The organism is Sphingomonas jinjuensis (assembly GCF_014197105.1).
GTDB lineage: Bacteria > Pseudomonadota > Alphaproteobacteria > Sphingomonadales > Sphingomonadaceae > Sphingomonas > Sphingomonas jinjuensis.
Window position 1 is genome coordinate 1 of the sequence record NZ_JACIEV010000003.1, and the last position, 55,880, is coordinate 55,880.

53 protein-coding genes (1 of these 53 running past the window's edge) are annotated in these 55,880 nt (G+C 68.0%); 33 read left to right on the plus strand and 20 right to left on the minus strand.

Annotated elements, in window-relative coordinates; translation table 11 throughout:
- Nucleotides 1-110 (plus strand): PEPxxWA-CTERM sorting domain-containing protein (locus GGQ80_RS05800; RefSeq protein ID WP_183982971.1); only part of this gene is annotated, 110 nt, incomplete at its 5' end.
- A gap of 66 nt (nucleotides 111-176) precedes the next feature.
- Here GGQ80_RS05800 and GGQ80_RS05805 read toward each other — a convergent pair.
- Nucleotides 177-1,019 carry an HpcH/HpaI aldolase/citrate lyase family protein gene (locus tag GGQ80_RS05805; protein WP_183982972.1) on the minus strand — a complete coding sequence of 281 codons (843 nt, stop codon included), beginning with the start codon at nucleotides 1,017-1,019 and terminating at the stop codon, nucleotides 177-179.
- A 77-nt stretch (nucleotides 1,020-1,096) separates the two neighbouring features.
- Between GGQ80_RS05805 and cyoA the strand changes: the two genes are divergently transcribed.
- From cyoA to GGQ80_RS05830, 5 genes are read left to right on the plus strand one after another with little or no spacing between them, the layout of a single operon-like run.
- Nucleotides 1,097-1,972, plus strand: coding sequence for a ubiquinol oxidase subunit II (gene cyoA, locus GGQ80_RS05810; protein WP_343050883.1), 876 nt, complete (start codon nucleotides 1,097-1,099; stop codon nucleotides 1,970-1,972).
- Nucleotides 1,972-3,978, plus strand: a complete 2,007-nt coding sequence (cyoB, locus tag GGQ80_RS05815; protein ID WP_183982974.1) for a cytochrome o ubiquinol oxidase subunit I — start codon at nucleotides 1,972-1,974, stop codon at nucleotides 3,976-3,978. The genes cyoA and cyoB overlap by 1 nt, the downstream gene beginning before the upstream one ends.
- Nucleotides 3,975-4,625, plus strand: coding sequence for a cytochrome o ubiquinol oxidase subunit III (cyoC, locus tag GGQ80_RS05820; RefSeq protein ID WP_183982975.1), 651 nt, complete (start codon nucleotides 3,975-3,977; stop codon nucleotides 4,623-4,625). Before cyoB ends, cyoC begins: the two co-directional genes overlap by 4 nt.
- The gene (gene cyoD, locus GGQ80_RS05825) at nucleotides 4,622-5,026 is read left to right on the plus strand and encodes a cytochrome o ubiquinol oxidase subunit IV (protein ID WP_183982976.1); all 405 of its coding nucleotides are present in this window, start codon (nucleotides 4,622-4,624) and stop codon (nucleotides 5,024-5,026) included. Before cyoC ends, cyoD begins: the two co-directional genes overlap by 4 nt.
- 38 nt (nucleotides 5,027-5,064) lie before the next feature.
- Complete coding sequence (locus GGQ80_RS05830) at nucleotides 5,065-6,486, plus strand: tetratricopeptide repeat-containing sulfotransferase family protein (protein WP_246346905.1); 1,422 nt, start codon at nucleotides 5,065-5,067, stop codon at nucleotides 6,484-6,486.
- On the opposite strand, the gene GGQ80_RS05835 is transcribed toward GGQ80_RS05830, so the two are convergent.
- Entirely contained in the window at nucleotides 6,476-7,747 is a 1,272-nt protein-coding gene (locus tag GGQ80_RS05835; RefSeq protein WP_183982978.1) for an aspartyl/asparaginyl beta-hydroxylase domain-containing protein, read from the minus strand. The two genes, GGQ80_RS05830 and GGQ80_RS05835, sit on opposite strands and share 11 nt — an antisense overlap.
- Nucleotides 7,748-7,835: 88 nt before the next feature.
- Entirely contained in the window at nucleotides 7,836-10,820 is a 2,985-nt protein-coding gene (locus tag GGQ80_RS05840; protein WP_343050885.1) for a TonB-dependent receptor domain-containing protein, read from the minus strand.
- 226 nt (nucleotides 10,821-11,046) lie between these two features.
- Here GGQ80_RS05840 and GGQ80_RS05845 point away from each other — a divergent pair, with 226 nt between their 5' ends.
- Entirely contained in the window at nucleotides 11,047-11,580 is a 534-nt protein-coding gene (locus tag GGQ80_RS05845) for a hypothetical protein (RefSeq protein WP_183982980.1), read from the plus strand.
- Nucleotides 11,581-11,583: 3 nt separating this feature from the next.
- Here the strand turns inward: GGQ80_RS05845 and GGQ80_RS05850 are convergent, their stop codons facing one another.
- The 7 genes from GGQ80_RS05850 to GGQ80_RS05880 form a co-directional block, all read right to left on the minus strand.
- Nucleotides 11,584-12,393, minus strand: coding sequence for an esterase/lipase family protein (locus GGQ80_RS05850; RefSeq protein WP_183982981.1), 810 nt, complete (start codon nucleotides 12,391-12,393; stop codon nucleotides 11,584-11,586).
- Between the two features lie 17 nt (nucleotides 12,394-12,410).
- Complete coding sequence (locus GGQ80_RS05855; RefSeq protein ID WP_183982982.1) at nucleotides 12,411-12,977, minus strand: GNAT family N-acetyltransferase; 567 nt, start codon at nucleotides 12,975-12,977, stop codon at nucleotides 12,411-12,413.
- Complete coding sequence (locus GGQ80_RS05860; protein ID WP_183982983.1) at nucleotides 12,974-14,035, minus strand: alpha/beta fold hydrolase; 1,062 nt, start codon at nucleotides 14,033-14,035, stop codon at nucleotides 12,974-12,976. Before GGQ80_RS05860 ends, GGQ80_RS05855 begins: the two co-directional genes overlap by 4 nt.
- A 140-nt stretch (nucleotides 14,036-14,175) precedes the next feature.
- Nucleotides 14,176-14,526, minus strand: a complete 351-nt coding sequence (locus GGQ80_RS05865) for a hypothetical protein (RefSeq protein ID WP_183982984.1) — start codon at nucleotides 14,524-14,526, stop codon at nucleotides 14,176-14,178.
- A 158-nt stretch (nucleotides 14,527-14,684) separates the two neighbouring features.
- Nucleotides 14,685-16,274 (minus strand): efflux transporter outer membrane subunit, encoded by a 1,590-nt coding sequence (locus GGQ80_RS05870; protein WP_183982985.1) that lies wholly within the window; start codon nucleotides 16,272-16,274, stop codon nucleotides 14,685-14,687.
- Nucleotides 16,274-19,531, minus strand: coding sequence for a multidrug efflux RND transporter permease subunit (locus GGQ80_RS05875; RefSeq protein ID WP_343050887.1), 3,258 nt, complete (start codon nucleotides 19,529-19,531; stop codon nucleotides 16,274-16,276). Before GGQ80_RS05875 ends, GGQ80_RS05870 begins: the two co-directional genes overlap by 1 nt.
- A gap of 4 nt (nucleotides 19,532-19,535) precedes the next feature.
- Nucleotides 19,536-20,771 carry an efflux RND transporter periplasmic adaptor subunit gene (locus GGQ80_RS05880; protein ID WP_425506020.1) on the minus strand — a complete coding sequence of 412 codons (1,236 nt, stop codon included), beginning with the start codon at nucleotides 20,769-20,771 and terminating at the stop codon, nucleotides 19,536-19,538.
- A gap of 178 nt (nucleotides 20,772-20,949) precedes the next feature.
- Here GGQ80_RS05880 and rpiA point away from each other — a divergent pair, with 178 nt between their 5' ends.
- The 8 genes from rpiA to GGQ80_RS05920 all read left to right on the plus strand — a co-directional run bounded on the left by rpiA (nucleotide 20,950) and on the right by GGQ80_RS05920 (nucleotide 31,008).
- The gene (rpiA, locus tag GGQ80_RS05885; protein ID WP_183982986.1) at nucleotides 20,950-21,636 is read left to right on the plus strand and encodes a ribose-5-phosphate isomerase RpiA; all 687 of its coding nucleotides are present in this window, start codon (nucleotides 20,950-20,952) and stop codon (nucleotides 21,634-21,636) included.
- A gap of 69 nt (nucleotides 21,637-21,705) precedes the next feature.
- A complete protein-coding gene (gene tkt / locus GGQ80_RS05890; RefSeq protein WP_183982987.1) occupies nucleotides 21,706-23,796 on the plus strand; it encodes a transketolase in 2,091 nt (696 codons plus the stop codon).
- Nucleotides 23,797-23,840: 44 nt separating this feature from the next.
- The gene (gene tal, locus GGQ80_RS05895) at nucleotides 23,841-24,965 is read left to right on the plus strand and encodes a transaldolase (RefSeq protein ID WP_183982988.1); all 1,125 of its coding nucleotides are present in this window, start codon (nucleotides 23,841-23,843) and stop codon (nucleotides 24,963-24,965) included.
- Nucleotides 24,966-25,191: 226 nt separating this feature from the next.
- Complete coding sequence (gene gnd, locus GGQ80_RS05900) at nucleotides 25,192-26,175, plus strand: phosphogluconate dehydrogenase (NAD(+)-dependent, decarboxylating) (protein WP_183982989.1); 984 nt, start codon at nucleotides 25,192-25,194, stop codon at nucleotides 26,173-26,175.
- A gap of 148 nt (nucleotides 26,176-26,323) precedes the next feature.
- Nucleotides 26,324-27,142 carry a Cof-type HAD-IIB family hydrolase gene (locus GGQ80_RS05905; protein WP_183982990.1) on the plus strand — a complete coding sequence of 273 codons (819 nt, stop codon included), beginning with the start codon at nucleotides 26,324-26,326 and terminating at the stop codon, nucleotides 27,140-27,142.
- Complete coding sequence (locus tag GGQ80_RS05910) at nucleotides 27,139-27,885, plus strand: HAD-IIB family hydrolase (RefSeq protein ID WP_183982991.1); 747 nt, start codon at nucleotides 27,139-27,141, stop codon at nucleotides 27,883-27,885. Before GGQ80_RS05905 ends, GGQ80_RS05910 begins: the two co-directional genes overlap by 4 nt.
- A gap of 209 nt (nucleotides 27,886-28,094) precedes the next feature.
- Nucleotides 28,095-29,264 carry an acyl-CoA dehydrogenase family protein gene (locus tag GGQ80_RS05915; protein ID WP_183982992.1) on the plus strand — a complete coding sequence of 390 codons (1,170 nt, stop codon included), beginning with the start codon at nucleotides 28,095-28,097 and terminating at the stop codon, nucleotides 29,262-29,264.
- 142 nt (nucleotides 29,265-29,406) lie between these two features.
- Nucleotides 29,407-31,008, plus strand: coding sequence for a carboxyl transferase domain-containing protein (locus tag GGQ80_RS05920; RefSeq protein WP_183982993.1), 1,602 nt, complete (start codon nucleotides 29,407-29,409; stop codon nucleotides 31,006-31,008).
- 17 nt (nucleotides 31,009-31,025) lie between these two features.
- Here GGQ80_RS05920 and GGQ80_RS05925 read toward each other — a convergent pair whose 3' ends face one another.
- Nucleotides 31,026-31,454 carry an endonuclease domain-containing protein gene (locus GGQ80_RS05925; RefSeq protein ID WP_183982994.1) on the minus strand — a complete coding sequence of 143 codons (429 nt, stop codon included), beginning with the start codon at nucleotides 31,452-31,454 and terminating at the stop codon, nucleotides 31,026-31,028.
- 77 nt (nucleotides 31,455-31,531) lie between these two features.
- Between GGQ80_RS05925 and GGQ80_RS05930 the strand changes: the two genes are divergently transcribed.
- From GGQ80_RS05930 to GGQ80_RS05945, 4 genes are all read left to right on the plus strand, one after another.
- On the plus strand, nucleotides 31,532-32,005 hold the full coding sequence (locus GGQ80_RS05930) for a nuclear transport factor 2 family protein (RefSeq protein ID WP_183982995.1): 474 nt from the start codon (nucleotides 31,532-31,534) through the stop codon (nucleotides 32,003-32,005).
- A gap of 73 nt (nucleotides 32,006-32,078) precedes the next feature.
- Nucleotides 32,079-33,932 carry an acetyl/propionyl/methylcrotonyl-CoA carboxylase subunit alpha gene (locus tag GGQ80_RS05935; RefSeq protein ID WP_183982996.1) on the plus strand — a complete coding sequence of 618 codons (1,854 nt, stop codon included), beginning with the start codon at nucleotides 32,079-32,081 and terminating at the stop codon, nucleotides 33,930-33,932.
- Nucleotides 33,933-34,041: 109 nt separating this feature from the next.
- Nucleotides 34,042-34,482 carry a hypothetical protein gene (locus tag GGQ80_RS05940; protein WP_183982997.1) on the plus strand — a complete coding sequence of 147 codons (441 nt, stop codon included), beginning with the start codon at nucleotides 34,042-34,044 and terminating at the stop codon, nucleotides 34,480-34,482.
- Nucleotides 34,482-35,225 carry a TorF family putative porin gene (locus GGQ80_RS05945; RefSeq protein WP_221364219.1) on the plus strand — a complete coding sequence of 248 codons (744 nt, stop codon included), beginning with the start codon at nucleotides 34,482-34,484 and terminating at the stop codon, nucleotides 35,223-35,225. The genes GGQ80_RS05940 and GGQ80_RS05945 overlap by 1 nt, the downstream gene beginning before the upstream one ends.
- A 257-nt stretch (nucleotides 35,226-35,482) precedes the next feature.
- On the opposite strand, the gene glnA is transcribed toward GGQ80_RS05945, so the two are convergent.
- The 6 genes from glnA to aroQ all read right to left on the minus strand — a co-directional run bounded on the left by glnA (nucleotide 35,483) and on the right by aroQ (nucleotide 40,130).
- Entirely contained in the window at nucleotides 35,483-36,895 is a 1,413-nt protein-coding gene (glnA, locus tag GGQ80_RS05950) for a type I glutamate--ammonia ligase (protein WP_183982998.1), read from the minus strand.
- Between the two features lie 90 nt (nucleotides 36,896-36,985).
- Entirely contained in the window at nucleotides 36,986-37,324 is a 339-nt protein-coding gene (locus GGQ80_RS05955) for a P-II family nitrogen regulator (protein ID WP_183982999.1), read from the minus strand.
- Between the two features lie 154 nt (nucleotides 37,325-37,478).
- A complete protein-coding gene (locus GGQ80_RS05960; RefSeq protein ID WP_183983000.1) occupies nucleotides 37,479-37,814 on the minus strand; it encodes an ArsC/Spx/MgsR family protein in 336 nt (111 codons plus the stop codon).
- Nucleotides 37,815-37,836: 22 nt separating this feature from the next.
- Nucleotides 37,837-39,189 carry an acetyl-CoA carboxylase biotin carboxylase subunit gene (gene accC, locus GGQ80_RS05965; protein WP_183983001.1) on the minus strand — a complete coding sequence of 451 codons (1,353 nt, stop codon included), beginning with the start codon at nucleotides 39,187-39,189 and terminating at the stop codon, nucleotides 37,837-37,839.
- Between the two features lie 8 nt (nucleotides 39,190-39,197).
- Nucleotides 39,198-39,683 (minus strand): acetyl-CoA carboxylase biotin carboxyl carrier protein, encoded by a 486-nt coding sequence (gene accB, locus GGQ80_RS05970; RefSeq protein ID WP_183983002.1) that lies wholly within the window; start codon nucleotides 39,681-39,683, stop codon nucleotides 39,198-39,200.
- Nucleotides 39,684-39,695: 12 nt separating this feature from the next.
- Nucleotides 39,696-40,130 (minus strand): type II 3-dehydroquinate dehydratase, encoded by a 435-nt coding sequence (gene aroQ, locus GGQ80_RS05975; protein ID WP_183983003.1) that lies wholly within the window; start codon nucleotides 40,128-40,130, stop codon nucleotides 39,696-39,698.
- 121 nt (nucleotides 40,131-40,251) lie between these two features.
- On the opposite strand from aroQ, the gene thiS reads away from it, so the two are divergent.
- Entirely contained in the window at nucleotides 40,252-41,262 is a 1,011-nt protein-coding gene (thiS, locus tag GGQ80_RS05980; RefSeq protein ID WP_183983004.1) for a sulfur carrier protein ThiS, read from the plus strand.
- Nucleotides 41,263-41,353: 91 nt separating this feature from the next.
- Nucleotides 41,354-41,536, plus strand: coding sequence for a CsbD family protein (locus tag GGQ80_RS05985; RefSeq protein WP_183983005.1), 183 nt, complete (start codon nucleotides 41,354-41,356; stop codon nucleotides 41,534-41,536).
- 206 nt (nucleotides 41,537-41,742) lie between these two features.
- On the opposite strand, the gene GGQ80_RS05990 is transcribed toward GGQ80_RS05985, so the two are convergent.
- On the minus strand, nucleotides 41,743-43,395 hold the full coding sequence (locus GGQ80_RS05990) for a thiamine pyrophosphate-binding protein (RefSeq protein WP_343050891.1): 1,653 nt from the start codon (nucleotides 43,393-43,395) through the stop codon (nucleotides 41,743-41,745).
- Nucleotides 43,396-43,569: 174 nt separating this feature from the next.
- Here GGQ80_RS05990 and GGQ80_RS05995 point away from each other — a divergent pair, with 174 nt between their 5' ends.
- From GGQ80_RS05995 to GGQ80_RS06035, 9 genes are all read left to right on the plus strand, one after another.
- The gene (locus tag GGQ80_RS05995; protein ID WP_183983007.1) at nucleotides 43,570-44,484 is read left to right on the plus strand and encodes an SMP-30/gluconolactonase/LRE family protein; all 915 of its coding nucleotides are present in this window, start codon (nucleotides 43,570-43,572) and stop codon (nucleotides 44,482-44,484) included.
- Complete coding sequence (locus tag GGQ80_RS06000) at nucleotides 44,481-45,140, plus strand: HAD-IA family hydrolase (protein ID WP_183983008.1); 660 nt, start codon at nucleotides 44,481-44,483, stop codon at nucleotides 45,138-45,140. Before GGQ80_RS05995 ends, GGQ80_RS06000 begins: the two co-directional genes overlap by 4 nt.
- 177 nt (nucleotides 45,141-45,317) lie before the next feature.
- A complete protein-coding gene (locus GGQ80_RS06005) occupies nucleotides 45,318-46,025 on the plus strand; it encodes a CoA transferase subunit A (protein ID WP_183983009.1) in 708 nt (235 codons plus the stop codon).
- Entirely contained in the window at nucleotides 46,025-46,591 is a 567-nt protein-coding gene (locus GGQ80_RS06010; protein WP_183983010.1) for a hypothetical protein, read from the plus strand. Before GGQ80_RS06005 ends, GGQ80_RS06010 begins: the two co-directional genes overlap by 1 nt.
- A complete protein-coding gene (locus GGQ80_RS06015) occupies nucleotides 46,591-47,667 on the plus strand; it encodes a 5'-nucleotidase, lipoprotein e(P4) family (RefSeq protein ID WP_246346906.1) in 1,077 nt (358 codons plus the stop codon). The genes GGQ80_RS06010 and GGQ80_RS06015 overlap by 1 nt, the downstream gene beginning before the upstream one ends.
- On the plus strand, nucleotides 47,664-47,984 hold the full coding sequence (locus GGQ80_RS18595) for a DUF5076 domain-containing protein (protein WP_183983011.1): 321 nt from the start codon (nucleotides 47,664-47,666) through the stop codon (nucleotides 47,982-47,984). The genes GGQ80_RS06015 and GGQ80_RS18595 overlap by 4 nt, the downstream gene beginning before the upstream one ends.
- Nucleotides 47,984-48,625, plus strand: a complete 642-nt coding sequence (locus GGQ80_RS06025; protein ID WP_183983012.1) for a 3-oxoacid CoA-transferase subunit B — start codon at nucleotides 47,984-47,986, stop codon at nucleotides 48,623-48,625. The genes GGQ80_RS18595 and GGQ80_RS06025 overlap by 1 nt, the downstream gene beginning before the upstream one ends.
- Before the next feature lie 30 nt (nucleotides 48,626-48,655).
- Nucleotides 48,656-50,134 carry a S41 family peptidase gene (locus tag GGQ80_RS06030; RefSeq protein ID WP_246346907.1) on the plus strand — a complete coding sequence of 493 codons (1,479 nt, stop codon included), beginning with the start codon at nucleotides 48,656-48,658 and terminating at the stop codon, nucleotides 50,132-50,134.
- Nucleotides 50,131-50,814 carry a glutathione S-transferase family protein gene (locus GGQ80_RS06035; RefSeq protein ID WP_183983013.1) on the plus strand — a complete coding sequence of 228 codons (684 nt, stop codon included), beginning with the start codon at nucleotides 50,131-50,133 and terminating at the stop codon, nucleotides 50,812-50,814. Before GGQ80_RS06030 ends, GGQ80_RS06035 begins: the two co-directional genes overlap by 4 nt.
- A 47-nt stretch (nucleotides 50,815-50,861) precedes the next feature.
- Here the strand turns inward: GGQ80_RS06035 and GGQ80_RS06040 are convergent, their stop codons facing one another.
- Complete coding sequence (locus GGQ80_RS06040; protein WP_183983014.1) at nucleotides 50,862-51,545, minus strand: hypothetical protein; 684 nt, start codon at nucleotides 51,543-51,545, stop codon at nucleotides 50,862-50,864.
- Nucleotides 51,546-51,644: 99 nt separating this feature from the next.
- Entirely contained in the window at nucleotides 51,645-52,919 is a 1,275-nt protein-coding gene (locus GGQ80_RS06045) for an MFS transporter (protein ID WP_183983015.1), read from the minus strand.
- Nucleotides 52,920-53,083: 164 nt separating this feature from the next.
- On the opposite strand from GGQ80_RS06045, the gene leuC reads away from it, so the two are divergent.
- The 3 genes from leuC to GGQ80_RS06060 all read left to right on the plus strand — a co-directional run.
- Nucleotides 53,084-54,526 (plus strand): 3-isopropylmalate dehydratase large subunit, encoded by a 1,443-nt coding sequence (gene leuC, locus GGQ80_RS06050; protein WP_183983016.1) that lies wholly within the window; start codon nucleotides 53,084-53,086, stop codon nucleotides 54,524-54,526.
- 205 nt (nucleotides 54,527-54,731) lie between these two features.
- Nucleotides 54,732-55,361, plus strand: coding sequence for a 3-isopropylmalate dehydratase small subunit (gene leuD / locus GGQ80_RS06055; RefSeq protein WP_183983017.1), 630 nt, complete (start codon nucleotides 54,732-54,734; stop codon nucleotides 55,359-55,361).
- Nucleotides 55,324-55,880, plus strand: partial view of an NADPH:quinone oxidoreductase family protein gene (locus GGQ80_RS06060; RefSeq protein ID WP_183983018.1) — the 5' portion only. It continues 442 nt past the right edge of the window; only the first 557 of its 999 coding nucleotides appear in the window; it begins with the start codon at nucleotides 55,324-55,326; the stop codon falls past the right edge of the window. Before leuD ends, GGQ80_RS06060 begins: the two co-directional genes overlap by 38 nt.

The following is a 55,880-nucleotide window of genomic DNA, read 5'->3' on the forward strand; positions in this document are numbered from 1 at the left end:
CCGCCGCCGTCCCCGAGCCCGCCACCTGGGCGATGATGCTCGTCGGCTTCGCCATGGTCGGTGCCGCTTCGCGCTACCGCAGCCGCAAGACCGCGATCGCCGCCGCGTAAGTCAGCGCCTTCCTTCTTCAACGGGGGGAGAGGCCGTCGCGGGCAACCGCGGCGGCCTCTTCATGTTCAGCGTGGCGCGAGGGCGAGCACGCGCTCTGCGGCGGCAAGGTGCAGCCGTTCGACCATCCGGCCGGCGACCTTGATCGCGCCGTGGTTCGCGGCGGCGGGGTCGGCGAAGGCGGCGACGATGGCGTGCGCCTCGGCGATCTCGTCGGCCTGCAGCGAAAAGGCGGTATTGGCGGCGGCGATCTGCGCAGGGTGGATCAGCGTCTTGCCGTCGAAGCCGAGCGCGCGGCCCTGCGCGCATTCGGCCGCGAGCCGATCGGGGTCGTCGATCGCATTGAGCACACCGTCGAGCGCCTCGCCGCCGCCGGCGCGTGCGGCGGCGACGATTTGCGACAGCGCCGGGACCAGCGGCCAGCGATCGGCGCCGGGGCGTGCGCGAAGGTCGAGCGCCAGGTCGTTGGTGCCGGCGACGAGCAGCGTCGTGCGCGTCGCGCGCATCGCGACGGCGATGGCGGGCAGCGCGACGAGGCCGGCACAGGTCTCGACCATCGCCCACAGCGCCGGCCCCTCGGGCCCGAGCCGCTCGCGCGCCGCGACCAGATCGTCGGGGCCGTCGACCTTGGGCAGCAACACGGCATCGACCGCGGCGCCGCGCATTGCGTCGAGGTCGGCGGCGCCCCATTCGGTGGCCAGCGCATTGATGCGGATCACGCGCTCGCGATCCCCGAATCCTGACGCCATCGCCGCGACCGCGGCGGCGCGCGCATCGGGCTTCGCCTCGGGCGCCACGGCGTCTTCGAGGTCGAGGATGACGACGTCGCATGCCAGGTCCCGCGCCTTGGCGACGGCACGCGGGTTCGAGGCGGGCATGAATAAAGCGCTGCGGCGGGAACGAGCTTTCATTCCGCTGGTTTGCCGAATGAGATGCGGGGCACAAACCTAATATTTCCGGACCGATGCGTGTCCGCAGGCAGTCACGCGTGAGATTCGTTGCCTCCAGCAGGATCGCTGTCGCCGCGACTGCGCTGATCCTGCTGGGCGGCTGCGTGCCCGGCGTGCTCGATCCCGCCGGGCCGATCGGCGCCGGCGAGCGGACGATCCTGCTCAACTCGCTCGTCATCATGCTCGGTATCGTCGTGCCGACGATCATCGCCGCGGCTGGCTTCGCCTGGTGGTTCCGGGCGGGCAACGAGAAGGCGACCTATCGGCCCGACTGGTCCTACTCGGGCAAGCTCGAACTGCTCGTCTGGTCGGTGCCGCTGCTCGTCGTGATCTTTCTGGCCGGCATGACCTGGATCGGCAGCCACCAACTCGACCCGTTCCGCCCGATCCAGTCGACCAAGCGGCCGATCCGCGTCCAGGTCGTGTCGCTCAACTGGAAATGGGTGTTCATCTATCCCGACCAGGGCGTGGCGACGGTCAACCGGCTGGTGATGCCCATCGGTACGCCGGTCAATTTCGAGATCACGTCGGGGACGGTGATGAACAGCTTCTTCATCCCCCAGCTCGGCAGCCAGATCTATGCGATGCCGGGCATGCGCGCGAAGCTGTCGCTGCAGGCGGACCGGCCGGGCAGCTATCGCGGCCTGTCGGCGCATTATAGCGGCGAAGGTTTCGCCGACATGGTGTTCCGCGCCGAAGCCGTTTCGCCCGCCGCCTTCCAGTCATGGGCGCAGTCGCTGCGCGGCCGCGGCGGCCTGCTCGACGATCGCGCCTATCTGGCGCTCGCGCGGAAGGAAGAAACCTCGCGCCCCGGCTATTGGGGCAGCGTATCGCCGAACCTCTTCGACGCGGCGGTCGCCCAGGCGGGGGTGCCGGTCCACAAGGTCGAGCATCACGGCAGGGAAAGACTCTGATGTTCGGCAAGCTCAGCTGGCAAAGCATTCCCTGGGAAGAGCCGATCCCGCTGGTCGCGGCGTCGGTGGTCCTGCTCATCGGCGCGGGCGTGCTCGCGTGGGTCTGGCGGCGTGGCTACGTCCCCTATCTGTGGCGCGAGTGGATCACGTCGGTCGATCACAAGCGCATCGGCATCATGTACTGCATCTTCGCGATGGTGATGCTGCTGCGCGGTTTCTCCGACGCGCTGCTGATGCGCTCGCAGCAGGCGATGGCGATGGGCAACGAGGGGTATCTGCCCCCCGACCATTACGACCAAGTGTTCACCGCGCACGGCGTCATCATGATCTTCTTCGTGGCGATGCCGTTCATGATCGGGCTGATGAACTTCGCGGTGCCGTTGCAATTGGGCGTCCGCGACGTCGCCTTTCCGACGCTCAACAACGTCTCGTTCTGGCTGACCGCCTCGGGCGCGCTGCTCATCAACATCAGCCTCGTCGTCGGCGAGTTCGCGAAGACCGGCTGGGTCGTCTATCCGCCGCTGTCGGAGATCCGCTTCTCGCCAGGCGTCGGCGTCGACTATTATCTGTGGGCGTTGCAGATATCGGGGGTTGGCACGCTGCTGTCGGGCGTCAACCTCGTCACCACCATCCTGAAAATGCGCGCGCCGGGCATGGGCTACACCCGGATGCCGATGTTCTGTTGGACGACGCTGGCGACCAACCTGCTGATCGTCGCGGCATTCCCGATCCTGACGGCGACGCTGGCGATGCTGACGCTCGACCGGTATCTCGGCTTCCACTTCTTCACGAACGAGCTCGGCGGCAACGCGATGATGTTCGTGAACCTGATCTGGGCTTGGGGCCACCCCGAGGTCTATATCCTGGTGCTGCCGGCGTTCGGCGTGTTCAGCGAGGTGGTGTCGACCTTCTCGGGCAAGCCGCTGTTCGGTTATCGGTCGATGATCGTCGCGACGATGGTGATCTGCCTGCTCAGCTTCATGGTGTGGCTGCACCATTTCTTCACGATGGGCGCCGGTGCCGACGTCAACGGCTTTTTCGGCGTCGCGACGATGATCATCGCGGTGCCGACGGGGGTGAAGGTCTTCAACTGGATCTTCACCATGTACGGGGGCCGGATCCGCTTCACGACGCCGATGCTCTATTCGGTCGGCTTCATGTGCTCGTTCGTGATCGGCGGCATGACCGGCGTCCTGCTGGCGGTGCCGCCGGCCGACTTCGTCCTGCACAACTCGCTGTTCCTGGTCGCGCATTTCCACAACATCGTCATCCCCGCGGTGCTGTTCGGCGCCTTCGCGGGCTATCAATACTGGTTCCCCAAGGCGTTCGGCTTCACCCTCGACGAGAAGTGGGGAAAGCGCGGCTTCTGGTGCTGGATCACCGGATTTTACCTCGCCTTCATGCCGCTCTACATCCTGGGGCTTCAGGGCATGACGCGGCGGCTGCAGCATTACGACGTGCCGGAATGGCAGATGTATCTGTGGGTCGCGGGCATCGGCGCGCTGTTCATCGCCGCCGGCATCGCCTGCCAGATCATCCAGCTGTTCGTGTCGATCCGGAACCGCGAGGCGCTGAAGGACACGACCGGCGATCCGTGGGACGGCCGCAGCCTGGAGTGGGTCACGACGTCGCCGCCGCCCGCCTTCAACTTCGCAGTACTGCCCAACGTCCAGGGCGAGGAGGCCTATTGGTCGGTGAAGGCCGAAGCCAAGGAGAAGGGCGAGCTGTCGAAGCGACCGAAGTACGAAGCCTTCGAGATGCCGCGCAATTCGCCGACCGGCATCGTCACTGCCTTCTTCTCGACCGCGATCGGCTTTGCGCTCATCTGGCATATCTGGTGGCTGGCGATCGTCGGTTTCTTCGGTGCCTGGGCGACGTTCGTCGTCTTCGCGTGGCGGGACGAGACGGAATATGAGGTGAGCGCCGAGGAGGCACGGCGGCTCGACGACGAGCGTCGCCGTGCCAAGGCGGCGATGGTCGGCCTGCCGCAGGACCAGATCGCATGAGCGCCGCCCCCGCCCATTCGCGCCCCGGCGGCGATCCGCACAATCTGGGCCATGGCGACGTGCCGATCAGCGAGCGCGGGCCGGCGCCCAAGCGGATCGTCGTCGCCTATGGCTTCTGGATCTTCCTGCTATCGGACTTCATCCTGTTTTCCGGCTTCTTCGCCGCCTATGCGGTGCTTGCGAAGGAGACGGCGGGCGGGCCGGCCGGGCGCGACATCTTCGACTTGCCGCTGGTCGCGTGGGAGACGGCGTTCCTGCTGCTCTCCAGCTTCGCGTGCGGCATGGCCGCCATCGCGACCACGGCGAAGTCGGTACGCTGGTTCCAGGTTTCGATGGCGGTCACCGCGCTGTTCGGTGCCGCCTTCCTGGCGTGCGAGCTGTACGAATTCGTCCATCTGATCGGCGAGGGCAACGGTCCGTCGCGCAGCGCCTTCCTATCGGCCTTCTTCGCGCTGGTGGGATGCCACGGCCTCCACGTCACGCTGGGCATGCTCTGGCTGACGACGATGATGGCGCAGGTGTGGGCCAAGGGCTTTCGCGACGATATCGTCCGCCGAATCGCCTGTTTCGCACTCTTCTGGCACGCGCTCGACATCATCTGGGTAGCCCTATTCACCGTCGTCTATCTGTTGGGATCGGCCGCATGAGCGAAACGGACGACACGCTGCATCAGGAGGACGGCGCGGGTGCCGATCGCGCGCCGGGCGAGGACGAGCCGCAATCGATCGCCGAACAAGTCCGCGGCTATGGAATCGGGCTGGGCCTCGCGGCGGTGCTGACGCTGGCGTCGTTCTGGGCGCTGGCGAGCGGGCTGATCTATGGCCCGGCGATCCCGGTCGCGCTGATCGCGCTGGCGGTGGCGCAGATGGGCGTCCACCTGGTCTTCTTCCTCCACGTCACCAGCGGCCCCGACAATACCAACAATGTCTTGGCGCTGGCGTTCGGCGTGCTGATCGTCGCGCTGGTGATGGTCGGAACGCTCTGGATCATGGCGCATCTCGATCATAATATGATGTCGATGGGCGATATGATCCGGATGCAGCGCTGAGCGAGGACGCGCGCGAGCTGGAGCGCCGCGCCGACGCGTTGCTGCGGGCGGGGCGAGTGGCGGAGGCGATCGACGCCTACGCCCGGGTGACGGCGCTCGATCCGCGTGCGGCGGCGGCGTGGTACAACCTTGGCTATCTGCTGCGCGCCGATCGCCAGTTCGAGGCGGCGCTCCACGCCTATGGCCGGGCGATCGAAGCCGGGATCGATCGGGTGGAGGAAGTGCATCTCAACCGCGCGGTGATCCTGTCCGAATTCCTGGAGCGTGCCGAGGATGCCGAGGCGGAACTGACGACCGCGCTGGCGATCGCGCCGGGATTTGCCCTGGCGTGGCTCAACCTCGGCAATGTGCGTGAGGATCGGGGCGACGCGCATGGCGCGCGGGGCGCGTACGAACGGGCGCTCGCGATCGATCCGGCGAGCGGGCGGGCGCTGGCGCGGATCGCGGCCATCGACGTGTTCGAGGGGCAGGCGGCGGCGTCGGTCGATCGGCTGCGGCGGGTAGCGAGCGATCCGCGGATGCCGGTGCAGACGCGTGCCGAGGTGGCGTTCGCGCTCGGCAATGCGCTCGACGCGCTGGGTGCCTATCGCGAGGCGTTCCAGGCGATCGCCGCAGCGCACCAGATGGCTCGCGCCGCGATGCCGCCGCAGTATCGCTACGACCGCAACGCGCAGGCGGCGCTGGTCGACCGGCTGATCGCGCTGCCGCCGCTGCCCCGCGACGAGGCGCCGGGTGAAGGGCCGCAGCCGGTCTTCGTGTGTGGCATGTTCCGGTCGGGATCGACGCTGGTCGAGCGCATCCTGTCGCGCCACAGCCGGATCACCGGCGGCGGCGAGATCGAGGCGCTCCCCGCACTGGCACACGCGATGCCACGCTATCCGGCCGAGGTGGCGGCGGCGGATGCGGCGACGCTCGCCGGCTGGCGCGACGCCTATCTCGCCGAGGTAGCGCGGGCACATCCGGGCGAGGTGCTGGTGACCGACAAGCGGCCCGACAATTTCCTCCACCTCGCGCTGGTGAAGCGGCTGTTTCCCGCGGCGCCGATCATCCACACGGTACGCGCGCCGATGGACAACCTGGTGTCGATCTGGTTCCTCCATTTCGACGACAGCATCACCTATGGCCACGACCTGGGCGACATCGTCCATTGGTATGCCCAGTATCGCCGGCTGATGGCGCATTGGCGCGAGCGGTTCGGCGACGATATCCGCGACATCGCCTATGAGCAGGTCGTTGCCGCACCACGCGAGAGCATCGGCGGACTGCTGGCGAGCCTGGGCCTGCCGTGGGAGGAGGGCGTCCTGTCGGAGCGCGACCGGGGCGGCGTGGTGCGCACCGCCAGCGTGTGGCAGGTGCGCCAGCCGCTTCACCAGCGCTCAGTCGATCGCTGGAAGAACTATGCCGCCGAGCTGGCGCCGGTGCGCGACGCCTTCGCTGCAGCGGGGATCGCTACGGCTTGACGGCGCCCTGACCGGTCACGCGGAACAGCTCCTTCAGCAAACGTTGCTCGTCGGTGCCGAGATGCGGATTCCAGACGTCGAGGATCAGGACGATGCGCGGCTGAGCGGTGGGGTTCCATGCCTCGTGCTCGATGGTGTCGTCGAAGGCGAAAGCCTCACCCTCGCGCCACGGCCGGGTCTCTCCACCGACGCGGAAGGTGCAGCCGTCGGGCACGACCAGCGGCAGGTGGACGATGGCGCGGGTGTTGGTGACGCCGGTGTGCGGCGGGATATGAGCGCCGGGGCGCAGGATCGAGAAGAAGGCGGTCGGCGCCTTTCCCGGTATGTCGTTCTGGGGAATGGCCGCGAGCGCTGCGGCGGTGGCGGGGCAGCGTTCGCAGACCTCGTCGTTGCGTAACCCATATTCCCACAGGAAACAGGCGCTCCAGTCGGTGTTGTTGTCGAGCGCGGTCCATTTGTTCTCGGGCGTGCCGGGTTCCTGGCGGACATAGGGACGGATCGCGGGAATGCCCTCGGCGACGAGCGCCAGCGCCTCGGCGCGGATCGCGTCGGTCTGCGCCTCGAGCGCGGCGAACCAGGGGAAGAGGCGGCGGTCGAAGAACTCGTCGGCGGGCAGGAAGGGGACGTGAACACCCGACGGCTGGTTGGCGTAGATCGCGCGGCGGCCGAGCAGATGGCCGATGCAGGCGTCGATGCGGCGACCATCCGGGCCCATCGCCGCAAGGGCGCCCCCGATCGCGTCGTTGATGCGGGCGTCGAGCGCCGCGGTATGCGCGGCGAGGAAGGTGCGGCCGCGCTGGAGCGCATCCTCGATCATCGGCGGTCGGTCGGGCATCGCCGCCGCCATCTGGACGACGCCCGACCAGCCGACCGCCGCGGCGGTATCGTCGCCCCGGCGCTGGTTGAGTTCGGCGAGGCGAAGCTGCGCGACGAAGTTGAGCCGATCGATGTCGAGCGCGCGCGAGAGGGCGGCGGCCTCGGCATCGGCGTCGCCGCGCAGCCGCTCTGCGGTGGCGAGATTGATCAGCAGGATCGGCTGGCCCGGATCGCGTTCGGCCGCCGCTGCGAACACCCTGGCCGCCATTGCGCCATCGCCATCGGCGATCGCGCGCATGCCGCGGGCATTGAGGACCTGCGGGTTGTCCGGCGCGATTCCCATCGCCTGGTCGAGCAGGCGGCGTTCGGTCGCGACGTCGCCGCGCTGACGGGCGGCGGCGGCATCGGCGATCAACGGGGCGAGGCGGGGGTCGGGGGCGGACATGATCGATCTGGTAGCCCGGAAACCAGGCACAAAAAAAGGGGCGGCCGCGATGGCCGCCCCTTCAAGAGACGTCAAAGGACGTGTCCGCTTAGAAACGGACGCGTGCCGACACGTTGTAGAGGCGACCGATCGCGTCGTAGGTCGACGGATAGGTGTTGCCGCTGTTGAAGGCGGTCGCACCGGCCGACGAACCCACCAGCGGCGGCTGCTTGTCGAGCAGGTTACGCACGCCGAAGGTGAAGGTCATGTGCTCGGTCGCTTCGAACTGAACCGACAGATCGAAGTAATCGTAGGCCGGGATCTTGTTGAAGTTGAACGAGCGGCCGGCAAGCGGGCTCGGGCCGGTCACGGTGCCGTTGAACAGGTTGCGGTTCGCCGTCGTAAAGCCACGCGCCGCGAAGTCGGCAGCCTGACCCTCGTACTGAACGCCGCTGATGTGGCGCCACAGCAGCGAGACGGTCGCCTCGCCCAGCGACAGCGAGGTGCGCTGGTTCCACTGCCACTCCGGCTGGATCGAGCCGCAGTTGACCGAGTAGTAGCCGACGCAATCGCGGTTGTAGCCGGTCGGCGACGCGCGGAACGTGTTCTTGTCGGTCCAGGTGCCCTGGAAGCTCAGGTTCAGCCCAACGTTGCCGAACTCATGCTTGTAGTTCGCGTTGAGGTCGACACCGTTGGTTGCCAGGCGGCCGAGGTTGGTCAGCGGCTGGGTCAGACCCGGCACGGTCACGCTCGAACCCGACAGACGGCCGTTGAGCGGGCTGCGGCGGATGCTGGTGCATGCCGCCGACGCTGCCTGAGCCGCGGTGATCGACGCCGGATTGTTACCGAAGCAGGCGCTGATCAGATCGCCCGGCGTCGCCGCCGTGATCGCATCGTTCACCTTGATGTCGAAGTAGTCGATCGCGAGGCTGAAGCCCGGGATCAGGTCCTTCGGCTGGATGACGACGCCTGCGGTGAAGGTATCGGCCTTCTCCGGCAGGATCGACGGGTTGCCACCACCGGTCACGTTCACCTGACCCGACGCCGGGTTCAGAATGCTGCCGATCGACGCCGCCGGCGCACCCTGGTTGCGGCAGGCGAGCGTCAGGTTGGCGTTGTTGACCGGCGCGGTGCCCGCGCAGGGGTCGACGGCCAGGTTGTCGAGGCTGGTCACGACCGGCGAGAACAGCTCACCGATGTTCGGTGCACGGACGGCGCGCTGGTAGTTGCCGCGGAACTTGATCGCCGCGAACGGCTCCCAGCTGATGCCGCCCTTGTAGGTCCACGCATCGAAGTTCGGGCGGTTCGCCGCGAAGATCTGATACTTCGAGTAGCGGAAGCCGCCCTCGAGGGTCAGGGCGCGGAAGAACGGCTTGTCGGCGACGAGCGGCGCGATCAATTCGCCGAACGCTTCCTTCACGTCGTAGCTGCCGTTGAAGGGCAGGATAGCGCCACCGGCACCGCCCAGCTCGCCCGGCGACAGCGCATAGGCGTCCGGCGCGCGGTTGTAGCTGTACTTGCGATACTCGCCGCCGAGGGCGTAGCCGATCGGCTCCGCCGCCCACGGCAGGGTCGCGCCGAAGTCGCCGTTCAGGACGGCCTTCGCCTGAGACAGCGCGGTCTTGATGACGATCGAGCTCTGGCCGTTCAGGAACGCGGCCTGCGCGGAGGTAATGCTGCCGTCCTGGCCGAACAGGTTGAGCGGGACGCAGCCGTTGGTCGTGACGGTGCAGGTCGAGGTGTTGTTGGCGTTGAGCGCCTGCTGGACACGGCTGCGCAGCACGTAGCCCGACTGGACCTGATCGAGCTGGTTCTCACCATAGGCGCCCGAGATGTCGATCTTGTGGTGATCGCTCAGCTTCAGGCGGAGGCCCGCCTTGTAGTCGAACACCTGCGTCGTCCAGGTCGACACGCGCGGGCCCAGCTCGGTGCTGCGGCGGTAGACGGCCGGCAGGTTGAGCGAAGTCGTGCCGGTGCAGTTCGCTGCCGAGACGTTGTTCAGCGAGCAAAGCTGCGCGCGCAGGCTGGCGTTGAGGTACGGATTGTTCGCCGGAATGGTCAGCGCTTCGCCGAAGATGCCCGACGGCGCGATGATCTGCTGGACGGTGTTCTTCGAGAACAGCGCGCGGCTGTACACCTCGAGGTTGTCCGAGATCTCGTAATGCGCCTGACCGAAGATGTTGTAGCGCTTAAACGGCGTCTGGAAGATGTTGTACGGGCTGAAGTTGAACGGCGAATAGGCCGTCACCAGCGCCGTGCCGGCCGGATTGACCTGCAGCTGACCCTGGCCGTTACCGAAGTCGACGCCGGTGGGAACCGACGTCGGCGAGGCGCCGGCGGCGACGCCATTGGCCGATCCGATCGTGAAGACCGAGATGTCGCGCTTGCCCTGGTAGAGGGGATCGGCTTCCTGATAGCCGACGCTGAGCACCGCGTTGCCGCGGCCGTCGTCGAAGTTCGCGCCGATCGTCAGGTCGCTGCGGAAGTAGTTCGCATCGCCACGCTCGGAGATCTGCTGGCTGACGTTCGCTTCGAAACCGGCGAAGTCGCGCTTGGTGATGAAGTTGGCGACGCCCGACACGGCGTCCGCGCCGTAGGTCGTCGACGCACCACCGGTCAGCACGTCGACGCGCTGGATGAGGGCGACGGGGATGTTGTTGAGATCGACGGTGCCGCCGGCTGCGGCGGGGACCAGGCGGTCGCCGTCGAGGAGCACGAGGTTACGCTGCGAGCCGAGGTTGCGCAGGTTGATCGTCGCGAAACCGCCCTGACCGTTGTTGACCGACGAACCGATGCCCGGAACCGCACCCGGCAGCTCGCGGATGATCTGCTCGACCGTGTTGGTGTTGCGCAGCGTCAGCTCGTTCTCGGCGATCACGTTGACCGGGCTCGACGAGACGAGGTTCGGGTTCGAGATCAGCGTACCGGTGACGACGATGTCCTGGCCGGCTTCAGCCGGGGGCGGGTTGTTCGCGTCGGTGGCTTCGGTCTGCGTCTGCGGCGTCAGCGGCGCGGTCTGCGCGAAGGCCGGCGAGGCGATGGAAGCGGCACCGATGAGAAGCGTCGACGCCAACAGGCGCGAACGAGCGGTCATCTGCATATTAACCCCTTTAAGGTCTGTTAAGCTTTCTAGTCGGCCTGCCGGATTCTGATCGTTCGGCTGGCTTTCTAGCGCATGCCCATAGAATGATGCCGCTTTCTGCTGCAATGCACTGACGGACGAGGCTTCCGCTTTGGTCAACCGCTGTGTCTGTTAGGTCACAGAAGTGTAGTATTGCTGACGTGGATTGCCGACCTAATACAGTGACGAGGGGGTAGTGATGAGGGTTCAAGCGTCTCAGCTTTCGGGTTTTCTCGCGATGGTGGCGATGATCGTGCCGGCATCGACCGGGCTCGCGGCCCAGCGGCGCGATACAAAGGCGTCAGCGGCGCTCGATGCGTTGGCGCAGTGCGTCGCGATCGCCACCGACGCCGAGCGGCTGGCCTGTTACGACCGCGCCGCCCGCCCGCTGATCGAGGCGCAGAAGGCCAAGGATTTCGTCGTCGTCGATCGCGAGGAGGTGCGCAAGACGAAGCGCTCGCTGTTCGGCTTCTCGCTGCCGTCGATCAAGCTGTTCGGCGCGTCGGACGACGAGCCGGTCAAGCAGCTGGTCGGGGTGATGACCGAATCGACCCAGCTGCCGGGCGGACTGATGCGCTTCCAGCTCGACGACGGCAGCGTGTGGGACACGACCGAGGGGCTGCCGCTGATGCCGCGCAAGGGCGACACCGTGACGGTGAAGGCGGGATCGCTCGGCAGCTATATCGCGACCGCGCCGGGCCGGCGCTCGCCGCGAGTCAAGCGGGTTCGCTGAGCGTCACGCCCGCCCGGCCGCGGGATAGAGCAGCCAGCGCAGGCCGGTACGCTGGAACGGGTGCCAGTCGCCATCAGGCTGGGCGAGACGGTCGGCGACGGCGAAGAGGACCGAGGCGTTGACGGCGAGGCCGCAGTGGCTGCCGTGGACCTCGATGCTTTCGGCGTGGTCGCAGCTCTCCTCGACGCAGTTCTGCCAGGCGACGACACCGTCGCCGCGGCTGTAGATCGCGGTCGAGGGGACGGGCGCCGCGCTCGACACCTCCGCCATCTGACGCTTGGCATGGTCGCCGTCGACGCGCTGGCCGCTGAGATACTCGTACAGCTTCCACACGTTCGTCGCGCGGGGATCGCCCGCGAAGGGCGAGCCGAGCGTCACGACCTGGCGCACCGCATCGGGCAGGCGGCTGGCGAGCAGGCGCGCCATGATCCCGCCCAGGCTCCAGCCGATCAGGCTGACGCGCTGGCCGGTCGCCTCGTGGATCGCCTTCAGCCGGGCGATCAGCTTTTCGCCCTCGCGCCCGATCGCGCGCGGGCCAAGGTTGCGGCCCAGTTCCCAGGCGTGGGCGTCATAGCCAAGCCGATTGAGATACGCGCGCATCACCGCGGTCGAGGCGTCGCTGGTGACGAAGCCGGGCAGGACGAGCACCGGATGCCCGTCGCCGCGCGGCGCGCTGGCGAGCAGCGGTGCGGCGAGGGGCAAGGCGCCCAGTTCGACGAGCGCGCGCGGCAGCTCGGTCATCGCGAGCAGCGCGGAAGGCGGCTGGCTCGTGCGCTGGACGGTGGTGGAGCGATGGGTGGCCGCGGTGGCCATGAATTGTTCTCCTGAAGTCACCCCGTCAATGCGCCGGGGCGGCGATCGTTCAATTCGACGCCGAACGCCGTGGTGGCGGCGTGGTGACGGGAGACGTCGAGGCTGAGGATTGCCAGGTCGTGGGGGGTGCCGTCGCGACCGCGGACCTGATCCTTCAGCATCGCCTCGGCCCGGAAGCCCAGGCTTTCGAACAGCGCGATCGACGCCTGCTGGTCGGTCGTCATCGCTGCGGTCAGCTTGTCGAGCCCGTGCGCGGCGGCGATGGCGAAGATCGCCTCGAGCAGGTCGCGGCCGAGGCCGGCGCCGCGGCGCTCGCTCGATACCAGCAGGCGGACTTCGCCGACGTGGCCGCTCCAGCCGAGCGGATCGCGGACCAGGGCGGCGCTGCCGACGACACGGCCGTCGCTTTCGGCGACCAGGCTGTCGATCCACCCTTCCGCGATCGCTGCCTGCCACGCCTCGATCACGCGCGGATGGCGAAGGTCGCGGCCGAGGAACAGCAGGTCATGCTCGGGCAGGCCGTTGGCGAAGGCAAGCATCGCATCGGTATCCGCGGGGACGAAGCGGCGGATGACGTGGCTCATGTGGATCGGCTCCCCAGCCAGGTGACGAGTTTGGGCCACAGACGGCGGATCGCATTGCCGCCGGCGACGAGGCTGACGTGGCCACCCTTCAGCATCACCTCCTCCTTGTCGCGGCTGCCGACCATGCCCAGCAGCGGCGCGGAGGCGGGGGTGGGGACGATATGGTCATGTTCGGCGGCGACGTGGAGGAAGGGGGAGATGATGCGCGAGAGGTCGATTTGGCGGCCAGCGACGGTCATCGTGCCCTCGTTGAGGCGGTTCTCCCACATCAGCGCATGGGTGGTCTCGCGGAAATACTCGCCCGCCAGCGGCAGGATGTCGGCGGCCCAGCGATCGAACATGCGGAACGACTTCACGAAGGCGTCGTCGTGGAGCTGATCGACCAGGCGGATGTTGCCCGCGACCCGCGTGCCGGGGCGCAGCATGTCGAAGGCGGTGTAGAGATAGTCGCCGGGGCAGTTGCCGAAGGTGTCGACCAGCCGGTCGACGTCGAAGAAGCGGCGGTCCGCCCAGGCCTGGAACATCTCCATCTTGCTGAAGTCGACGGGGGTCGTGAAGGTGACGAGGTTGGCGAGCACGCCGTCCCCCTCCAGCGCTGCCCACAGCAAGGACAGGACGCCGCCGAAGCAATAGCCGACGACGCTGACGTCGGACTCGCCGGTTTCCGCCTGCACCCGGGCGACCGCGCTGGGAATGAAGTCGAGGACATAGTCCTGGAGACGCAGCCGCCGCTCGTCGGGGCGGGGCGCTTCCCAGTCGAGCATGAAGACGTCAAAGCCGGCGTCGAGCAGATATTCGACTAGGCTCTGCCCCGGCACCATATCGAAGATATACCCGCGGTTGGTGGTCGCCATCACCAGCAGGATCGGCACGCGGTACACGTCGTCGACGCGCGGGCGGTAGTGATAGAGCCGCATCGTGCCGCGTTCGACCAACACGTCCTTGGGCGTCGCGCCGAGCGTCGGGCCGGCGGTGGTGAAGTAATCGAGCCCCTTGATGTTGCGCAGCATCGCGCGCTCGAATTCGGCTGCGGCGGTGGTGAAGGGGTCGGTCGGCATGGATCAGGCGGGCCTCATACCGGTCCCGCCCAGCCCGTCATCCTTGCGATAGTCAGGACTTCGCAGTGGAGCGTCCCGCCCTTGCCGCGGGAGATCCTGACTTTCGTCAGGATGACGGGGGTGGAGAGGAGAGGACGCTGTCACCCCTTGGCCTCGGGGGGCTTGCGGCTTCGGCTGGGCCTGGGCTTCGTCGCCGCGACCGGCGTGCCGCCGGCCACGCGCAGCTCGATCCGCTCCAGCGCCGCCTCGATCCGGGCAAGGCGGGCGGACAGGTCCTCGAACTCGGCGCGGCTCGGCATCTGGGCGGCGGCGAGCGCGCGTTCCATCATGTCCTTCGATGCGGCCTGCGCGTTCATCGTCGCGCCGCTGGCGGTGTTCATGCCCCGCGACCATTCGTCCGACCGGAGCATCGCGCCGCCGACGCTGTTCGCCATCTTTTCCCATTCGCCGAGCATCGAGCGAAGGAACGCGGCGGGATCGTCGGCTGCCATGCTGCGCAGCATCGGCGCGGCAGGGGCGGGGTGTCAATCCGTCTTCCGTTCGCCCTGCGAAGGGCAGGTGGCTTGGCTTGCCCTTCGAGACGAGGCTTCGACTTCGCTCAGCCTCTCCTCAGGGCGAACGGAGGAGTGAGGGCGACGAGGCTTGCGATCTACGGATCCTGCCGCGGTGCGCCGATCGCGGTTACCGGCTGGGGGCCGTTGGCCGTCGCATCGAGCAGCGAGTCGCCGCCGAGCACGCGGTACAGCGTCACGCGGTTGCTGGCGCCGGTCAGCTGCGTGGCGATCAGCGTGCGCTGCGCCGAGTAGAGCGATCGCTGCGCATCGAGCGAACTGAGATAGGTGTCGATGCCGCCACGATACCGTGCCTGCGTCAGATTGTAGGTGTCGAGCGCCGCCGCCTGGTTGTTGACGTTGGCCTGGAGCTGGTCAGTGATCGTCCCCTGCCGCGCGAGCGCGTCGGCGGTTTCCTGGAACGCGATCTGGATCGCGCGCTCGTAGGTGGCGAGCAGCACGTCGCGCTGCGCCTCAGAATAGCGGACGTTGGCGATGCCGGCGCCTGCCTGGAAGATCGGATAGCTGACCGATGGCGCCACCGAATAGTTGAACGCCCCACCCGAAAAGAGCGAGGACAGCGCGTTCGAAGCGAAGCCGACGAGCCCGGTCAGCGAGATGCGCGGGAACAGCGCGGCGCGCGCGGCGCCGATCTGGGCGTTGGCGGCGCGCAGCTGATATTCCGCCTGGACGACATCGGGGCGGCGGAGCAGCACGCCGCTGTCGAGCCCGGCGGGCAGCGCCGCGACGGTGCCCTGCGCCTCCTCGATCGACTGCGGCAGCATTGCGGGGTCGATCGACGCGCCGACGAGCAGCTGAAGCGCGTTGACGTCCTGCGCCAGCTGGGTGCGTTGCTGGGCGACGTCGGACTGGGCGGTGAACAGGATCTGTTGCGCCTGGCGCAGGTCGGTGCGGGGCGACACGCCGCCGGCGCGCCGCGCCTCGGTCAGGCGGACGGACACTTCCGCGCTCTTGGCGGTATCCTCGGCGATCTTGAGCAGGCTCTCGTCGGCAGCGTAGGTGAGCCAGGCGTCGGCGACGTCGCCGACCAGCGTCAGCCGCGTCGCGCGCGCCGCCGCCTCGGTCGCGAAATAGCGGCTGAGCGCGGCGCCGGTCAGCGATCGGACGCGGCCGAACAGGTCGAGCTCGAACGCGGTGATGCCGAGGTCGACGGAGAAGGCACTGTTGCCGTTGCCGGTGGTGATGACGGTGCCGGTGCTACCCGTTCCCGTGCCGCCGGTCCCGGTGCCACCGGTGCCCGTGCCGGTGTCGACACCCGTACCGGTGCCGGTGCCGACGCCGCCCGTGCCGCTGTTGCCGGTACTGCCGCTGCCTGCCGTGCTGCGCGCGCCATTGCCGCCGCCCGAGTAGCTGTAGCGCGCCGATCCGTTGACCGTCGGCAACAGGCTGGCGCGCTGGATACGATATTGCGCGCGGGCGGACTCGATATTGGCGACGGCGATGCGCAGGTCGCGGTTGTTCGCCAGTGCCTTGTCGATCAGCGCCTGAAGCCGCGCGTCGCGGAAGATGTCGCGATAGGTGACCGTCGGCAGCGATGCCTCGCTGGCGCGCAGATACGCGTCGCCGACCGGCCAGGACGGCGGCACGGGCATCGCCGGGCGTTCGTACTTGGGGGCCAGCGAGCAGCCGGCGAGCAGGACGAGGAACAGGGGGCTCAGGCGACGCATCAGGCGGGCTTCGGTTCGGTGGTGGGGGGCATCGGCGGGGCCGGGGGCTGATCGTCGCCATGCTTGCCCTGATGCCCGGTCGGGCGACCGCGCAGCCTGGCGATGCCGTCGCGCACGGTGCGGCGGACGAGGACGAAGAACAGCGGGATGTAGAAGATCGCGAGGAAGGTCGCCGACAGCATCCCGCCGATCACCGCGGTGCCGATCGCGATGCGGCTGTTGGCGCCGGCACCGGTCGAGATCGCGAGCGGCAGCACGCCGAAAATGAAGGCGAACGACGTCATCAGGATCGGTCGCAGACGGATCTTGGCGGCCTCCAGCGCGGCGTCGATGACGCGCGCGCCCTTGCGCTCGGCCTGTTCGGCGAACTCGATCATCAGAATCGCGTTCTTCGCGGCCAGGCCCATCGTCGTCAGCAGGCCGATCTGCAGATAGACGTCGTTGGTGAGCCCACGCAGCGTCACGAAGGCGATCGCGCCGATCAGTCCGAGCGGGATGATGAGCAGCACCGCGAACGGGATCGACCAGCTCTCGTACAGCGCTGCCAGGCACAGGAAGACGACCAGGATCGACAGGCCGTAGAGGATCGGCGCCTGTCCCGACGACAGCCGCTCCTGATAGGAGAGGCCCGCCCACGACACGCTGGTGCCGGGGATGTTCGCGGCAAGCTGCGCGATGCGCTCCATCGCCTGGCCCGAGCTTTGGCCGGGCACCGCGGAGCCCTGGAATTCGAACGACGAAATGCCGTTGAAGCGCGACAGCGTCGTCGGCGCCTGGCTCCACCCGATCTGCGAGAAGGACGAGAAGGGCGCCATCTGGTTGTTCGATCCGCGCACGAACCACTGCTTCAGGTCGTCGGGCTGCGAACGGTAAGGCGCGTCGCCCTGGACGAAGACGCGCTTGACGCGGCCGCGGTCGATGAAGTCGTTGACGTACTGGCCGCCCCAGGCGGTCGACAGCGTCGAATTGACCTGGGTCTGGGTCAGGCCGAGCGCGGCGAGCTTCTGCGGATCGACGTCGATCTTGAGCGTCGCGACGTCGGGCAGCTCGGTCAGGCGAACGCCGGCAAGGTTCGGGTCGGCATTGGCCGCCGCCAGAAGCTTGTCGCGCGCGGCGTCGAATTGCACCTGGCTCAGGCCGCCGGTGTTCTGAAGCTCCATCGTGAAGCCGTCCGACTGGCCGAGGCCGCGAACCGCCGGCGGGATCAGGGCGAAGACCTGCGCATCGCGAAGCCCGCGGAACGCGCCCGAGGCGCGCTGGACGATCGCATCGGCGGTATTCTCCTTGCCCTCACGATCGGCCCAGTCGTTGAGCGCGAGGAACGCCTGGCCGGTATTCTGCCCCGACGTGCCGCCACCGCCGCCGCCCGCGACCGAGAAGACCGTCTTGAGGTTGGCGCCTTCCTGCTGCGCGAAATAATCCTCGACGGTGCGCTGCACCTCGATCGTGCGCTGCTGCGTCGCGCCTGCGGGCAGGCGGAACTGGACGATCGCGCTGCCCTGGTCCTCGGTCGGCAGGAAGCCGGTCGGCAGGCGCAGGAACAGCACCGCCAGCAGGGCGACGACGCCAGCGTAGATCAGCACGAACAGCCACTTATGGTCGACCACGTAGCGAACCGAGCCGACATATTTCTCGACGCCGCGATCGAAGGTGCTGTTGAACTTGTCCTTCGCGACCTGATAGCCGTGCGCGACCTTGGGGAAGCGGCGGTCGAGCCAGCCGCCTTCGCGGTTGCCATCCTCGTCGCGCTTCTTCTGCTTGAGCAGCGCCGCGGTGAGGGCGGGCGACAGGATCAGCGCGACCAGCACCGACAGCACCATCGCCGACACGATCGTCAGCGAGAACTGACGATAGATGACGCCGGTCGATCCGCCGAAGAACGCCATTGGCAGGAACACCGCCGACAGGACGAGCGCGATCGCGACGAGCGCGACCGAAATCTCGTTCATCGACTCGATCGTCGCCTCGCGCGGCGTCATGTCGGGATTTTCTTCGAGCAGGCGCTCGACGTTCTCGACGACGACGATCGCATCGTCGACGAGCAGGCCGATCGCGAGCACGAGCCCGAACAGCGTCAGCGTGTTGATCGAGAAACCGGCGACGTAGAAGACTGCGAAGGTGCCGAGCAGCACGACGGGCACCGCGATCGCCGGGATCAGCGTCGCGCGCCAGCTTTGCAGGAAGACGAACATGACGATGACGACGAGGATGATCGCCTCGATCAGCGTCTTCACCACCTCTTCGATCGACAGCTTGATGAAGTCGGTCGAATCGTTGGCGTAGGCAACCTTGATGCCGGGCGGGAAGCCCTTGGCGACGCTGGCGATCTCGGCCTTCACCAGTTCGGCGGTCTCGAGCGCGTCGGCCCCCGGTGCAAGCAGCACGGCGATACCGGCGCCGGGGTGGCGGTTGACGCGGCTCGACGCGGCATAGCTTTCCGCGCCCAGCTCGATCCGCGCGACGTCCGACAGGCGAACGGTGGCGCCCGACGATTGCGTCTTGAGCACGATGTTGCGGAACTGCTCGGGCGTCTGGAGGCGCGTCTGCGCGGTCACGATCGCGTTGAGCATCTGGCCCGGCGGCGACGGCAGGCCACCGACCTCGCCCGCCGCGACCTCGGCATTCTGCGCCTGGATCGCGCTGGTGACGTCCGACGGCATCAGCTGGACACCCGCCAGCTTGGCGGGATCGAGCCAGATACGCATCGCATATTGCGAGCCGAACACGTTGGTGTCGCCGACGCCCTTCACGCGGCCGAGCGGATCCTGAAGGTTCGAGACGAGGAGGTCAGAGACGTCCTGGTTCGTCATCCGGTCGGTTTCGTCATAGACGCCCGCGATCAGCAGGAAGTCGGGATTCGACTTGCGGACGACGAGGCCCTGTTGTTGCACCTGCTGCGGCAAGCGGGCGAGCGACTGCTGGACCTGGTTCTGCACCTGGACCTGGGCGATGTCGGGGTCGACGCCCTTGTTGAAGGTCGCGGTGATCGTCACCTGGCCGCGGCTCGACGACGACGACTGGAAATACAGCAGTCCATCGATGCCGGTCAGCTGCTGCTCGATCACCTGGGTGACCGAGTTCTGGATCGTCTGCGCGTTGGCGCCCGGATAGTTGGCGCGGATCGTGACCTGCGGCGGCGCGACGTCGGGATATTGCGCGATCGGCAGGCCCAGGATTCCGCCGATACCCGCCAGCATCACGATGATCGCGAGCACCCAGGCGAAGATCGGCCTGTCGATGAAGATACGACTGATCACTGGCTCAGCGGCCCTGCTTGCCCTGGCCGCCCTGTTGCTGCTCCTGCCCCTGGGGCGGGGCTTTCACCGGTTGGGGGGTGTTGGCGGGAACCGGCTTCACCGTCTGGCCGGGACGAAGCAGGCCGAGGCCCTGGGTGATGATCTTGTCGCCGGTCTGGAGACCCTTGGTCACGACCCAATAGGCGCCCTGCGTGCGATCGGCAGTGACCTTGCGTTCCATCGCCTTGTTGTTCGGGCCGACGATCATCAGCGTCGCATTGCCCTTCGGATCGCGGCTCACCGCCTGCTGCGGCACCAGATAGGCGCGCTGGGTGATCGCCTGGGCGAACTTGGCGCGGACGAACATGCCGGGCAACAGCAGCCCCTGCGGATTGGGGAAGCGGGCGCGCAGCGTGACGGTGCCGGTCTCCTGGTTGACGACCGCCTCGCCGAACTCGATCGAACCGACCTGGCCATAGTCGCTGCCGTCCTCCAGCGTCAGGCGGACCTGCGCGGTGGCGGGGATGACGCCCTCGGTCGCCAGGCTGCGGCGCAGCGCGAGCAGGTCGGCGGCGGATTGCTGGATGTCGACGAACATCGGGTCGAGCCGCTGGATCTGCGCGAGTGGATCGGTCTGCGTCGCCGAGACGAGCGCACCGACGGTGAACAGCGAACGGCCGATCTTGCCCGAGATGGGCGCTGGCACGGTCGTGAAGTTGAGATTGATCCGCGCGGTTTCCAGCGCCGCGCGCGTCTGCGCGACCGAAGCGCGCGCCTGCTGGGCCGAGGCGACGGCGTTGGTATAGTCCTGGCGCGAGATCGCCTCGATCTGGGCGAGTGGCTTGTAGCGTTCGGCCTGGATGCGGGTGGCCTCGGCATTGGCGCGCGCGCTCTGCACGTTGGCGGCGGCCTGGTTGGCGGCGGCGCGATAGAGGCGGGGATCGATCTCGTAGAGTGGCTGGCCCTTCCGCACGAAGCTGCCCTCGGTGAAGAAGCGGCGCCGGATGAGGCCAGTCACCTGGGGGCGGACGTCGGAGCTTTCGAATGCCGAGGTACGTCCGGGCATTTCGGTGACGAAGGCGGCGGTGGTCGGCTGGACGGTGACGAAGCCGACCTGCGGCGTTCCCTGGCCCGGACCGCCACGGCCGCCCTTCTCCTTACCCTTGTTATCCCCGCCGCCACACGACGCGAGCGCCACGGCCGCACCGAGCAGGATCGTCGGACGGGCAAGGGCCGCAGCCCGGTCGATAAGTCGCTTCACGATATACCCAGATTCCTCGATATCGGATGGACACCCGACCAGCAGTCGGAACGCCGGCGTATCAATTTAGTTGCCGTCGCCGATGCTCTGCCCCCGAGCGCGGGGCGGTGGCAAGTTTTCGTGTCAGCAAAATTGTCGCAACTTGTATCCGTGGCGCCTCTATGGCGTTGTTCGCGCCATGACCGACGATGACAAAAGGATCGCCGCCGAAGCGGCCGTCAGCGAGGTGCAGCCGGGCATGTTGGTCGGCCTCGGCACGGGCACGACCGCGGCCTTCGCCATCCAGGCGCTGGGGCGGCGAGTCCGAGAAGGGCTGAGGATCGAGGCGGTCGCGACGAGCCTCGCCAGCGAGCGGCAGGCGCACGACCTGGGCATCCCGATCCGCGACTTTGCAACGGTGGCGAGCGTCGACCTGACGATCGACGGCGCCGACGAGATCGACGATGACTTGCGCGCGATCAAGGGCGCTGGCGGGGCGATGCTGCGCGAGAAGGTCGTCGCCGCCGCCTCGGCGCGGATGGTGGTGATCGCGGATGGCAGCAAGCGTGTCGCCGCCATCGGGGGCAGGGCGGTGCCGGTCGAGATCGTGCCGTTCGCCGCCGCCTTCGTCGCGCAGGCGCTGGAGCCGCTGTTCGCCTCGGTGACGCTCCGCGCTGCCGACGAACGACCTTATGTCACCGATAACGGCAACCACATCCTCGATTGTCGCAGCCCGCGACAGCCCCTGTGGCCGCAGATCGAGGCGGCAATCCAGGCGATTTCAGGAATTTGCGGCCACGGGCTGTTCCTGCACCAGGTCGACGCCGCCTATATCGCCGACCGCGGCGTCGTTTCGCGACTGGAACGCTCGGCCGGTTCCTCCTAAGGGCGGGTCGTGGCAACCCGATCGGCGCCCTGCGCGTTCGATCGACGTCAAGCGCGAGGCAGGATTCCCATGACCGATACCAAGACCGTCGACGCATCCACTGCGTCGTCCTCCAACGTTCACGAGGACGGCAGCCCGGAACGGCTGGCGATCGATACGATCCGCACGCTGTCGATGGACGCGGTGCAAAAGGCCAATTCGGGCCACCCCGGCACGCCGATGGCGCTCGCGCCGATCGGCTACACGCTGTGGGCGAAGTATCTGCGCTACGATCCGGCCCACGCCGACTGGCCCAACCGCGACCGCTTCGTGCTGTCGGTCGGCCATGCGTCGATGCTGCTCTATTCGCTGATCCACCTCGCCGGGATCGAGGAGATCGATGCCGAGGGTAACAAGACCGGCAAGCCCGCGGTCAGCATCGAGGACATCGAGCAGTTCCGCCAGCTGTCGTCGAAGACGCCGGGCCACCCCGAATATCGCCACACGACGGGCGTCGAGACGACCACCGGTCCGCTCGGCGCGGGTTGCGGCAATTCGGTTGGCATGGCCATCGCCGAGCGCTGGCTCGCCGCGCGCTACAACAAGCCGGGCTTCCCGATCTTTGACCACGACGTCTACACGCTGTGCGGCGACGGCGACATGATGGAGGGCGTCGCATCAGAGGCGGCGAGCGTCGCTGGCCACCTGAAGCTGTCGAACCTCTGTTGGATCTACGACAGCAATCACATCTCGATCGAGGGCGGCACCGACCTCGCGTTCGACGAGGACGTGGGCAAGCGGTTCCAGGCCTATGGCTGGAACGTCATCCATGTCGACGACGCCAACGATACCGCTGCTTTCAGCAAGGCGATCGACACGTTCAAGGCTACCGACGACCGACCGACCTTCATCGTCGTGCATTCGGTGATCGGCTGGGGCAGCCCCAAGGCGGGCAGCGAGAAGGCGCACGGCGAGCCGCTGGGCGCGGACAACGTCGCCGCCACCAAGCGCGCCTATGGCTGGCCCGAGGACAAGAGCTTCTACGTCCCCGAGGGCGTGGCCGAGCATTTCAAGGGCGCGATCGCCGATCGCGGGCACACGCTGCGTGACGAATGGGTGGCGATGGTCGACCGCTATCGCGGCGAGCATGCCGATCTGGCCGCCGAGCTCGACCTGATGCTCAAGGACACGCTGCCCGAGGGCTGGGATGCCGACATCCCCGAGTTTCCGGCGGATGCGAAGGGGCTCGCCAGCCGCGATTCGGGCGGCAAGGTGCTCAACGCGATCGTCGGCCGCGTGCCGTGGCTGATCGGCGGTTCGGCCGACCTTGCGCCTTCGACCAAGACCGACATCAAGGGCGCCGACAGTTTCGAGGCGTCGAACTACGCCGGTCGCAACTTCCACTTCGGCGTGCGCGAGCATGCGATGGGCGCGATCGTCAACGGCATGGCGCTGTCGCACCTGAAGTCCTACGGCAGCACCTTCCTCGTCTTCCTCGACTATATGCGCCCGGCGGTCCGCCTGTCGGCGATCATGGAGCTGGGCGATGTCTGGGTGTACACCCACGACTCGATCGGCGTCGGCGAGGATGGCCCGACCCACCAGCCGATCGAGCAGCTGGCGATGCTGCGCGCGACGCCGGGGCTCGACACCATCCGGCCGGGCGACGCCAACGAGGTCGCCTGGGCATGGCGCGCGGCGATGGACAACAGCGGTCGTCCGACCACGCTCGTCTTCTCGCGCCAGGCGCTGCCGACGCTCGATCGCACGAAATACGCCAGCGCCGAGGGCGTGATGAAGGGCGGCTACATCCTGGCCGACAGCGAGAACCCGCAAGTGATCCTGATCGCCACCGGGTCCGAGCTGTCGCTGGCGGTCGAGGCGCACGAGAAGCTGGTCGCCGAGGGCATCGCCAGCCGCGTCGTGTCGCTGCCGAGCTGGTACCGGTTCGAGGCGCAGGACCAGGCGTATCGCGACCAGGTGCTGCCGCCGTCGGTGCGCGCCCGCGTCGCCATCGAAATGGCGGGCGAGTTCGGCTGGGAGCGGTTCACCGGCTTCGATGGCCGTACCATCACCATGTCGACCTATGGAGCCTCGGCACCGATCGCCAAGCTTCAGGACAAGTACGGCTTCACCGTCGACAATGTCGTGAAGGTGGCGAAGGAAGCGATGGGTTCCTAACTCGGACCCCGGACGACGAACTGCGATCGATTGGAGACGTGACGGTGAGCAAGCTCAAGGAATTGGAAGCCAGGGGCACCGCGCCGTGGCTGGACTTCGTCGATCGCAAGTTCCTCGAAGAGGGCGGGCTGAAGAAGCTGATCGAGGAGGACGGGCTGACCGGCGTCACGTCGAACCCGACGATCTTCGAAAAGGCGATGGGCCACGGCACCGCCTATGACGGCACCCTCGCCGAATTCGACAAGGCGAATCCCGACGCGGCCACGATCGACCGCTACGAGGCGCTGGCGGTGCAGGACATCAAGGCCGCGGCGGAGACGCTGCGCCCGGTGTACGACCGGATGGAGGCCAAGGACGGTTACGTCAGCCTGGAAGTGTCGCCGTACATCGCCGACGACACCGATGCGACGATCCACGAGGCGCAGAAGCTGTGGAAGATGGTCGATCGTCCCAACCTGATGATCAAGATCCCCGGCACGCTTGCCGGCGGTCCCGCCATTTCCGCGACGATCGCGGCGGGGATCAATGTCAACGTCACGCTGCTGTTCGCGGTCGAGGCCTATCAGCGCGTCGCCGAGGCCTATGCGACGGGCCTCGAGGAGCGCGTTCGTCAGGGGCAGCCGATCGACCGGATCGCCAGCGTCGCCAGCTTCTTCATCAGCCGTATCGATTCGGCGGTCGACAAGCTGATCGACGAGAAGCTGAAGGCCGGCGACGGCGACGCCGAGGCGCTGAACGCGATCCGCGGCAAGGTCGCGATCGCCAACGCCAAGATGGCGTACCAGTGGTTCCTCGACTTCGAGAAGTCCGACCGCTGGCAGGCGCTGGCCGCCAAGGGCGCGCAGCCGCAGCGACTGCTATGGGCGTCGACGGGGACGAAGGATCCGTCCTACCCGGACACGCTCTACGTCGACACGCTGATCGGCCGCGACACGGTGAACACCATGCCGCCCAAGACGATGGACGCGTTCCGCGACCACGGCACCGTCGCCGACACGCTGGAGACGGACATCGACGACGCCCGCCGCGTGCTGGCGGAGGCCGAGCGGCTGGGGATCGACCTGAAGGCGATCACCGACACGCTGGTCGAAGAAGGCGTCGCGTCCTTCGCCAAGTCGTTCGACGACCTGCTCGGCGCGATCCAGCAGAAGCAGCCGGCGGCGGCGTGATAGGTGAGGGGCGGGGACACACCTCGCCCCATGCCATCCGTCACCCGTCATCCCCCATCCGTCACCCTGAACTTGCTTCAGGGTCTCCTCGGGGCGCACGCACCGCCCGCCACGAGGAGATGCTGAAACAAGTTCAGCATGACGGTGTCAGGGGTGAGGGCGGCGATCTGAAACCACTTCGCCCTGACGAGTGTTAACCCGGCTCCGGGACAATCAAGGACATCACATGAAGATCGGGATGATCGGGCTCGGCCGGATGGGCGGCAACATGGCGCGGCGGCTGATGCGCGGCGGGCACCAGATCGTGGCCTATGATCGCGACGCCGATGCGGTGGCGAAGCTGGTCGCCGACGGTGCCGAGGGCGCGGTCTCGCTCGACGAGGCGCGCGGCAAGCTCGATAGCCCTGCGATCTGGTGGGTCATGCTGCCCGCTGGCGACATCACCGAGCAGACGATCGACGCCATCGCAGGGAAGGCGAACGACGGCGACATCATCATCGACGGCGGCAACAGCTTCTACAAGGACGACATCCGCCGCGCGAAGAAGCTGGCGGAGCAGGGGCTGCACTATGTCGATGTCGGCACTTCCGGCGGTGTCTGGGGGCTGGAGCGCGGCTATTGCATGATGATCGGCGGCGACGACGCGACGCTCGAGCTGCTCGACCCGATCTTCGACACGCTTGCGCCGGGCACCGGCGACATTCCCCGCACCCCGAACCGCGCCGACGGCGTCGCCGACAAGCGCGCGGAGAAGGGCTATATCTTCGCCGGGCCGCCAGGTGCCGGTCACTTCGTGAAGATGGTTCACAACGGCATCGAATACGGCCTGATGCAGGCCTATGCAGAAGGCTTCGACGTGCTGAAGGGCAAGGCGTCGGACAAGCTGCCCGAGGACCAGCGCTTCGAGCTGAACCTGACCGACATCGCTGAGGTGTGGCGGCGTGGCAGCGTCATCTCGTCGTGGCTGCTCGACCTGTCGGCGAGCGCGCTGGCGAAGGACGGTCATCTCAGCCAGTTCTCGGGCCATGTCGCCGATTCGGGCGAAGGCCGCTGGACGATCGACGCGGCGATGGAAGAGGCGGTGCCGATCAACGTGCTCGCAGCGTCGCTGTTCGCCCGCTACCGCAGCCGCGTCGACACGACCTTCGGCGACAAGATGCTGAGCGCGATGCGCTACGGCTTCGGCGGCCACGTCGAGATCCCGCAGTGACGTTCAGCGTCAATCCTCCCCCGCCAGGGGGAGGTGGCGCCGAAGGCGACGGAGGGGGAGGATTCCCGACCTCGGTGCTCGCTTACCTCCCCCTCCGTCACGCTCCGCGTGCCACCTCCCCCTGGCGGGGGAGGATTGAGAGACTCGCATGACCCCCATCCGCCTGGTCGTCTCCGACGTCGACGGCACCCTCGTCGACAAGCAGAAGCAGGTCACGCCCGCCACCGCCGACGCCGTCCGGCGGCTAGAGGCGGCAGGTGTCGGCTTCACGATCATCTCGGCGCGACCGCGTTCGGGGATGATGCCGATCGCCGACCTGCTGGCGATCGACGGGCCAATGGGCGCGTTCAACGGCGGCATCATCTTCCACCGCGACGGCACCGTCGACGAACATCACACCGTCGACGAGGAGGTGACGCGCGGCGTCTTCGCCCTGGCAGAAGGGCTGGCGGTCGACACCTGGGTGTTCGCGGACGACAAATGGTATGCCTCGACCGACCAGGGCGTACATGTGGAGCATGAGCGGCTGGCATCGAACCAGGCGCCGATCGTCACGACCGACTTCGCCGCGCTGATCGATCATGCGGACAAGGTCACCTTCGTCAGCGACGACGCGCCGCTGCTCGCCGACCTCCACGCGAAGGCCGCGGCGCAGTTCGGCGAGCGCGCGACGATCGTCCAGTCGCAGACCTATTATCTCGACGTGACCGCGACCGCCGGCAACAAGGGCGCCGGCATCACCGCGCTCGCCGCCGCCGCCGATGTCCCGCTCGGCGCCGTCGCGGCGTTGGGCGACCAGTTCAACGACGTCGCCATGCTTCAGCTGGCCGGCCTGTCGATCGCGATGGGCAATGCGCCCGACGGCGTGAAGCACGTCGCGACCCATGTGACCGCGGGCAACGACGCCGACGGCGTCGCGCAGGCAATCGACACCATCATTCTACCCCGCATTGGAGCACCGCAGTGAAGCAACTCGTCGCCTTCGACCTCGACGGAACCCTGGCCGAGAGCAAGCAGCCGCTCAAGGAGCCGATGGGCGAGGCGCTGGCCGACCTGCTCGGCGTCGCGCATGTCGCGGTCATCTCGGGCGGCGACTGGCCGCAGTTCGACAAGCAGGTCGCCAGCCGCCTGCCCGAGCGCGCCGATCGGTCGAAGCTGTGGCTGATGCCGACGACCGGGACGAAGCTCTACACCTATCGCGACGGCAAGTGGCAGACGGTCTATGCCGAGCTTTTCAGCGACGACGAGAAGAAGGCGATCATCGACGCCTTCAACGCCTCGCTGGAAGCGACCGGCTTCAAGCCCGAGCAGACCTGGGGCGAGCGGATCGAGGATCGCGGCAGCCAGATCACCTTCTCCGCGCTCGGCCAGGAAGCGCCGCTCGAAGCGAAGGAGCATTGGGATCCCAAGTTCGAGAAGCGCAAGGTGATCCAGGCCGACCTCAAGCAGCGGCTGCCCGACCTTTCGATCAACATGGGCGGTGCGACCTCGATCGACATCACCCGCAAGGGCGTCGACAAGGCATACGGCCTGAAGAAGCTGCGCGACGAGAGCGGCATCCCGCTCGATGCGATGATGTTCATCGGCGACGCGATCTTCCCCGGCGGCAACGACTATCCCGCGAAGGAGCTGGGGCTGGACACGGTCAAGGTCCGCGATCCCGAAGAGACGATCAACGTCATCAGCGCCATCGTCGCCTGCCAGAAGTAAGCTTCGCCTCCGTCATCCCCGCGAAGGCGGGGATCCAGACTGGCTGACGGTTCGGCAAAAGCACGGCGCGTCGTGATGATGGATCCCCGCCTGCGCGGGGATGACGGAAGGGCATATAAGCCGGACCCCTCCGGCACATAGTAACATCCGCCACCAGTCTTGGCCTTTCCGTCCCGCATGCTAGAGCGGGGGCAAATACGGAGAGGCCTGTGACACCCGATTTCGACTTCGGTCTCGGCGAGACCGCGGAGATGATCCGCGACACGACGCGGCGCTTCGCCGCCGACAGGATCGAACCCCTGGCGAAGCGCATCGACGCCGAGGACTGGTTCCCCCGCGACGAACTGTGGCCGGCGATGGGCGAGCTGGGCCTCCACGGCATCACCGTCGAAGAGGAGTGGGGCGGCCTGGGCCTCGGCTATCTCGAGCATGTCATCGCGTGCGAGGAGGTCAGCCGCGCCTCGGCGTCGATCGGCCTCAGCTATGGGGCGCATTCGAACCTCTGCGTCAACCAGATCCGCCGCTGGGGCAGTGACGAGCAGAAGGCGAAGTATCTGCCCAAGCTCGTGTCGGGCGAGCATGTCGGCAGCCTGGCGATGTCGGAGGCGAGCGCTGGGTCCGACGTCGTCTCGATGAAGCTCAAGGCGCGCGAGACCGACTCCGGCTATGTCCTCGACGGCACGAAGTTCTGGATCACCAACGCCGCCTATGCCGACACGCTGGTCGTCTATGCCAAGACCGGCGAGGGCAGCCGCGGCATCACCGCGTTCCTGATCGAGAAAGACATGCCCGGCTTCTCGATCGGGCAGAAGATCGACAAGATGGGGATGCGCGGCTCGCCGACCGCCGAACTCGTGTTCGACGGCTGCGAGGTGCCGGCCGAGAACGTCATGGGGCCGATCGGCGGCGGCGTCGGCGTGCTGATGAGCGGCCTCGATTACGAACGCGCGGTGCTGGCCGGCATCCAGCTCGGCATCATGCAGGCGTGCCTTGACGTCGTCGTCCCCTATGTCCGCGAGCGCCAGCAATTCGGCACGGCGATCGGCCATTTCCAGCTGATGCAGGCGAAGATCGCCGACATGTACGTCGCGCTCAATTCGGCGCGCGCCTATGTCTATGCCGTCGCCAAAAGCTGCGACGCGGGCAAGACGACGCGGTTCGACGCGGCGGGCGCGATCCTGCTCGCGAGCGAGAATGCGGTGAAGGTCGCGCTCGAGGCGGTGCAGGCGCTGGGCGGTGCGGGCTATACCAAGGACTGGCCGGTCGAACGCTTCATGCGCGACGCCAAGCTGCTCGATATCGGCGCCGGCACCAACGAGATCCGCCGCATGCTGATCGGCCGCGAGCTGATCGGTGCACCGCAGAAGGTGGCGCAGTGAGCCCCGAATGCCTCCCCTCCCTGCAAGGGAGGGGCCGGGGGTGGGTGGCGGCCGGGTGCTACGGCAACCGCAGCCCCGCCGCCTTGCGTATCGCCATGACAAACCCACCCCCAACCCTTCCCTTGCAGGGAGGGGAGCAGATATGACCGCCCCCATCATCGACTCCCGCATCGCCACCGATGGCGACGCCTTCCGCACCACCGCCGCACACAACCGCGCGCTGGCGGAGCGCCTCCGCGCCGACGTCGCCAAGGTAGCCCTCGGCGGCAACGCCAGGTCGCGCGAGCGGCACACCAGCCGCGGCAAGCTGCTCCCCCGCGACCGGGTCGAACAGCTGCTCGACCCCGGCAGCCCGTTCCTGGAGATCGGCCAGCTTGCCGCGGGCGGCCTCTACGACGACGAGGTCCCCGGCGCCGGCATGATCGCCGGCATCGGCCGCGTCGCCGGGCGGCAGGTGATGATCGTTTGCAACGACGCGACGGTGAAGGGTGGGACCTACTACCCGCTGACCGTCAAGAAGCATCTGCGCGCGCAGGAGATCGCGCAGGAGAACCGGCTGCCGTGCATCTACCTCGTCGACAGCGGCGGCGCCAACCTGCCGCACCAGGCGGAGGTATTCCCCGACCGCGATCACTTCGGCCGCATCTTCTTCAACCAGGCGCAGATGTCCTCGCTCGGCATCCCGCAGATCGCCTGCGTGATGGGCAGCTGCACCGCAGGCGGCGCCTATGTCCCCGCCATGTCCGACGAGACGGTGATCGTGCGCGGGCAGGGGACGATCTTCCTCGCCGGCCCGCCGCTGGTGAAGGCGGCGACGGGCGAGGTCATCAGCGCTGAGGAACTGGGCGGCGCCGAGACTCACGGCCGTCGCTCGGGCGTGGTCGATCATGTCGCGGAGGACGACGATCATGCGCTGACGATCGTTCGCGACATCGTCTCGACCCTGCCGCCGCAGACCGCGCCCGACGTCAACCTCGCGCCCGTCCGCGCGCCGAAATATGATCCCGCCGAGCTGTACGGCCTGATTCCCGAGGATGTCCGCGCGCCCTATGACGTGCATGAGGTGATCGCGCGCATCGTCGACGGGTCCGAATTCCACGAATTCAAGTCGCTCTATGGCGCGTCGCTGGTGTGCGGCTTCGCGCACATCCATGGCATGCCGGTCGCGATCCTGGCCAACAACGGCGTGTTGTTCAGCGAGAGCGCGCAAAAGGGCGCGCACTTCATCGAACTCGCCTGCCAGCGGCGTATCCCATTGTTGTTCCTGCAGAACATCAGCGGCTTCATGGTCGGTGGCCGCTACGAGGCGGAAGGCATCGCCAAGCATGGCGCGAAGCTCGTCACCGCGGTCGCCACCGCCAGCGTGCCCAAGGTCACGGTGCTGATCGGCGGCAGCTTCGGCGCCGGCAACTACGGCATGGCCGGCCGCGCCTATAGCCCCCGCTTCCTCTTCACCTGGCCCAATAGCCGGATCAGCGTGATGGGCGGCGAACAGGCGGCGAGCGTGCTCGCGACGGTGCACCGCGATGCCGACAGCTGGACGCCCGACGAGGCCGAGGCCTTCAAGTCACCGATCCGTGCGAAGTATGAGGACGAAGGCAACCCCTGGCACGCGACCGCGCGCCTGTGGGACGACGGCATCATCGATCCCGCGCAGACCCGCGACGTCCTTGGCCTCGCCTTCGCCGCTTGCCTCAACGCCCCGATCCCGGAGCAACCCCGCTTCGGCGTGTTCCGGATGTGATGGGGGAGACGCGGCCCTCAATCCTCCCCGAGCTTGTCTCGGGGAGGGGGACCATGCGCAGCATGGTGAAGGGGCAGGCCCATGCTCGCGATCGCAAGGATGCCGGTAAGAACCGCATCCAGGTCGTGCAAAATCTCGCGAGCCGGGATTCGCAATGTCTCGATGCCATGCTGACGCAATATCGCGTCGCGCCGAGCATCACGATCGGGTCGATCGCCGCGGTCATGCGCCTCACCATCCACCTCAATCGCGAGCCGCGCATCGTTGCAATAGAAGTCGATCGCGAGCTCCGCGCCGAGCGGATGTTGTCGCCTGAACTTGAGATCACCGGGTCGCTTGCGCAACGCCGACCACAGCAGCACCTCTGGCAGCGACATCGTCCGGCGCTGTCCCCGCGCCGTCTGCACCGCCTTGCCGCTCGGCTTTGGCCCTACCGCCTTGCGCATCGCCCTCGCCCCTCCACCATGCTTCGCATGGTCCCCCTCCCCGAGACAAGCTCGGGGAGGATTTGTCGGAGCCACCCATGATCCTCCTCTCCCTCCTCCTGCAAATCACCCCCGTCGCCCCGATCGAGAAGGGCACAGGCCTGCCGCCGCCCGCCGCCGACGAGGCGCAGGTGCTCGCGCCGATCGAGGCGATGTTCGCCGGCCTCACCGCGCGCGATCCCGCCGCGATCCTGGCGCAGGTCCGCCCCGACGGCAGCGCCACCGTCGCGATCCAGCGCGCCGACGGCAGCCGCGCCATCCGCCGCCAGTCCTGGGCCGACTTTGCCGCCGGGGTGAAGCCGGGGCCGGAGCGTTATGTCGAACGGTTGATTGGCCCCGCGGTCGAGATCGACGGCGATATCGCGATGGTCTGGGCGCCCTATGACTTTACCGTCGATGGCAAGGTCCACCATTGCGGCACCGACCATTTCGACCTCGTCCGCGAAAACGCCCGCTGGCGCGTCCTCAACGTCACCTGGACCCAGCGGTCAACGGGTTGCGAGGCGCGCTGATCGTCGCGCTCCACATCCAGCCAACCCCAACCTTCGTCTCAACATTTCCACCATTCGCGGATCGAAACGCCCCATGATCGCCTCTCTCCTGATCGCCAATCGCGGCGAGATCGCCTGTCGGATCATCCGTACCGCGCGATCGATGGGTATCCACACCGTCGCGGTCTATTCCGATGCCGATGCGCAGTCGCTCCACGTGCGCGAGGCGGACGATGCAGTGAACATCGGCCCGGCGGCTGCACGCGAGAGCTATCTGGTCGGCGAGCGAATCATCGCCGCGGCGAAGGCCAGCGGGGCGGAGGCGATCCATCCGGGCTATGGCTTCCTCAGCGAGAATGCCGACTTCGCGCAGGACGTCGCCGATGCCGGGCTGGTCTGGGTCGGCCCGAAGCCCGACAGCATCCGCGCGATGGGGCTGAAAGATGCCGCCAAGGCGCGCATGATCGATGCGGGCGTGCCGGTGACGCCGGGCTATCTTGGCGAGGACCAGACGCCGGAACGGTTGAAGGCGGAGGCCGATGCGATCGGCTATCCCGTCCTCATCAAGGCGGTCGCCGGTGGCGGCGGCAAGGGGATGCGCCAGGTCGAGGCAGGCGACCAATTCCTCGACGCGCTGCAATCCTGCCGGCGCGAGGCGGCGTCGTCGTTCGGCGACGATCGCGTGCTGATCGAGAAGTACATCGCCTCGCCGCGGCATATTGAGGTGCAGGTGTTCGGCGATGCCCATGGCAACGTCGTCCACCTTTTCGAACGCGATTGCTCGCTCCAGCGCCGCCATCAGAAGGTGATCGAGGAAGCGCCGGCGCCGGGCATGGACGCGGCCACCCGCGCCTCGGTGTGCGAGGCGGCGGTGCGCGCCGCGAAGGCGGTCGATTACGTCGGCGCGGGGACGATCGAGTTCATCGCCGATGCCAGCGAAGGGCTTCGCGCCGACCGCATCTGGTTCATGGAAATGAATACCCGGCTCCAGGTCGAGCATCCGGTGACCGAGGCGATCACGGGCCAGGACCTGGTCGAATGGCAGCTGCGCGTCGCCAGCGGCGAGCCCCTGCCGCTGACCCAGGACCAGCTGGCGATCGATGGCCATGCGATCGAGGCGCGGCTCTATGCCGAGGATCCCGCCAAGGGCTTCCTGCCGTCGATCGGGACGCTCGAGGCGTTCGAGCTGGGCGAGGGTGTCCGCGTCGACACCGGTGTCGAGCAGGGTTCGGTGATCTCGCCCTATTACGACCCGATGATCGCCAAGCTGATCGCACACGGGCCGACGCGCGAGGCGGCACGCGAGGCGCTGGCCGATGCGCTCGACGATAGCGTGGTGTGGCCGGTGCGCACCAACGCCGGCTTCCTGGTCGAGGCGCTCGACCATCCGGCGTTCGTGGCGGGCGACGTCGATACCGGGCTGATCGCGCGCGAGGGCGAGGGGCTGATGCCGGCCGCGCATCCCAGCGACGACGCGCTGGCGGAGGCGGCGGCGGTGCTGGTGGGCGAGGGGGCCTTCGCCGGCTTCCGTCTCAACGCGGCGCCGCGGGTGGCGGGACGCTTCCTGCTCGATGGCGAGACGATCGAGATCGATTTCGCCGAGGCGCTGGCCGACATCGCGGCGCCCGAGGTGACGCTGGAGTCGGTCCTCATCAGCGAGGGCGGCCAGACGTGGCTGCTCACGCCCTGGCGTGCGACCGGCGTCGCGCAGGGTGGTGCGGCGGATGGCGCGGTCCTGTCGCCGATGCCCGGGCGGATCATCGCGGTCGACGTGGCTGCGGGGCAGCAGGTCGCCAAGGGGCAGAAGCTGGTCACGCTCGAGGCGATGAAGATGGAGCACAGCCTGGTCGCGCCGTTCGACGGCACCGTCGCAGAGCTGCGCGCCGAGGCGGGCGGGCAGGTGACCGAGGGGACATTGCTCGTCAGCGTCGAGCGCGCCGAGAGTTAGTGTCGTTTGTTACAAATTCTTGCGCAGGGTGGCCTCGCGTGAACGGGGAGGGTGCTCGGCCGTTGATCCGACACGGCGCGACAGAGACGCCGAACCGTTGGAGAAGCACATGAGTTCCCTCATCATCGCCGCGCTGATGCTCGGCACGCCGATCGTCCACGAACACCTGACCGAGCTCGATCATCGCGGTCACCGGGTTGCGGTGACTTATCGAGCGTCGCACGACATCGATCATCGCCAGGTCGGCAGCGTTTCGCCGGCGGGTCGGGCGGTTGCCGGTGGGCTGCGCTGCCACTGGACCGCGAAGACCGTGGCGACGCGCCAGGCGGTGAGCGGCGCGGGCCATGTCGTCAGCCGGACCATGGTGCACGATGCGGCGCTGACCGGCAGTCGCGCCGGCTGGTGCGACGGCCATCGCGAGGCGATCGCTGCCGAAGTGGCCGAGCGCGCCGGCCCCGCCGCGCGCGCGCATCTCGCCGAACTGGCCGAGCGCGACCGGGCGACGCTGGTGGCCGACCTCGACGCGGCGCATAGCGCGGCAGGCGGCTGATGCGCCGTGCCGCGCCGGTGATGGTGGCCCTGTCCTTCGTCGGGGCCGCGGCGCCGGCGGTCGCGCAGATGTCGGTCGATGGCCGGGTCGAGGTGACAACCGACGACCGGCGGCGCGGCATCAGCTGGAGCGACGGCAAGCCGACAGCGGCGGCCGGGCTGACACTTGGGCTGCCGGCCGGCTTCGACATCGGTGCCCGGGTCAGCGGCACGCGTGGCGACCCGCGGCATGGTGACTCTGACGTGGTGATCGATCCGACCCTCGGCTATCGCCGCGAGCTGGGCGGCGGTTTTCGCGTCGACGCTTTTGCCCAAGGCCACATCTTTGCGGGTGGGGCCGGCGGACTCAGCTATGGCGAGGGCGGCGTCGATGTCGGTTTCCTGCTCGGCCCGGCGGAGCTGATCGGCGAGGCGCGCTATGCGCCCGACCAGGCAGCGATCGGCGGGGACAATCTGTATCTCGGGGCGCGGACGCGCGTCGGCGTGCCGGCGACTCCCTTTACGGTGACCGCCAGCATCGGTCGGTCGTCAGGCTCGGTCGACGACCCGATCCGCGCGGCGCGGCTGCGGCCCGATGGACGCTATGCGAATTGGTCGCTTGGGGTGGAGCGGGTGACCGGGCCAATCACTTTAACGGTGGAATACACCGGGACCGATATCGGTGACGCCGTGTCGGTGTCGCCCTTCGCCAATCGGCGGGATTCGGGTGACCGGCTCGCCGCTCGGGCGGCGTTTTCGTTTTAGGATACGATGCGTCCGGTTGTCGTCCGCTTGGGCTTTAGGATGCTTCCCGCCCGGGGGGAGGGGGGCCGGGTTCTCGCTGCGGTACCATTGGTCGCCCAGCAAAGAAGAAGGGCGCCTGGATTGCTCCGGGCGCCCTCTTCCTTAATCGGCCGGGCCGGCGAAGCCGTCCCGTGACGTCGAACCTCGCCTGGCGGCGAGGCCGGCCGACAGCGGCTGTGCCGTCGACTACGCGGCGGCAACGGTCCGCGTCGCGGACCTCAGCCGCTGTAGTACATGTCGTACTCGACGGGGCTCGGAGTCATCTCCCAACGGGCGACCTCGGCGCGCTTGATCTCGACGAACGCCTCGATCTGGTCCTTCGAGAACACGTCGCCCTTCAGCAGGAAGTCGTGATCCGCCTCGAGGCAATCGAGCGCCTCGCGCAGCGAGCCGGCGACGGTCGGCACCTGGGCGAGCTCTGCCGGCGGCAGGTCGTACAAATTCTTGTCCATCGCCTCGCCCGGATGGATCTTGTTCTGGATGCCGTCCATGCCCGCCATCATCAGCGCCGCATAGGCGAGATACGGATTGGCGAGCGCGTCGGGGAAGCGCACTTCGACGCGCTTCGACTTGGGGCCGGTGCCATAGGGAATGCGGCACGATGCCGAACGGTTGCGCGCCGAATAGGCGAGCAGCACCGGCGCCTCGTAACCCGGCACCAGCCGCTTGTAGCTGTTGGTCGACGGGTTGGTGAAGGCGTTCACGGCCTTGGCATGCTTGATGATGCCGCCTATGAAATAGAGACACATGTCCGACAGGCCGGCATAGCCCTCGCCCGCGAACAGCGGCGTCTTGCCGTTCCAGATCGAGAAGTGGGTGTGCATGCCCGAGCCGTTATCTTCCTTGATCGGCTTGGGCATGAACGTCGCCGTCTTGCCATAGGCGTGCGCGACCTGATGGACGACATACTTGTAGATCTGCATGCGATCGGCGGTGGTGGTCAGCGTGCCGAAGGTCAGGCCCAGCTCGTGCTGCGCGGCCGCCACCTCGTGGTGGTGCTTGTCGCAGGGCAGGCCCATCTCGATCATCGTCGAGACCATCTCGCCGCGGATGTCGACCGCCGAGTCGACCGGCGCGACGGGGAAGTAGCCGCCCTTCGCGCGCGGACGGTGCGCCATGTTGCCGCCCTCATATTCGCGGCCCGAATTACCCGGCAGCTCGACGTCGTCGATCTTGTAGTAGCTCGTCGAGTAGCTGTTCTCGAAACGGACGTCGTCGAACATGAAGAACTCGGCCTCGGGACCGACATAGACGGTGTCGCCGACACCCGTGGTCTTCAGATACGCCTCGGCGCGCTTCGCGGTCGAGCGCGGATCGCGGGCATACAGCTCGCCGGTCGACGGCTCGACGATGTCGCAGAACACGATCAGCATCGGCGTCGCCGAGAAGGGATCGACATAGACCGCATCGAGGTCGGGCTTCAGCGTCATGTCCGACTCGTTGATCGCCTTCCAGCCCTCGATCGAGCTGCCGTCGAACATCAGGCCATCGGTGAACTCGTCCTCGCCGAGTAGCGAGGCGACCATGGTGAGGTGCTGCCACTTGCCCTTGGGATCGGTGAAGCGGAGGTCGACCCACTCGATCTCCTCTTCCTTGATGCGCTTCAGGATGTCGTGAGCCGAAGTTGCCATGTCTCGTTCCTTGTGGCGGCCGCGGGTGTGCCCGGACCTTTCGTCGTTATGATATCCCGACCCTGCGGCCGGATCGTGCGGAGTGGAGCGTCAGATCGCCGCGTCGTCGCGTTCGCCGGTGCGGATGCGCAGCGCCGATTCGACGGGGATGACGAAGATCTTGCCGTCGCCGATCCGGCCGGTCTGCGCGGCGGCGGCGATCGCCTCCACCACGCGTTCGGCCAGCGAGTCCTCGACGACGACTTCGAGCTTCACCTTGGGCAGGAAGTCGACGACATATTCGGCACCCCGATACAGCTCGGTATGGCCCTTCTGTCGCCCGAAGCCCTTGGCCTCGGTCACGGTGATTCCGCTGACGCCGATCTCGTGCAGCGCCTCTTTCACCTCATCCAGCTTGAACGGCTTGATGATGGCTTCGACCTTCTTCACCGGCTGTATTCCCCGCTCATCGATGACCCTCGCCCCACGGGCGCCTTGCACCAAACGTGCCACCTGCCGCTCCGAGAGGCAATGGCCGATGCGGCCGGTAAACGTGCCGTTAAAACGGGCACTCGGAGCGTCGATGCCTCATCGAGCGGCATCGTCACAGGATCTCCAGCACCCGTTCCGGCGGGCGGCACAGGCGGACGCCGCGATCGGTTTCGATCAGCGGGCGTTGAATGATGATCGGGTTGACCTCCATCGCGTGGAGAATCGTCTCGTCGTCGGCGTCGCGCAGAGCCTGCGCGTCCGGCTCGGTCAGGCGCAGGCCGTCGCGGGGAGCAATGCCGGCGACGGCGTAGAGACGCGACAGTTCGTCCGCCGTCGGCGGCGTCTTCAGATACTCGACGACCGTGACGTCGACGCCGCGCGCCTGCAGCAGCGCGAGCGTGTTGCGCGACGTGCCGCAGCGGGGATTATGCCAGATCGTCGCCTTCACCACCGCCGCTCCATCGTTGCCGTCACGCGCCCTGGCGGGCGAGCCATTCTTCCAGCCACTTGATCGTGTAATCGCCCTGCTGGAACTCGGGATCGTCGAGCAGCGCCTGATGGAGTGGAATGGTGGTCTTCATCCCCTCGATCACGAACTCCTCGAGCGCCCGGCGCAGGCGGCGCAGCGCACCCTGGCGGGTGGTGCCGTAGACGATCAGCTTGGCGATCATCGAGTCGTAATAGGGTGGCACCTTGTACCCGGCATACAGCCCCGAATCGACGCGGACATGCATGCCGCCCGGCGCGTGATATTGCTTCACCAGCCCCGGCGAGGGCGCGAAGGTGCGCGGATCCTCAGCGTTGATGCGGCATTCGATGGCGTGGCCGCGGAATTGGATCTGGTCCTGGGTGAAGGTGAGGGAATGCCCCTCCGCCACCCGGATCTGCTCGCGGACGAGATCGAGGCCGGTGATCATCTCGGTCACCGGATGCTCGACCTGGAGCCGGGTGTTCATCTCGATGAAGTAGAACTCGCCGGCCTCCCACAGGAACTCGATCGTACCGGCGCCGCGATAGCCCATGTCGGCCATCGCCTTGGCGACGACACCGCCCATCCGCGCGCGTTCCCCGGCCGTGATGATCGGCGAAGGCGCTTCCTCGAGCACTTTCTGGTGGCGGCGCTGGAGCGAGCAGTCGCGTTCGCCCAGATGGATGGCGTTGCCCTCGCCGTCGCCGAACACCTGGAATTCGATGTGGCGCGGATTGCCGAGGTATTTTTCGAGATAGACCGTGGCATCGCCGAACGCGGCCTTCGCCTCGGTGCCCGCCTGCTGCATCAGCGTTTCGAGCTGGTCCTCGGACTGGCATACCTTCATGCCGCGACCGCCGCCGCCCGACGCCGCCTTGATGATGACCGGATAGCCGATCTCGGCGGCGAGCGTCTTCGCCTCGGCGACGTCGTGGATTGCGCCGTCGGAGCCGGGGACGAGCGGCAGACCGAGCGCGCCGGCGGTGCGCTTGGCCTCCACCTTGTCGCCCATCGTGCGGATATGCTCGGGCTTCGGCCCGACGAAGATCAGGTTATGGAGCTCGACGATCTCGGCGAAGCGCGCGTTCTCGCTCAGGAAACCATAGCCCGGATGGATGGCGTCGGCGCCCGAGATTTCGGCCGCCGAGATGATGTTGGGGATGTTGAGATAGCTTTCGGCCGCAGCCGGCGGCCCGATGCAGATCGCCTCGTCGGCGAGGCGGACGTGCATCGCGTCGGCATCGGCGGTCGAATGGACCGCCACCGTCTTGATGCCCATCTCGTGGCAGGCACGGTGGATGCGCAGCGCGATTTCGCCGCGGTTGGCGATCAGCAGTTTCTTGATCGGACGCATGGCGATGGTCAGTCGACCACGACGAGCGGCTGGTCGAATTCGACCGGCTGGCCGTTCTCGATCATGATCGCGGTGACGGTGCCGGCCGACGGCGCCGTGATCGGGTTCATCACCTTCATCGCCTCGACGATCAGCAGCGTGTCGCCTGCGGCGACGCGCTGGCCGACCGCGATGAAGGGCTTGGCGCCCGGCTCGGCGGAGAGATAGGCGGTGCCGACCATCGGCGAGCGCACCGCGCTGGCGGAAGACGCGGCGTCGCTGACGACCGGCGCTTCGGCGGCGGGGGCCGTCGCTGCCGGCGCCGATACCGGCGGCGCGGCGTGATAGACCGGCGCCGGCGCGGCGGCCGGCGCGGCCTTGCGCGCGACGCGGATCTTCCGGTCGCCCTCTTCCACCTCGACCTCGGTCAGGTTGGTGGCGTCGAGCAGTTCGGCGAGCTGGCGGACGAGATCGACATCGACCTGCATCGCACCCGTCTTAGGCATATCTGTCATGCTCGGCTCCTGTCAGATGCGTGCCGCGGCTTCAAGCGCCAGCAGATACGAAAGCGCACCAAAGCCCGCGATCGTGCCCTTCGCCGCCTGGCCGATGAGGCTGACATGGCGAAAGGATTCGCGGGCGTGGGGGTTGGAGAGGTGAACCTCGATCACCGGCGTGGTCACCGCCTTGATCGCATCGTGAACCGCAACCGAGGTGTGGGTGAAGCCGCCGGCATTCAGCAGTACCGCCTTCGCCGACCGTGCCTGCGCCTCGTGCAGCCAGTCGACGAGATGACCCTCGTGGTTCGACTGGCGCATGTCGATCTCCAGCCCCAGCTTGCGCGCGCGATCCTCAAGCTGACCGGCGATGTCGTCGAGCGTGTCATGGCCGTAGATGTGCGGTTCGCGCAGCCCCAGCAGGTTCAGGTTGGGGCCGTTGAGGACGAAGACGGTGTCGGGCATCGCACGGCTTTCGGTTGCGGGGGCGGTTGGGCACGCCTAGATCGCGGGCATCCTTACCCGCTGGTGTCTCGCGAAGTCGAGACGCGTGAACCGGCGGGCGATCCGGGTGGGAACAGCAGACATGCCGCACAGCGACGATACCGTCACCATCACCGTCAACGGCGAGCACAAGCGCGTGCCCGCCGGCCTGTCCTTGCGCGATCTTGCCGAGCAGATGGGCCTGGTGCCCGAGAAGGTGGCGGTCGAGCGCAACCTGGAGGTGGTGCCGCGCTCGACGCTGGGCGAGGTGATGGTCGAGGACGGCGACGAGCTGGAGATCGTCCACTTCGTCGGCGGCGGCGACCATGTCGCGGCGGTGGCGGACGAGGACAGCTGGACCGTCGCGGGCCGGACGTTCCAGTCGCGGCTGATCGTCGGGACCGGCAAGTACAAGGACTTCGCGCAGAACGCCGCGGCGGTCGAGGCGTCGGGGGCGGAGATCGTCACGGTTGCGGTGCGGCGCGTCAACGTCAGCGATCCCAAGGCGCCGATGCTGACCGACTTCATCGATCCCAAGCGCTTCACCTATCTGCCCAATACCGCGGGTTGCTTCACCGGCGACGAGGCGATCCGCACGCTGCGGCTGGCGCGCGAGGCGGGGGGCTGGGACCTCGTCAAGCTGGAGGTGCTGGGCGAGGCGAAGACGCTGTATCCCGACATGGTCGAGACGCTGCGGGCAACGGAGATTTTGGCCAAGGAGGGCTTCCTGCCGATGGTCTATTGCGTCGACGATCCGATCGCGGCGAAGCGGCTGGAGGATGCCGGCGCGGTGGCGATCATGCCGCTGGGCGCGCCGATCGGTTCCGGGCTCGGCATCCAGAACAGGGTCACCATCCGGCTGATCGTCGAAGGGGCGAGCGTGCCGGTGCTGGTCGATGCCGGCGTCGGCACGGCATCGGACGCCGCGCTGGCGATGGAGCTGGGTTGCGACGGGGTGCTGATGAACACCGCGATCGCCGAGGCCAAGGACCCGGTGATGATGGCCGCCGCGATGCGTGCCGCGATCGAGAGCGGGCGGCTGGCGTACCGTGCCGGGCGGATGGGCAAGCGGCGCTATGCCGATCCATCCTCGCCGCTGGCGGGGCTGATCTGAGGCGGAACATCGTTCCGCTTTCGTCGTTGGTCCATGGCAGATTCAAGCGGCCCGGAAAGCGGCGCCGCAGTCTCGCGAGTGGAGATGTATCATGGGCGAGCTGACCGACAAGATCAAAGGCAACGTCAACGAGGCGATCGGCAAGGTGAAGGAGTCAATCGGCGAGCATCAGGGCAACGAGAAGCTCGCGGCCGAAGGCGAAGCGCAGCAGGCCAAGGGCAAGGGCGAGCAGATGAAGGGCTCGGTCAAGGGCGCGCTTGGCGACGACATTTGATCGTTTCCCACCGATAGAGAGATAGGGCCGTCCGGGCGACCGGGCGGCCCTTTTTTTTGTTTGTGGCGTGCGGCGGGGTTCGAAACCAACTCGCTCCCCTCCCTGGAAGGGAGGGGCTGGGGGCGGGTCTTCGACGCAAGCGCTGTGCTCGGCGAGGCTCCTGACCCACCCCCGACCCCTCCCTTTCAGGGAGGGGAGGCGTATGGTCAGCGCGGACGGTTCTGAATGGCGGTGAGGGTGGTGCCGTTGGTGATCGCCTCGATATCGGTCTTCAGGTGGAGGAGGCGGATGCCGCGTCGTGCCCGTGCGCGGGCGAGGGCGGGGGCGAAGTGTTCCGTTTTTTCGACCGTTTCCGCCCAGCAGCCATAGGCGCTCGCCAACTTCGCGAAGTCTGGGTTGGCCAGTTGCGTGCCGGCGACGCGGCCTGGGAATTCGCGCTCCTGGTGCATGCGGATCGTGCCGTACCAGCCGTTGTCGATCACGAGCACCAGCAGGTTCGCACCCGTCGCGACGGCCGTCGCCAATTCCTGCCCGTTCATCAGGAAGCAGCCGTCGCCCGCGAGCGCGGCCACGGTCTTCTCGGGCTTGCGCAGCGCGGCGGCGATGGCGGCGGGGAGGCCGTAGCCCATCGCCCCGGCGGTCGGTGCCAGCTGGGTGCCGGGGCCGCAATAATGCCAGTAACGGTGCCACCAGCCCGAATAATTGCCAGCGCCATTGCAGATGATCGTGTCGGCAGGCAGCGCGTCGCGCATCGCCGCGACGCACGGCCCCAGGTCCATCGCGACGTCGCCGCGCGGCGCGGGCGTCGACCAGGCCTGCCATTCGGCGTGCGCCTCGGCACCATGGGGGTGCGCGGGGCCGTCGAGCGACATCAAGGCTTCCGCGAATTCGGCCATGCCGGCGCAGATCGACAGGTCGGCGCGATAGCTGCGGTTGAGTTCGTTCGGGTCGGGGTGGACGTGGATGAGCCGCTGGTCGGGATGGTCGGGCGTCACCAGCGTATAGCCATCGGTCGTCGCTTCACCCAGGCGGGGGCCGATCACGAGCAGCAGGTCCGCCGCCTTGATCCGCTCGACCAGCTTGGGGTTCGGACCATAGCCGAGATTGCCGGCGTAGGCGGGGCAGTCGTTGGGCACCGCATCCTGCCGTCGGAAGGCGGCGGCGAGCGGCACGCGGGTGCGATCGGCCCAGGCGGCGATATCCTGCGAGGCGACCAGGTCCCAGCCGGCGCCGCCGACGATCGCCACCGGGCGCTCCGCGGTGGCGAGGAGGTCGCCGAGACGCTGCATGACGTCGGGGTCGACGCCCTGCGCCGGGCGATCGATCCGCGGCCGGTCGATCGCCTCGACGGTATCGAGCAGCATGTCTTCGGGGAGCGCCAGCACGACCGGGCCGGGGCGGCCGGAGACGGCGGTGGCGTAGGCACGGGCGACATATTCGGGGATGCGACGAGCGTCGTCGATGCGCGCGGCCCATTTGGCGATCGGCGCGAACATCGCCTGGAAATCGATTTCCTGGAACGCCTCGCGGTCGCGCGTGCCGCGATCGATGTCGCCGACGAACAGGATCATCGGCTGCGAATCCTGCATCGCCACATGGACCCCGATCGAGGCGTTGGTCGCGCCCGGGCCGCGGGTGACGAAGGCGACGCCGGGGCGATGCGTCAGCGTGCCGTCGGCACAGGCCATGAAGGCGGCGCCGCCCTCCTGCCGGCAGACGACGAGATCGATCTGCGGCGTGTCGTGAAGCGCGTCCAGCACCGCGAGGAAGCTTTCGCCCGGCACGGTGAAGATCCGATCGCAGCCCTGGGCGATCAGATTGTCCACGAGGATTCGGCCGCCGGTGCGGGTCTCGGTCACGTCTCGTCTCTCCCAAAGGTAACGAAGGTAAGTACCCGTATATGGACGGTCTCGTTCGTTCCGTTCCATGTGATTCGGGTGCGCCGAACCATTGCCGATCGGTCGGCTGTAGGACAGACTCCTCGGGATAAATCCTCCCCACTGGCGGGCGAGAACCAGATAAAGGAGAGGTCGATGGTGGAGTGGACGACGGTCGCGAGCGGGCTGCGCTTTCCCGAGGGCCCAGTGGCGATGGCCGACGGCAGCGTCGTGCTGGTCGAGATCGCGGCGGGCAGGATCACGCGGATCTTGCCAGATGGCTCGACCGAAACCGTCGCCGAGCCGGGCGGCGGCCCGAACGGGCTGGCGATGGGGCCGGACGGGATGCTCTATTGCTGCAACAACGGCGGGTTCAACTGGCGCGATGCGAGCGGACTGCTGGTGCCGCACGGGCAGGCGGACGATTACAGCGGCGGGCAGATCGAGCGGATCGATCCGCGCACCGGCGCGGTCGAGGTGCTGTATCGCGACGGCGATTTCGGATGTTCGCTGAAGGGCCCCAACGACATCGTCTTCGATCGGCATGGCGGCTTCTGGTTCACCGACCATGGCAAGACGCGGCCGCGCGAGCGCGACGTGACCGGTATCTTCTACGCGCATGCGGACGGCGGCCTGTTGAAGGAAGTCGTCTTCCCGAGCGAGAACCCCAACGGCATCGGCCTGTCGCCCGACGGCGCGACGCTCTACGCGGCGGAAACCTATACCTGCCGGCTGATGGCGTTTCGCGTGACCGGGCCGGGCGAGGTCGACCAGACCGCGGGGCTGGGTGGCGCCGGCATCCCGCTGTACCGGCCGGCGGGATACAAATTCTTCGATTCACTCGGCGTCGAGGAGGGCGGCAACATCTGCGTCGCCACCATCGGCGAGAGCGGGATCAGCGTCGTGTCGCCGGCGGGCGAGCTGGTCGAATTCGTCGCGACCGACGATCCCTTCACGACCAACATCTGCTGGGGCGGCGCGGATCGGCGTACCGCCTATGTGACCTGCTCGGGCACGGGGCGGCTGGTGAGTACGCGCTGGTCGCGACCGGGGCTGGAGCTGGTGTCTTGAACGAGCGAACGGCGGTCTTGTTCGACTTCGGCGGGGTCATCACGACCTCGCCGTTCGAGGCGTTCGCGCGGCTGGAGGCGGAGCGGGGGCTGCCGGCGGGGCTGATCCGGCGGATTAACGCTACCGACCCCGACGGCAACGCCTGGGCCCTGTTCGAGCGCGCCGAGATCGATGCGGCGGCGTTCGACACTCGCTTTGCCGAGGAGGCGCGCGCGCTGGGCCATGCGTTACGCGGCGAGGACGTGCTGGCGGTGCTGGTCGGCGACATCCGGCCGGGAATGGTGCGCGCGCTCGACCGGCTGGTGGCGCTGAGGTTTCGGATCGGCTGCATCACCAACAACGTGCCGAGCGGCGACGGGCCGGGGATGGCACGCGACCCCGCGAAGGCGGCGCTCCTCGCCGACGTGCTGGCGCGGTTCGAGGTGGTGGTGGAGAGCAGCGTCGAGGGCGTCCGCAAGCCCGATCCCCTGATCTATGCGATCGCGTGCGAGCGGTTGGGGGTGGCACCGGAGACGTGCGTGTTCCTCGATGACCTCGGGGTCAACTGCAAGGGTGCGGCGGGGCTGGGGATGGCCGCGATCAAGGTAACGGGCGAGCGCCAGGCGCTGGGTGAGTTGGAGCAGGTGTTGGGGATGGAGAGTGGTTCACTGTCGTAATTCCTCCCCGAGCTCGCTCGGGGAGGGGGACCATGCCACCGGCATGGTGGAGGGGCAGACACAAGCGACGCGGCCTGCCTCTGCCCCTCCACCACCGCCTTCGGCGGCGGTCCCCCTCCCCCAGCAAGCTGGGGGAGGACTTGGCGGCGTCGCTCACCCCCGCTATCCACCCCCGCCATGAACAAGCTCTATCCCGATGCGGCGGCGGCGCTCGATGGCCTGCTGCGTGATGGCATGACGATCTGCGCCGGCGGCTTCGGCCTGTGTGGGATCCCCGAGCGGCTGATCGACGCGATCCAGGCGGCGGGGACGAAGGATCTGACGATCGCCAGCAACAATGCGGGGATCGACAACGAAGGGCTCGGCAAGCTGCTGCGCTCGCGCCAGGTGAAGAAGATGATCTCGTCCTACGTCGGCGAAAACAAGGAGTTCGAGCGCCAGTATCTGTCGGGCGAGCTGGAGGTCGAGTTCTGCCCGCAGGGCACGCTCGCCGAGCGGTGCCGCGCGGGCGGGGCAGGAATTCCGGGCTTCTACACCAAGACCGGCGTCGGCACGCAGGTTGCCGAGGGCAAGGAAGTGAAGGTGTTCGACGGCGAGGAATATATCCTCGAGCGCGGTATCCGCGCCGACCTGTCGATCATCAAGGGCTGGAAGGCCGACGAGAGCGGCAACCTGATCTTCCGCAAGACCGCGCGCAACTTCAACCAACCGATGGCGACCGCGGGGCGGGTCTGCGTCGCCGAGGTCGAGGAAGTGGTGCCGGTCGGGAGCCTCGATCCCGACTGCATCCATCTGCCGGGCATCTATGTGAAGCGGATGATCGTCGGCGCGCCGTACGCCAAGAAGATCGAGTTCCGCACGACGCGCGAGCGGGTGAGCGCGTGATGATGTTCGCAGCGGCGTTGGCGTTCGCCGCGCCGATGGCGGTTCCGCTTCAGCAACCGCCGGCCGCGAGCGACATCTCCGACGCCAGCATCGCCGCCGTCGCGATGCCCGAGGCGCAGCTTCGCGCCTTCCTGGCGCGGACGCTGTTCACCACGCAGAGCGTGCCCCAGTCCTTCTATGCGCTCGGCATGCAGAAGGGTTGTGCCGCGCTGAGGCCCGCGTTCGAGTCCGCGGTCAGTCAGACGCTGCCGCAATGGCGGGCCAATATCGTAGCGGCCTATCGCTCCGCCGTACCGGCGCCGGTGTTGCGAAGCGCGATCGGCCAGACCGCCGAGCAGCGGCAGACGACGCTGGCGCCCTATCTCGGGGCGATCGGCACGAGCATGCAATCGGCGAGCGAGCCCCTGTTGCGCGCCGCGGCCGAGCGGGTGACGGCAGCGATGACGACGGCCGCCGCCGGGATCGACATGGCCACGATCGATGGGGCCACCCGCATGGCCGAGCTGCGGCAGGCGCAGGCAGACGGGTCGTTGACGTGCGGCGTCGTGACCACGGGACAGCACTGATGCGCGTCGCTCGGATCGCGATGCTGGCGGCGGCGGGCGGGCTGCTGTCGAGCTGCGTGGCGCTGGCGGTGCCGGTCGTGGCGGGGGCGGCGATCGGGGGGAAGCAGGTTGCGGGGCGGAGTGGCGACGACGGTCGCACGCTGACGCGGCGCGAGCGCAAGGCCGAGCGCAAGCGGCTGGAGGCGCAGGCGCGCAACACGCCGGTGCCGCAGGGCAGCTTCACGATTTTGCCGCAGGGCTCGACCCTGCCGGCGCCGGGTGCGCCGGTTGTGGTTCAGGCAGTGCCGGGGTCGGCGGCGCCTGCGGGGATGCAATATCTCTATGGCTCGGGCGAGGCGGCGGCGCTCGACGTCCAGGGCTATCGTGCGCTGCGCAATCACCTGTCGGCCGAGGCGCGGCTGCGTGACCTGAAGATCGAACCCAATTCGGTGGTTCTCGCGGAGGGCGCGACGCTGGCCGCGCCGCGCTTCGTGCCGTGCGGTACGAAGAAGCTGGCGATGGTGCTCGACATCGACGAAACCGTGCTGCTCAACCTTGGCTACGAAGCCGATGAGGCGGGGCGCGGGGGCGGCTATGACGAGGCGCGCTGGCGGCGCTGGGAGCTGACCGGGGCTGGGCAGGTGCGTGCCGTGCCGGGCGCGAAGCAGGCGATCGACGCGGCGCGGGCGGCGGGGATCGCGGTGGTGTTCAACTCGAACCGGTCGGAGGCGAGCGCGGCGGCGACCGCCGATGCGCTGAAGCGCGCGGGGCTGGGCGAGGCAGTGCCGGGCGAGACGCTGTGGCTGCGCACCGACGGCCAGGGCAGCGGCAAGGACGCGCGGCGCTGGCGGATCGCGGAGCGCTATTGCGTGGTCGCGCTGGTCGGCGACCAGCTGGGCGATTTCAGCGACCTGTTCAATACCGGCGCGCTCGCGGCGTCGCCGGCGGCGCGGCGGTCGGCGGCGCTGGCCGATCCGATCGCGGATGAATGGGGCGCGGGGTGGTTCATGCTGCCCAACCCGGTCTACGGCACTGCGCTGAAGGGCAGCGTCGACGAGGTGTTCCCGCCGGCGGTCCGCTGGAGCCCCAATCCGTGAACGGCATCAAGAAGCCGCGTCCCGGCGCGATCCGTATCCCTGCGAATGCGCCGCTGACGAAGCAATCGGCGGAAGTGATGCGGGTGTGGGTGACGCACCAGGCAGGGTCGACGGTGTTCATCGATGCCGGGCTGCTCGCCGATCCGCATATGTTCGGGCATCTGATCGCCGATACCGTCCGTCACGCGGCCAAGGCCTATGCCGGCACCAACGACATGGCCGAGGACGCGGCGCTGCAGCGGATCGTCGACGGGCTGGGCGAGGAGCTGCGCGAGCAATTCAATTCCATCACTCCGATGCAAGGATCGACCAACTAATGGCCTGGGATCGCAACCAGATGGCCGCGCGCGCCGCCAAGGAACTGCGCGACGGATATTATGTGAACCTCGGCATCGGCATCCCGACGCTGGTGGCGAACAACATCCCCGCCGGCATGACGGTGACGCTGCAGAGCGAGAACGGCATGCTCGGCATCGGGCCGTTCCCCTATGACGACGAGGTCGATCCCGACCTGATCAACGCCGGCAAGCAGACGATCAGCGAGTTGCCGCAGTCGGTGTATTTCGGCAGCGAGCAGAGCTTCGCGATGATCCGCGGTGGCCACATCGACCTGACCGTGCTGGGCGCGATGGAGGTCGCGGAGAATGGCGACATCGCCAACTGGATGATCCCCGGCAAGATGATCAAGGGGATGGGCGGCGCGATGGACCTGGTCGCCGGCGTCAAGAAGATCATCGTGGTGATGGAGCACACCAGCAAGAACGGCGACCCGAAGTTCCTGAAGAGCTGCTCGCTGCCGCTGACGGGCAAGAACGTCGTCGACATGGTCGTCACCGACCTGGCGGTGTTCCAGCGGCCCGATCACGAGTCGCCGTTCCGGCTGATCGAGCTGGCGCCCGGCGTGACCGCGGACGAGGTCGCGGCGAAGACGACGGCGGCTTACGAGGTCGCGCTCTAGGTATCGGACGGCCGACCGGGGGGATTGGCGATGACGTGGATGATGATGCTCGCGCTGGCGGCGGCGGCCGACGCCGAGCCGGCGGTGCCCTCGATGCCGGCGGCGTGGCAGGCGGCGACGCTGGGCGATCTTCGCGCCTTCCACGCGTCGATCGCGGCGAACCATGCGGGGTCGGTCAACCGGCTCGATCCCGGCTTCAACGCGCGCGAGGCGGCGGCATTGGCGCTGGCCGAGCAGCGGGCGGCGCAGGTGCGCGATTTCCCCGGCTATCTGGCGACGCTGCGTGGCTATGCGGCGTCGTTCGATGACGGTCACGTCCAGATCGGTTTCGCCGACAAACTGGCCTTGCCGTTGCGATGGCCGGGATTCCTGACCGGCTTCGACGGCGCCGGGCGCCAGCTGGTGCGCACGCGGGCCGACGATGCGCCCGTGCCGCTGGGTGCGAGGCTGGTCGATTGCGACGGGCGACCCGCGGCAAGGCTGGCCGAGGAGGTGGTGGGCGGGTTTCGCGGGCGCTGGTCACTGTCGAGCCAGCGCATGCTGACGGGCGGGCGGCTGTTCGTCGATGCTGGCAATCCGTTCGTGAAGCGGCCGGCGCGTTGCCGCTTCGACGTCGGTGGCATGGTGCGCAGCGTGACGCTGGCATGGCGGCCGTTGCCCGATGCCGAATTCGACACTCGGCTCAATGCGACGGCACCGCGGGTGCGGCCGCTGATCGGTGCGCGGGTGCTCGCCGACGGAACGCGCTGGTTCGCGATGTCGAGCTTCGACGGCGATCCGGCGAGCGATACGGCCAAGGCATTGCGGCCGCTGATCGCCGGGATGACGAGCGATCGGGCCGGTATCGCCACGGCGCCGGCCGTGGTGCTCGACCTGCGCGGCAATGGCGGCGGATCGTCGGACTGGGCGCACCAGATCGCCGACGTGCTGTGGGGCAAGGCGGCGGTCGAGGCGTTGCCCGACCGTTCGGAGGGCGTCGACTGGCGGGCCAGCCCGGCCAATCTGGCGACGCTCGAAGGATATCGCCGTCAGTTCGCCGCGCCTGATGCCTCGCCCGACGCGCGGCGCTGGGCGGAGAAGGTCGCGACGGGGATCGGCACCGCGGTGAAGGCGGGCCGGCCGCTGTGGCGCGAGGTCGACGAACCCGAGCCGGCCGCCAAGGCCGCGGCGACGGTGCCGGCGCCACCGCCGGTCAAGGGACCGATCTATGTGCTGACGGACTGGGGCTGCGGCTCGGCGTGCCTCGATGCGGTCGATCTGTGGAAGGCGCTGGGCGCGGTACAGATCGGGCAGGAGACGAGCGCCGACACGCTGTACATGGACATCCGCCAGGACCAGCTGCCGAGCCGGCTGGCGACGATCGCGGTGCCGATGAAGGTATATCGCGGGCGTGAGCGCGGATCGAACGTGCCGCAGGTGCCGGCACATCGCTACACCGGCGACATGACCGATGCGGCGGCGCTGGAGGCATGGGTCGCGACGCTGCCGGGCAAGGAAACACGCGGATGAGCTATCAACTGATCACCGCCAATCGTAACTATTCGAGTTGGTCACTGCGGCCCTGGGTGTTGATGACCGCGCTCGGCATCCCCTTCGACGACCGGATCGAGCCGTTTGCGGCGATGAACAACTATGACGCCTTCCGTGCCTTTTCGCCGACCGGGCAGGTGCCGGTGTTGGTCGATGGCGAGCGGACGGTGTGGGACTCGCTGGGCATCGCGCTGTACCTCGCCGAGCGGCACGAGGGCGTCTGGCCGGCGGACGAGGCGGCGCAGGCCTGGGCGATGTGTGCGGTGGCGGAGATGCACGGCGGCTTTTCGGCGCTGCGTAACGAGCGGACGATGACGGTCGGCCAGCGCGTGGCGCCGCGCGGCGGTTCGGCGGCGCTGGCACGCGATGTCGCGCGCCTCGCCGAGTTGTGGGACGAGGGACTGACGCGGTTCGGCGGGCCATGGCTGGCGGGCCCGGCGTTCACCGTGGTCGATGCCTTTTATGCGCCGGTCGCGTTCCGGGTGCGGACCTATGGCATCGACGTCGGCGAGGCGGGCGGACGCTGGGTGGCGGCGGTCCTCGACCATCCGGCGATGCGCGAGTGGGAGCGCCAGGCGCTGGCCGAGACGTTTCGCGAGCCATCGCATGAGGTGGAGGTCAACGCGGTCGGCGATGTGACGCAAGACCTGAGGGCCTGACGCCGGTGTCGCGGAAGCGTTCGTCGGACGCGCGAAGGCGCCGGCGATCAGGGTTTGGGCTGCGCCTCGGCCTTGGCGGTGGTGCAATCGCCGATGCGGCTGCCGCTGATCGTCCATTGGCGGCCATAGGGACGCGATTGATAGGATGGGTCGAGGCACACCGGTTGCCGCTCGTCCAGGAAATCGAGCTGTAGACGATCGGCGGAATAGCGGCCCTGGACGCTCAATTTGCTGGTCGCGGGGACCGATTGCGCCGTCGACCTGCGCCATCCGCAGGTGTCGATCGCGGTGGCGGATTCGGATTCGATCAGCGAGGTCGGCGCCGTCGGCTTCGGGATCGTCAGACCCGAACAGCTTTGCCGGGCGATCAGCTTGCCCCTGCCGGTTTCGATCGCCAGCGCGGAACATTGCGTCGCCCCCATAGTGGAAGACCGGCCCTCGCCGGTCAGCGCGCGCGCAACCACCTCGACCTGCGTGTCGGGCAGGCAGAAGCGATAGGTCTGTTCGTGACCCGCGGCGAACCGTTCGTTCGTATTGCTCGTCTGGCCATAGGCGTAGCTGCGCGACAGGTGGATTTCCCACAGGCCGGCGCTCAGCTTGCCGTCTGCCCTGCCGGTCACGACGACATCGGGCGGCGTCGCTTCCCCGCCCTGTTGTTGAGCGATGGCGGCGACGGCGCCCAAGGCGGCGACCGCCGAGATGCCGAAAGCGAGCAGGACGCGCAACGTCACGACGTGATCCCCCAAAAAGCGCCCGGCCGATCCGGGTCGATATCGTATACGATAGATCGGCAGGCTTGTATCGCAACGATCGCTTACATGGGTTAAAGATCAGATAGTCTCGACGCCTCGTTCGGCAGTCTCGGGCATCGCGAACCAGAACAGGACCAGCGCGGCCCCGGCGATCGCGGCGAGCGCCAGAAAGGCGGTGGCATAGCCGCCCCAGACGATCAGTGCGCCGGCGATGGTGGTGCTGAGCGCGGCACCGAGGCCTTGGACGGTGGCCACCGCACCCTGGGCGACGTTGAAGCGGCCGCTGCCGCGCGTGACCGCGGCGACGACGACGGGCAGCAGCGCGCCGAAGATGCCGGCGCCGACGCCGTCGAGCAGCTGGACGCCGAGCAGCCACCAGGGATCGTTCGACAGCGTGTAGAGCGCGCCGCGCAACGCCAGCACCGCGAAGCCGGCGATCAGGATCGGCTTGTGCCCGATCCGGTCGGCGAAGCGGCCGACGAGGATCGCGACCGGCACCATCACCAGCTGCGCGCCGACGATGCAGGCGGCGATCAGCGAGGTCGCCTGGCCGCTGCCGACCTCGCGCGCGAGGAGCTGGCCGACCGAGGGGAGCATCGCGGCATTGGCGAGGTGGAAGGCGAAGGCGCCGAGCGCGAAGACGAGTAGCGCGCGGGTGCCGGTCAGCACTTTCCAGGCGGACGGCGGCGGGGTCGGCGCGCAATCGTCGTCGTCGCACAGGCCGCGGGCGACATCGTGGTCGATGCGGTCGGCAGGAATGGTCAACGTCGCGCCGATCGAGAGCAGGGCAAGGCCCCCCATCAGCCAGAACACCACCTGCGGTCCGAATTTCCACGCGAGCACGCCGGCGAGCGCGGCGGCGACGGCGTTGCCGGCATGGTTGAACGCCTCGTTCCGCCCGACGCGGCGGGTGAACGCCTTGGGCCCGACGATGCCGAGCGTCACCGCGGTGATCGCGGGGGCGAAGACCGCGCCGGCGGCGGCGGCGAGCGCCTGGGTCGTCGTGACGAGCGCGAAGCCATGGACGAAGGGCAGCGACACCGACGCCAGCGTGACGATCAGCGCGGCGACGACGAGCAGCGCTCGCTTCGCCCGGATCTTGTCGACCAGCGCACCGGCGGGGGTGGTGGCGACCAGCCCGGCAAGCCCGGCGATCGTCATGACGAGGCCGGCGGTCGCCTCGTTCCAGCCATGCGTCGGCCCGCGCACCGCGACGAGATAAATGGCGAGATAGGGGCCGAGGCCGTCACGGACATCGGCCAGAAAGAAGTTGAGCGCGTCGAGCGGGCGCTTGACCGCGTCGACCGGGGCGGGGCGTCGGTCGGCGGCCATGGGGGCGGCTGCGGTCGCCATGATGCGTGTTCCTCGGTTGGCGCGCGCATCGGCGACGGCTGGGTTTCCTAACCTGGCGCAACGTCGATGGCGGCGATTGGCTCCGCGACGATGACGAGCTTTGCGCAATGAAAGGCCGACTTGCCTTGGCCTCGGCGCAGCTTTCGGTTAACGCCGCCGGCATCATGGCCACTCGCGCACAGACATTGTACGAAAAGATTTGGGATGCCCATGTCGTGGAACGCCGCGACGACGGCACCTGTCTCGTCTATATCGACCGCCACCTCGTCCATGAGGTGACGAGCCCGCAGGCGTTCGAAGGGCTTCGTGCGAGCGGTCGGCCGGTGCGGCGGCCCGAGCTGACGCTGGCGGTGCCCGACCACAATCTGCCGACGACGCCGCGGGTCGATGCGGCGGGCCAGCTGCTGCCGATCGCCGACCCGGAAAGCGCGCAGCAACTCGACGCGCTGCGGCGGAACACTGCCGAGTTCGGCATCGATTACATCGATGCGACCGCGGCGGAGCAGGGTATCGTCCATGTCGTCGGGCCGGAGCTGGGCTTCACTTTGCCGGGGACGACGCTGGTGTGCGGCGACAGCCATACCTCGGCGCATGGCGCGCTGGGGGCGCTGGCCTTCGGCATCGGGACGAGCGAGGTCGAGCATGTGCTCGCCACGCAGACTTTGCTCTTGTCGCCGTCGAAGACGATGGAAGTTCGCGTCGACGGGACGCTGGGCTTCGGTGTCAGTGCGAAGGACGTGATCCTGGCGATCATCGGCAAGATCGGCGCGGCGGGCGGCACCGGTCACGTCATCGAATATACCGGCGAGGTGATCCGCGCGCTGTCGGTCGAGGGGCGACTGACGATCGCCAACATGTCGATCGAGGGCGGCGCGCGTGCCGGGCTGATCGCGCCCGACGAGACGACCTTCGCGTACCTGAAGGGGCGGCCGATGGCGCCGCAGGGCGAGGACTGGGAGCGCGCGGTAGCGTGGTGGCGGACGCTGGCGACCGATCCGGGCGCGACCTATGACCAGGTGGTGACGCTGCATGCGAGCGACATCGCGCCGGCGCTGACCTGGGGGACGAGCCCCGAGGACGTCGTGCCGATCACCGGCGCGGTGCCCGCGCCCGACAGCTTCGCCGATCCGGCGAAGCGCGAGGCGGCGCAGAAGTCGCTCGATTATATGGGCCTGGCGCCGGGAACGCGGATGCAGGACGTCGCCATCCAGCACGTCTTCATCGGCAGCTGCACCAACAGCCGGATCGAGGACCTGCGCGCCGCCGCGGCCGTCGCCGACGGGCGCCGCGTCGCCGATGGCGTGCGGGCGATGGTGGTGCCGGGTTCGGGGCTGGTGAAGCGGCAGGCGGAGGCCGAGGGGCTCGACCGCGTGTTCACCGCCGCCGGCTTCGAATGGCGCGAGCCGGGCTGCTCGATGTGCCTGGCGATGAACCCTGACAAGGTGCCGCCGGGCGAACGCTGCGCGTCGACGTCGAACCGCAATTTCGTCGGCCGGCAAGGGCCGGGCGCGCGTACCCACCTGGTCAGCCCTGCGATGGCGGCGGCGGCGGCGGTGACGGGGCGCCTTAGCGACGTACGTGATCTGATGGGAGGAGGGACCCGATGAAGAAGGTTCTGGTGATGCTGGTGGCCGCGGCGATGATGAGCGGGGTCGCGGCGTACGTCGCGGCGGCGCGCGTGCCGGTGGTGAAGGCGGTCAAGTAAGGTTCTCGTCACCCCAGCCTTGAGCCGGGGTCCCGCTGCCTTGGCGGGACGGCGAAAGAAGAAGCGGGACCCCGGCTCAAGGCCGGGGTGACGGAAGGAAGTGTGAAATGCAGCCAGTCACCCGGGTCGAGGGGCGCGCCTATCCGTGGGGGGCGAAGAATATCGACACCGACGTCATCATCCCCGCGCACTGGCTGAAGACGATCACCCGGTCCGGGCTGGGCCGCGGCGCGTTCGAGACGGTGCGCAAGCAGCCGGGCAACATCTTCGACGACCCCCGCTATGTCGGCGCACCGATCCTGATCGCGGGCGACAATTTCGGCTGCGGCTCGAGCCGCGAGCATGCTGCCTGGGCGCTCGCCGACATGGGGATCAGGGCGGTGATCGCGCCGAGCTTTTCCGACATCTTTTCGGGCAACGCGTTCAAGAACGGCATCGTCCCGGTCGTGTTGCCGCAGGCGGCAATCGACCGGCTGCTGGTCGCTGCGCAGGACGGCGAGGTCACCGTCGACCTGGAGACGATGACCGCCACCACCGCCTATCAGGACCGTTTCCCGTTCCACCTCGACGCGTTTCGCCGCCAGTGCCTGATGGAAGGGCTGGACGAGGTGGGGCTGACGCTGGCAAGGGATACCGCGATTTCGAAATTCGAAGGCGCGATGGCTCGGCATCGGCCGTGGATCGAGGGGAGAAGCCGGTATGCGGGCGTTGCTGTCGAAGGCGGTCGGCGGACCTGATACTCTAGAGCTGACCGAGTTGCCCGATCCCACTGCGGGTTCGGGTCAGGTGGTGGTGCGGGTGAAGGCCTGCGCGATCAACTATCCCGACGTGCTCATCATCGAGGACAAGTATCAGTTCCGCCCCGAGCGCCCGTTTGCGCCGGGCGGCGAGATCGCGGGCGAGATCGACAGCGTCGGCGAGGGCGTGAGCGGCTGGCAGGCGGGCGACCGGGTCATCGCGATGCTCGGCCATGGCGGCCTGTCGGAAAAGGTGATCGCCGATCCGGCCAAGCTGTATCGCCTGCCCGAAGGGCGCAGCTTCGCGGAAGGCGCCTCGCTGATCCTGACCTATGCGACGACGATCCATGCGCTGCTCGATCGGGGGCGTCTGAAGGCCGGTCAGTCGCTGCTGGTGCTGGGCGCGGCGGGCGGCGTCGGGCTGGCGGCGATCGAGCTGGGCAAGGCCTATCGCGCGCGCGTCGTCGCGGCGGTGTCGTCGGAGGAGAAGGCGGCGGCTGCCAAGGCGGCGGGCGCGGA

What these genes read in the sequence shown, in the direction of transcription:
- gnd (WP_183982989.1), top strand. Translation starts at nt 25,192, where the DNA reads ATGAAGATCGGGATGATCGGGCTCGGCCGGATGGGCGGCAACATGGCG.
- GGQ80_RS05870 (WP_183982985.1), bottom strand. Translation starts at nt 16,274, where the DNA reads ATGCGTCGCCTGAGCCCCCTGTTCCTCGTCCTGCTCGCCGGCTGCTCG.
- GGQ80_RS05855 (WP_183982982.1), bottom strand. Translation starts at nt 12,977, where the DNA reads ATGAGCCACGTCATCCGCCGCTTCGTCCCCGCGGATACCGATGCGATG.
- GGQ80_RS05930 (WP_183982995.1), top strand. Translation starts at nt 31,532, where the DNA reads ATGATCCTCCTCTCCCTCCTCCTGCAAATCACCCCCGTCGCCCCGATC.
- leuD (WP_183983017.1), top strand. Translation starts at nt 54,732, where the DNA reads ATGCAGCCAGTCACCCGGGTCGAGGGGCGCGCCTATCCGTGGGGGGCG.
- GGQ80_RS05905 (WP_183982990.1), top strand. Translation starts at nt 26,324, where the DNA reads ATGACCCCCATCCGCCTGGTCGTCTCCGACGTCGACGGCACCCTCGTC.
- accB (WP_183983002.1), bottom strand. Translation starts at nt 39,683, where the DNA reads ATGACAGATATGCCTAAGACGGGTGCGATGCAGGTCGATGTCGATCTC.
- GGQ80_RS05945 (WP_221364219.1), top strand. Translation starts at nt 34,482, where the DNA reads ATGCGCCGTGCCGCGCCGGTGATGGTGGCCCTGTCCTTCGTCGGGGCC.
- GGQ80_RS06025 (WP_183983012.1), top strand. Translation starts at nt 47,984, where the DNA reads ATGGCCTGGGATCGCAACCAGATGGCCGCGCGCGCCGCCAAGGAACTG.
- GGQ80_RS06015 (WP_246346906.1), top strand. Translation starts at nt 46,591, where the DNA reads ATGCGCGTCGCTCGGATCGCGATGCTGGCGGCGGCGGGCGGGCTGCTG.
- aroQ (WP_183983003.1), bottom strand. Translation starts at nt 40,130, where the DNA reads ATGCCCGACACCGTCTTCGTCCTCAACGGCCCCAACCTGAACCTGCTG.
- thiS (WP_183983004.1), top strand. Translation starts at nt 40,252, where the DNA reads ATGCCGCACAGCGACGATACCGTCACCATCACCGTCAACGGCGAGCAC.
- GGQ80_RS06035 (WP_183983013.1), top strand. Translation starts at nt 50,131, where the DNA reads ATGAGCTATCAACTGATCACCGCCAATCGTAACTATTCGAGTTGGTCA.
- rpiA (WP_183982986.1), top strand. Translation starts at nt 20,950, where the DNA reads ATGACCGACGATGACAAAAGGATCGCCGCCGAAGCGGCCGTCAGCGAG.
- GGQ80_RS05835 (WP_183982978.1), bottom strand. Translation starts at nt 7,747, where the DNA reads ATGTCCGCCCCCGACCCCCGCCTCGCCCCGTTGATCGCCGATGCCGCC.
- glnA (WP_183982998.1), bottom strand. Translation starts at nt 36,895, where the DNA reads ATGGCAACTTCGGCTCACGACATCCTGAAGCGCATCAAGGAAGAGGAG.
- GGQ80_RS05995 (WP_183983007.1), top strand. Translation starts at nt 43,570, where the DNA reads ATGGTGGAGTGGACGACGGTCGCGAGCGGGCTGCGCTTTCCCGAGGGC.
- leuC (WP_183983016.1), top strand. Translation starts at nt 53,084, where the DNA reads ATGGCCACTCGCGCACAGACATTGTACGAAAAGATTTGGGATGCCCAT.
- cyoC (WP_183982975.1), top strand. Translation starts at nt 3,975, where the DNA reads ATGAGCGCCGCCCCCGCCCATTCGCGCCCCGGCGGCGATCCGCACAAT.
- GGQ80_RS05840 (WP_343050885.1), bottom strand. Translation starts at nt 10,820, where the DNA reads ATGACCGCTCGTTCGCGCCTGTTGGCGTCGACGCTTCTCATCGGTGCC.
- cyoB (WP_183982974.1), top strand. Translation starts at nt 1,972, where the DNA reads ATGTTCGGCAAGCTCAGCTGGCAAAGCATTCCCTGGGAAGAGCCGATC.
- GGQ80_RS05865 (WP_183982984.1), bottom strand. Translation starts at nt 14,526, where the DNA reads ATGGCAGCCGACGATCCCGCCGCGTTCCTTCGCTCGATGCTCGGCGAA.
- cyoD (WP_183982976.1), top strand. Translation starts at nt 4,622, where the DNA reads ATGAGCGAAACGGACGACACGCTGCATCAGGAGGACGGCGCGGGTGCC.
- tkt (WP_183982987.1), top strand. Translation starts at nt 21,706, where the DNA reads ATGACCGATACCAAGACCGTCGACGCATCCACTGCGTCGTCCTCCAAC.
- GGQ80_RS05925 (WP_183982994.1), bottom strand. Translation starts at nt 31,454, where the DNA reads ATGCGCAAGGCGGTAGGGCCAAAGCCGAGCGGCAAGGCGGTGCAGACG.
- accC (WP_183983001.1), bottom strand. Translation starts at nt 39,189, where the DNA reads ATGCGTCCGATCAAGAAACTGCTGATCGCCAACCGCGGCGAAATCGCG.
- GGQ80_RS06030 (WP_246346907.1), top strand. Translation starts at nt 48,656, where the DNA reads ATGACGTGGATGATGATGCTCGCGCTGGCGGCGGCGGCCGACGCCGAG.
- GGQ80_RS05850 (WP_183982981.1), bottom strand. Translation starts at nt 12,393, where the DNA reads ATGGCCACCGCGGCCACCCATCGCTCCACCACCGTCCAGCGCACGAGC.
- GGQ80_RS05845 (WP_183982980.1), top strand. Translation starts at nt 11,047, where the DNA reads ATGAGGGTTCAAGCGTCTCAGCTTTCGGGTTTTCTCGCGATGGTGGCG.
- GGQ80_RS06045 (WP_183983015.1), bottom strand. Translation starts at nt 52,919, where the DNA reads ATGGCGACCGCAGCCGCCCCCATGGCCGCCGACCGACGCCCCGCCCCG.
- GGQ80_RS05985 (WP_183983005.1), top strand. Translation starts at nt 41,354, where the DNA reads ATGGGCGAGCTGACCGACAAGATCAAAGGCAACGTCAACGAGGCGATC.
- GGQ80_RS05940 (WP_183982997.1), top strand. Translation starts at nt 34,042, where the DNA reads ATGAGTTCCCTCATCATCGCCGCGCTGATGCTCGGCACGCCGATCGTC.
- GGQ80_RS05920 (WP_183982993.1), top strand. Translation starts at nt 29,407, where the DNA reads ATGACCGCCCCCATCATCGACTCCCGCATCGCCACCGATGGCGACGCC.
- GGQ80_RS05860 (WP_183982983.1), bottom strand. Translation starts at nt 14,035, where the DNA reads ATGCCGACCGACCCCTTCACCACCGCCGCAGCCGAATTCGAGCGCGCG.
- GGQ80_RS05935 (WP_183982996.1), top strand. Translation starts at nt 32,079, where the DNA reads ATGATCGCCTCTCTCCTGATCGCCAATCGCGGCGAGATCGCCTGTCGG.
- GGQ80_RS06005 (WP_183983009.1), top strand. Translation starts at nt 45,318, where the DNA reads ATGAACAAGCTCTATCCCGATGCGGCGGCGGCGCTCGATGGCCTGCTG.
- GGQ80_RS06010 (WP_183983010.1), top strand. Translation starts at nt 46,025, where the DNA reads ATGATGTTCGCAGCGGCGTTGGCGTTCGCCGCGCCGATGGCGGTTCCG.
- GGQ80_RS05805 (WP_183982972.1), bottom strand. Translation starts at nt 1,019, where the DNA reads ATGAAAGCTCGTTCCCGCCGCAGCGCTTTATTCATGCCCGCCTCGAAC.